This window comes from Rhodococcus sp. Z13, from assembly GCF_025837095.1.
Classification (GTDB): Bacteria; Actinomycetota; Actinomycetes; order Mycobacteriales; family Mycobacteriaceae; genus Rhodococcus; species Rhodococcus sacchari.
Map to the genome: position 1 here is coordinate 1,837,967 of NZ_CP107551.1, position 56,794 is coordinate 1,894,760.

Below are 56,794 nucleotides of genomic sequence, written 5' to 3' on the forward strand. Positions count from 1 at the left end.
GATGCCGTCGAGCATCTCGTTCGTGGGATCGTCGCCCATCCCGACGACGTCCGCGTCGACCTGATCGCGGGCCGTCGGGGCCGCACCGTCGAGGTGCACGTCAACCCCGACGATCTCGGCAAGGTCATCGGCCGTGGCGGGCGTACCGCCACCGCCCTGCGGACCCTCGTCACCGGTATCGGTGGCCGGGGGATCCGGGTCGACGTCGTCGACACCGACCGCTAGGCGAGCGCCGATGGAGCTCGTCGTGGGCCGTGTGGTGAAGTCCCACGGCATCAAGGGCGAAGTCGTCGTCGAAGTTCGCACCGACGAACCCGACGAGCGCTTCGCCGTCGGTGCGGTCCTCCGTGGCCGCAAGCCCCGCGACAAGCGTCTGTACGACTACACGGTGGAAGCCGCCCGGGAACACTCCGGGCGGCTTCTGCTGCGCCTGAAGGGCGTCGACAGTCGCGATGACGCGGACGCCCTCCGCGGCGTGATCTTCGTGGTGGACAGTTCCGAGCTGCCGCCCTCCGACGATCCGGACGAGTTCTACGATCACGAACTCGAGGGTCTGACGGTGCGGATCGTCGCCGACCGTCCCGACGGCGGCACCGAGGTCGGCACCGTACGCGAGGTGCTGCACACCGCCGCCGGCGAACTGCTGTCCATCCGGCCCGCCGGGCAGGACCGCGGGGAGATCCTCGTCCCGTTCGTCACCGAGATCGTACCGACCGTGTCGGTCCGCGAGGGCGTGATCGAGATCGATCCGCCGGAGGGTCTGCTCGACCCCGATTTCGGCGAACCACCGTCCAAGAAGAAGTCGAGCGAGGGGAAGAAGTAGTCCGTGCGGCTCGATGTCGTCACCATCTTTCCCGAATATCTCGAACCCCTCCGCGTGGCCCTGCTGGGCAAGGCGATCGACAAGGGCCTGATCTCCGTCGACGTCCACAACCTGAGGGACTGGACCCACGACGTGCACAAGTCCGTCGACGACTCCCCGTACGGCGGGGGACCGGGCATGGTCATGAAACCCACGGTCTGGGGGCCGGCGCTCGACGACGTCCTCGCCGGACCCGACGGTGAACCCGATCCCGACGTGCTGCTCGTCGTGCCCACCCCGGCCGGGCGCCGCTTCGACCAGGCCACCGCGCAACGCTGGTCGCAGGAGAAGCGCATCGTCTTCGCGTGCGGCCGCTACGAGGGCATCGACCAGCGTGTCTTCGACGACGCGGCCCGCCGCGTGCGCGTCGAGGAGGTGAGCATCGGCGACTACGTCCTCATCGGTGGGGAGGTCGCGGTGCTCGTCATGGTCGAGGCCGTCGTCCGTCTCATCCCCGGTGTGCTCGGCAATCAGCAGTCGCACCAGGAGGATTCGTTCTCCGACGGCCTGCTCGAAGGCCCCAGCTACACGCGTCCGGCGGTGTGGCGGGGACTCGAGGTGCCGCCGGTGCTGCTGTCCGGCGATCACGGCAAGGTCGCGCAGTGGCGGCACGAGCAGTCGCTGGCCCGCACCCGCGAACGCCGCCCCGACCTGCTGCCCGCCGACGAGGCCTAGCCTGCCGAGGCCCAGCCCGACGAGGCGCGGCCCGGACGGTCAGGGGCGCGCGCCGCTGCCGAAGGCCGTCTCCACCGCCAGCGTCAGGGTCCGGCGCGCGTGTTCCGCGCTGCCGTCCTCGGTGGCGTCGTAGACCCCCGTGTCGGGCAGGAAACCCGTCTCGTACAACGGATCCGACTCGTCGTACAGCACCGACTCCTGCGCGGCGGCGACCACGACGAAGCGGTGGTCGTCCCCGAAGAAGCCGGTGGACAGGTGCATCCACCGCCCGTCCACACAGCACATCCAGCCCTGCTTGACCCCGAGCTCGGAGGCGTCGTCGTCGAGCCCGTCGGGCAGGCCGAACCGCTGGTCATAGCCGTCGACGCCCTCGTCGGTGTACTCCATGAGGTGCCCGACGATGCGGGCGGTGGCCTGCGCGCCGAGAGCGCTCCCACCGAGCAGGTCGTCGTACCAGGTGAGCAGGTCGGAGGCCGTGGTGGTGGTGTTCCACCAGCCGGTGCCCGGCACCGGTGGGGCCGTGCCCGTCAACCGGTGCCGCTCCACGACGTGCTCGACGATCTCCGGGCCGCCGTACAGATCCCACAGCAGCGACGCCGCCGAGTCGTCCGAGGACCGCAGCATGGAGCGGATCAGTTCGTGGTCCTCCTCGCCGAGGGTCGCCTCGCCCAGGGCCTCCCGGTAGAGCACCTCCTCGGCGATGAACAGTTTCACCACCGACGCGGTGGCCACGGGTGCGTCGCCACCCCCGACGACCCGGGCGCCGGTCTCGCGGTCGAGCACCGCGACGATCAGATCCGCACCGCGGTCGGCGGCCGCCGCGACCGCCGCCTCGATCCGACGGGGCAGGGCGTCCATCGACGGGACAAGGGAGGTGTCCGCGGTCGCGGACTCGGCGGTCGGGGCCACCGCGAGTGCTTCGGGGCCGAAACCCTGCGGGGCGGCGGAGGTGGCCCAGGACGCTACCACGGTGGCTGCCACGAGCAGTCCCACAGCGCTCGACCGGGCGCGACCGCGACCACGCTTCATTGTTCTGTTGCTCCTGCGTTCCATTGTGCGGCGACCCGACGCCGCAGTCCATGCAGCTGTGGGCACCCGACACCGTGTGACACGGGGTACCCACTTGCCGGGTCAACTGTAGGGTCGTTCGACGTGACGACCGAAATCGACACCGTGAACCGGCGCATCGCCGAGGAACTCCAGGTCCGCGAACACCAGGTGGCTGCCGCGGTGGAACTGCTCGACGGCGGCGCGACCGTGCCGTTCGTCGCGCGGTACCGCAAGGAGGTCACCGGCGGCCTCGACGACGCCCAGCTCCGCCTGCTCGAGGAACGCCTGCGCTACCTGCGCGAACTCGACGAGCGGCGCGCCGCGATCCTCGAATCGATCGAGGCCCAGGGCAAGCTCGACGACGCCCTGCGGCGGCAGATCGTGACGGCCGAGACCAAGGCGCGCCTCGAGGACATCTACCTGCCCTTCAAGCCGAAGCGGCGCACCAAGGCGCAGATCGCCCGTGAGGCCGGTCACGAACCCGTCGCCGATGCCCTCCTCGGCGATCCCACCACCGACCCCGCCGGGTTCACCGCCGAGCAGCTCGACGGTGCCCGCGCCATCCTCGTCGAACGGTTCGCCGAGGACGCCGACCTCGTCGGTGAGCTGCGCGACGCCATGTGGAACCGTGGCCGGCTCCGCTCCTCGGTGCGCGCCGGCAAGGAGACCGACGGCGCGAAGTTCGCCGACTACTTCGAGTTCTCCGAACCCTTCGACGCACTGCCCTCGCACCGCATCCTGGCGTTGTTGCGCGGTGAGAAGGAGGAGGTGCTGTCGCTGTCCTTCGAACCCGACAGCGAGGAACCCGCACCGGGGGAGCGCAGCTACTACGAGGGCCGCATCGCCACCCGTTTCGGCATCGCCGACGAGGGCCGCCCCGCCGACAAGTGGCTGCTCGACACCGTGCGGTGGGCGTGGCGCACCAAGCTGCAGATGTCGCTGGCGCTCGACATCCGGATGCGGCTGCGGCAGTCCGCGGAGAAGGACGCGGTCGACGTGTTCGCCGCGAACCTCAAGGACCTGCTGCTCGCGGCCCCGGCCGGCACCCGCCCGACCATGGGGCTGGACCCCGGCTACCGGACCGGCACGAAGGTCGCCGTCGTCGACGCGACCGGCAAGGTCGTCGACCACACCACGATCTATCCGCACCAGCCGCACAACAAGCGTGAGGAGGCCCTCGCCGTCCTCGCCGCACTCGTCGCCCGACACGGCGTCGAACTCGTCGCCATCGGCAACGGCACCGCCTCCCGCGAGACCGACGCCCTCGCCGCAGACCTGCTGTCGCGGGTGAACGTGCCCGGCCTGACGAAGATCGTCGTCTCCGAGGCCGGCGCCTCGGTGTACTCGGCGTCGGAGTACGCCACGAAGGAACTGCCCGACCTCGACGTGTCCATCCGCGGGGCGGTGTCCATCGCCCGGCGCCTGCAGGATCCCCTCGCCGAACTCGTGAAGATCGACCCCAAGTCCATCGGGGTCGGCCAGTACCAGCACGACGTGTCCGAGACGCTGCTCGCCCGGTCGCTCGGCGCGGTCGTCGAGGACGCGGTGAACGCCGTCGGCGTCGACGTCAACACCGCCTCGGTGCCGCTGCTGTCGCGGGTCTCGGGCATCACCGGTTCCCTCGCCGAGAGCATCGTCGCGCACCGCGACCAGAACGGGCCGTTCCGGAACCGCAAGGCGCTCATGGACGTCCCGCGGCTCGGGCCGAAGGCGTTCGAGCAGTGCGCGGGCTTCCTGCGCATCCCCAACGGCGACGACCCGCTCGACGCGTCGGCCGTGCACCCCGAGGCCTATCCGGTGGTGCGCCGCATCGTCGACCGCACCGGCAGCACCGTGCGTGAGCTGATCGGCAACACCGCCGCCCTGCGGACGCTGCGGCCCGAGGAGTTCGCCGACGACCGGTTCGGTGTCCCCACCGTCACCGACATCATCGCCGAGCTCGACAAGCCCGGCCGCGACCCGCGTCCGGAATTCAAGACGGCCACCTTCGCGGCCGGTATCGAGAAGGTCGCCGACCTGAAGCCCGGCATGGTGCTCGAGGGCGTGGTCACCAACGTCGCGGCATTCGGGGCCTTCGTCGACATCGGTGTGCACCAGGACGGTCTCGTGCACGTGTCCGCGATGTCGCGCAGCTTCGTCAAGGACCCGCGCGACGTGGTCCGCTCCGGTGAGGTCGTCAAGGTCAAGGTCCTCGAGGTCGACGTGGCGCGCCAGCGCATCGGCCTGACGCTGCGGCTCGACGACGAATTGCCCGCCCCGGACGCCGACGGCTCCCGCGGTCGCGGCGGCGTGCGGCGCCCGGCCGGTCAGGGCGGACAGCGTGGTCAGGGCGGCCGGGGCCGTCAGGGGCGCGACGACCGCGGCCGGCAGGGCGGCGACCGCCGCTCCGGTGCGGCGGCCTCCGGCTCGATGGCCGACGCCCTGCGGCGCGCCGGCTTCGGTAACTCGTAGACACCCGGCGGGCGTGGTGCACCCGTCACCACGCCCGCACCTGCGATTCTGTGTTCCGTGAGAGGTCGTTCTGTGGGACAAACTTCCGTGCACACGGGATCCGTGACGGGGTGATCGGGAGATGTCGGACTGGATACGCCGCGAGATCGTCGACCAGGGACGGCTGCCGCTGCTGTGCTTCCTGCTCGGATTCGTGCTGGCGTTCGTCTTCATCCGGATCAGCGTGCGGCTGATCCGCGCCGAGGTGCGCTGGTGGCCGGGCAACATCACCCCCAACGGCCACCACGTGCACCACGTCGTGTTCGGCGTGATCCTCATGGTCCTCTCCGGTGGGGGACTGATCGCCATCGCCGAGGACGACAACCGGCTCGGCGCCGTCGTACTCGCCACCCTCTTCGGGATCGGTGCCGCGCTGACCCTCGACGAGTTCGCGCTGATCTTCTACCTCAACGACGTGTACTGGGAGGAGCAGGGCCGCGTCTCCGTCGACGCGGTCTTCGTCGCGATCGCCGTGACCGGCATGTGGCTCATGGGCCTGCGGCCCCTCGAGCTCGGTGACGCCACCAACTTCGACGACAGCGGCGACTGGGTGGAACGGGCGGCGCTCGTGTTCGTGGTGTTGTTCAACCTCGTCCTCGCCGCGATCGTCCTGGCCAAGGGCAAGATCTGGACCGGATTGGTGGGGATGTTCGTCATCCCGCTGCTGTGGGTCGGGGCGATCCGCCTGTCGCGGCCCGGTGCCCCCTGGGCGCGATGGCGGTACGCCAAGCGCCCCCGCCGGATGCAGCGCGCGCTCGAACGGGAGCGCCGCCTCAGACGCCCGGCGGTCCGCGCCAAGATCTTCGTGCAGGACCTCATCGCCGGCGCCCCCACCCTCGAGACCGTGCGCGAGAGCGTCGAGCACTCGCGGGCCGCCACCGAGAGGGAACTGGACCGCCGTGTGCGGCCGGCACCCCCGCCGATTTCCTCCCGGCGTGATCCGTCTGGCACAATGGACGGGTTGCCCCGTTCGGGCACGCCTACCTGACCTGGGCACGAACCGGTCGAGCCCGCCGACACCGGCGGTCGCCGCCAGGTTCCTCTGCTCGAGCGAACAAGAGGATGAACAACCGATGAACACCCTGGACTTTTTGGACGCCAAGTCGCTGCGCGACGATATCCCGGACTTCCGTCCCGGCGACACCCTCGACGTGCACGTCAAGGTCATCGAGGGCAGCAAGGAGCGCGTGCAGGTCTTCAAGGGCGTCGTGATCCGGCGTCAGGGCGGCGGCATCCGCGAGACCTTCACCGTCCGCAAGGTTTCCTTCGGCGTGGGCGTCGAGCGCACCTTCCCGGTGCACAGCCCCAACATCGCCAAGATCGACGTGCTGACCCGCGGCGACGTCCGTCGCGCCAAGCTCTACTACCTGCGTGAGCTGCGCGGCAAGGCTGCCAAGATCAAGGAGAAGCGCTGATCTTCGGGCGCTGACCCAGAACATCCGCCGACCCGGCCCGGACTCCACGTCCCGGCCGGGTCGGCGTCTTTCCGGGTCGGATACGTCTTTTCCGGCCGGTGCGGACCGCTCGGCGTGGGCCGGTGTCGACACGGTCGTCCTCGCCGGAGGGCGGCCCGGCAGAGGCTAGTCTGTCGAGGTGGCAGATTCTCCGCACGACCCGGCCGGGCCGGGTGTCAACCGCGACGACGTCCGAGGTCCGGCAGGCAGCGATCGGGCCGACGGCGCCCATCACCGACGCGAGGAACCCGCGAGCGAGACCGCGCCGAAGGAGAAGAAGCAGAAGTCCTTCTGGCGCGAGCTGCCGATCCTCCTCGTCGTCGCGCTGGGCCTGAGCTTCCTGCTCCAGACCTTCGTCGCCCGCGTCTACCTCATCCCCTCCGAGTCGATGGAACCGACGCTCCACGGCTGCCCGGGCTGCACCGGTGACCGGATCGTGGTGGAGAAGATCGGCTACCACTTCACCGACCCCCGCCCCGGCGACGTCATCGTCTTCGAAGGACCCGAATCGTGGTCGGCCGGATACGTCTCCACCCGCTCCGACAACGTGATCATCCGCGGCATCCAGGAGGTCGGCTCCCTCGTCGGTCTCGTGCCGCCCGACGAGAACGACCTCGTCAAGCGCGTCATCGCCACCGGCGGTCAGACCGTCGAGTGCTGCGACGACCAGGGCCGCGTGCTCGTCGACGGGGTGCCCCTCGACGAGCCCTACATCACCATGGACTTCCCGTTCACCCCCGGCGTCGTCACCTGCGACACCGAGATCCCGTCCGGCCGCTGCTTCGGCCCGATCACCGTCCCCGACGGACACGTCTGGGTGATGGGGGACAACCGCAGCAACTCCGCCGACTCCCGCTACCACGTCGGCGACGAGCACCAGGGAGCCATCCCCCTGGAGAACGTCATCGGTAAAGCCCGCTTCATCGTGCTGCCCCCCGGCCGATGGGGCATGATCGACTCCCCGGAGATCCAGTCCTCGTGAGTGCCTGGCCACCCCGCCCCGTGATCCGACGGTCCTCGGGGCTGAAGACGATGGAATCCGCGCTCGTGCGTTGCGGACTCGGTCCCGTCGCCGGTGTCGACGAGGCCGGCCGTGGCGCGTGCGCGGGACCGCTGGTCGTCGCCGCGTGCATCCTCGGCCCCAGGGTGCATCCCTCCCTCGACCGGCTCGACGACTCGAAGAAGCTCACCGAACGCCTCCGTGAGGAGCTGTACTCGATCATCGTGCGGCGCGCCGCCGCCTGGAACGTCGTGGTGATCCCCGCGCAGGAGGTCGACGACCTCGGCGTCCACGTCGCGAACATCGAGGGCATGCGCCGCGCCGTCGCGGGCTTGTCCACCCCGCCCGGATACGTGCTCACCGACGGGTTCCGGGTGCCGGGCCTGCCCGCCCCCTCCCTGCCCGTGATCGGCGGCGACGGTGCCGCCGCCTGCATCGCCGCGGCCAGTGTGCTCGCCAAGGTCACCCGCGACCGCATGATGGTGGAACTCGACCGCGAGCTACCGGAGTACGGTTTCGCTGTACACAAGGGCTACAGCACACAGACGCACATGGCCGCCCTGGCCGAACACGGCCCGTCGCCGCACCACCGGTGGTCGTGGGCCAATGTGCGTTCGGTGTGCGGGCAGCCCGCGATCCGGCGCCGCCTCGTCGCGGACGAGGCCGATGCGGGATGATTGCAGGACACACCAGACTGGGAGGACACCGAGACCGATGAGTGCCGAGGATCTCGAGAAGTACGAAACCGAGATGGAACTCTCGCTGTACAGGGAGTACCGGGACATCGTCGGTCAGTTCTCGTACGTCGTGGAGACCGAGCGCCGGTTCTACCTGGCGAACGCGGTCGAGTTGCTACCGCACAACGCCAACGGCGAGGTGTACTTCGAGGTGCGCATGTCCGACGCGTGGGTGTGGGACATGTACCGTCCCGCCCGCTTCGTCAAGCACGTGCGCGTCATCACCTTCAAGGACGTCAACATCGAAGAGCTCGACAAGCCCGAGCTGAGGCTGCCCGACAAGCTGGGCTGACCCGGCCGGGCCCGAGGGGTGGTTGTCCACAGGGGCCGAATCCATCCACAGATCGGGTCGAGCCGGCCTCCGGCGCCCGATTCCGCCCCGACCCTTCCCGCACAGTGGATCCGTGCAGGGGAGGAGTCGGGAGATGGGACACAACCGGGAGGTGGGCGCGCGAGGGGAGGACCTCGCCGCCGAATTCCTCGAATCCACCGGAATGGTGGTGCTCGAACGCAACTGGCGCAGCCGCTACGGCGAACTCGATCTCGTCGCCCAGGACGGGGCGGTGCTCGTCTTCGTCGAGGTCAAGACCCGCACCGGGCTCGGCTACGGCAGCCCCGCCGAGGCGGTCACCCGCGCCAAGGCCGAACGGCTGCGCCGGCTGGCGGGCCTGTGGCTGGCCGAACAGAACCGCCGCTGGCCGCGCATCCGTATCGACGTCGTGACCGTGCTGCTGCGCCGCGGGCACGCCCCGGCCATCACGCACCTGCGGCAGGTGCTCTGATGGCGCTGGGACGGGCGTGGTCGGTGGCGGTGACCGGCATCGACGGGCAGGTCGTCGAGATCGAGGCGGACATCGGCGGTGGGCTGCCGGGCGTGAAGATGGTCGGGTTGCCCGACACCGCGCTGCAGGAGTCCCGCGACCGGGTGCGCGCCGCAGTCGCGAACTCCGGTGCGAAATGGCCGGATTCGAAGGTCGTGCTGGCGTTGTCGCCGGCGACGCTGCCCAAGGTCGGCAGCGTCTACGACGCCGGCCTGGCCTGCGCGGTGCTCAACGCCGCCAACATCGTGCCGCTCGATCTGCTCGAGAAGACGATCCTCCTCGGGGAACTCGCCCTCGACGGGCGCCTTCGCCCCGTGCGCGGGGTGCTCCCGGCGGTCCTCGCCGCGCGGAGACACGGCTGGTGCAAGGTCGTGGTGCCCACCGCCACCCTGAGCGAGGCGGCGCTCGTGGAGGACGTCGACGTCTACGGCGCCGACACCCTCGCCGACCTGGTGCGGTGGTTGCAGGGTGACGGGCCGCTGGAACGACCCGACGAACACCGCGCTCCACCACGCCCGGTCCGCGGCGATCTCAGCGAGGTCGTCGGCCAGCACGAGGCCCGGCGCGCCCTCGAGGTGGCCGCCGCCGGTGCGCACCACCTCATGCTGACCGGGCCACCGGGCGTGGGGAAGACGATGCTCGCGCAACGGCTGCCCGGCATCCTGCCGGAGCTGACCGAAGCGCACGCCCTCGAGGTCACCGCCATCCATTCGGTGGCCGGATCCCTGTCGCCCGACCGCCCACTGGTCACCGAACCGCCCTTCGTCGCACCGCATCACACCGCCACGGTGAGTGCGCTGATCGGCGGAGGTACCGGCATGGCGAAACCCGGCGCGGTGAGCCGAGCACATCGCGGCATCCTGTTCCTCGACGAGGTCGCAGAGATGCCGGTCAAGACCCTCGAAGCGCTGCGTACCCCGCTCGAGGACGGGGAGGTGCGGGTCGCGCGGCGCGACGGGGTGGCACGCTATCCGGCGCGGTTCCAGCTGATCCTCGCCGCCAACCCCTGCCCGTGCGCACCGGCCCGGGACGCCGACTGCATCTGCGCGCCCGCCGCGCGACGGCGGTATCTGGGACGGCTGTCCGGTCCGCTGCTCGACCGCGTGGACCTGCGGGTGCGGATGCAGGCCGTGTCCACCAGCGCGCTGATGGGCGACACGGGGGAGAGCACCGAGGAGGTGCGCGCCCGGGTGGAGAACGCGCGCGCTGCCGCGGCGGAACGCTGGGCCGCCCACGGCTGGTCCACCAACGCCGAGGTCCCCGGCCCGGCATTGCGGCAGAAGTTCCGGCTCGCCCCGGCGGCGCTGCGCCCGCTCGAACGCGCCCTGCGCAAGGGTGCCATCACCGCGCGCGGGGCCGACCGGGCTCTGCGGGTGGCCTGGTCGATCTGCGATCTGGAGGGCGCGGCGTCACCGTCGGAACTCCACGTCGCCACCGCCCTGGAGTTCCGGGACAGGGGGACGGCATGACGGACGAACGGCGCCTGGCGTGGGCGTACCTGTCGACGGTGGCACAGGGCGCGTCGCGGTCGTTGTCGGCGCTGATCGACGAGCACGGCGTCGTGGAGGTGGCCGAGCGGATCCGTGCCGGCACCGCGAAGGGGGAGGTGGCGGCGCGGTTGCGGTCTCGGGCTCACCTGGACACCGCGGCCACCGATCTGGACCGGCTCGCCCGCGCAGGCGGTCGTCTGGTGACCCCGGACGACGACGAATGGCCGGCCTGGCAGTTCCTGAGCTTCGACCGCCTCGACACCGCCACCGACACCGAGGGAGCACCGCTCGCCCTGTGGGTGTGGGGTGGCCGACGGATCGACGAGCTCGCCGAGCGGGCCGTGGGAGTCGTGGGCACCCGGGCGGCGAGCGGCTACGGCGAACACGTGACCTCGGAGATCGTCGGGGACCTCGCAGCCGACGGCTGGACGATCATGTCCGGCGCGGCCTTCGGCGTCGACGCCGCGGCCCACCGCGCCGCGCTCGGCGTGGGCGGCACGACCGTGGCGGTGCTCGCCTGCGGGGTCGACCGGGCCTATCCCGCCGCACACGCCCAGCTGCTGCGCCGCATCGCCGAGACCGGCCTCGTCGTCAGCGAGTACCCGCCGGGTACCTCGCCGGCCCGCTACCGCTTCCTGTCCCGCAACCGGCTCGTCGCGGCCCTGAGTGCAGGTGTGGTGGTCGTCGAGGCGGGCTGGCGCTCCGGTGCCCGGAACACGGCGGCGTGGGCGCGACGCCTCGGCCGTCCTGTGACGGCCGTGCCCGGTCCGGTCACCTCCGCCGCCTCGCAGGGATGCCACCGGATGATCCGCGAGGGGGAGGCGCGTCTGGTCGGGACCGCGCGGGAGGTGGTGGAGGAGTGCGGTCCGCTGCTCGGCAGCGACGACGGGCGCGACGGCCTGTTCCGGCGTGAGCTCGACGGATTGTCGGAGGACATGACGCTGGTCTACGAGGCGTTGCCGGGCACGGACGCGTGCGACCCGGCCGCCCTCGCGGAGTCGGCGGGCCTGCCGATCGAGCGGGTGCGCGCGGCGCTGCCGCTACTGGAGCTCGACGGGTTCGTCGTCGCCACCGACGCGGGGTGGAGACGTGCGTGATCCCGGAAAACCGCTCATGCGGGCTGCGAGGATGCAGCCAGGAGCTCGCGCAGAACACCGTCCTGGAAGGCCCGTGCCTGCCGACCCGAGGGTGGCGGTCCACCGTTGGACAGCCATCTCCCGTAACTGTGCCGCACCAGCGCGCGGCAGGCTCCCAGGACCGCGTCGTCGGCTCCGGCAGTGGGACGGTCGTCGTCCTGCCCGGCCGGGGCCATCCACCAGCGCAGCGAGTCGACCAGCAGGTTCCGCAGCTCCTCCGGGGGCAGCTCGGCGAAGACCGCCGCGGCCGGTGGTCCCGCCAGCACCCGGCCGCTCCGGTGCAGGATGCTGCGGTCCGGTCCGTACCAGAACGTCCCGTCGGCCGCCGGGCGGTCCGCCGGCCGGAGGGTCTGCCGGAAGGTCATGGCCGGGCCGTCGTTCAACTCGAGTACGACTCCACATCGGTGTCCGGCATCACCCCATCGTCCGCAGTGCTGGACCGGGGTGCCTATCGGGTGCCAGGGGAGGCGCCGAGCATGCGTTCGCGGAGACTGTCGTAGACCGGCGGCGTGCCGGTCGCGTGCGCCACCACGACCGCGCAGATCGACGCGGCGAGCATCGGCACGGTCACCCCGGTCACGGCGGTCATCTCCACGACCAGCACCACCCCGGTGAGCGGTGCCCGCACCGTCGCCGCGAACAGGGTGGCCATGCCCACGATCGCCATCGGTATCGCCAGCGACGAGTCGATGCCGGGGACGATCGCCTCGCAGACACCGGCGTAGAGCAACCCCCACAGCGCCCCGAGGGCGAGCAGCGGCGCGAACAGGCCGCCCGGGGTGCCCGCGGCGTAGGACAGCGGACCGGCGACGAACCGCAGCAGTACGTACCAGGCCACCACCGGCAGGGCGAGCGCGCCGCCGCCGACGACGTGCTGGACGAGGGCATCACCACCCCCGGCCGCCCATGGCGCCACGATCGACAGCAACCCGACCAGTCCGCCGATGATCGCCGCCTTCGTCACCGGGGACAGTGAACGGAACGAGTCGACCAGGTGCAGCGACCCCACCACCAGACGGTTGTAGGCGGCACCGACCAGGCCGGTGAGCAGACCGAACACCACGAAGGCAGGCAGTAGCGCGACGGACGGCGTGGCGACGGGGCGGGCGGCGAAATCCGGTGCGTCGCCGATGATCAGCCGCGAACACGCCACGCCGGTGGCCACCGAGAACATCACCGCCACGACGACACGGAAGCGGAAGGTCCGGGTGACCTCCTCGAAGACGAACAGAGCTCCGCCGATCGGCGCGTTGAACGCCACGGCCAGACCCGCACCGGACACCGCCGTCTGCAGCAGACGCACCTGGTCGGCGTTCCCGGTTCGACGCGCGGTCTCGGCTCCCACCGTGGCGCCCATGTGCACGATCGGTCCCTCGCGGCCGAGGACGAGACCCGAGCCGATACCGAGCAGGGCACCGACGAACTTGGACGGCAGGACCGCGAATCCCGGTGGATCGGCCTGGTGGCGGTCGACGGCTTCCACGTGCTGGATGCCGCTGCCCGCCGCGAGAGGAACCCACCGGACGATCGACGCGGCGAGGAGAGCTCCGAGCGCGGTGATCGCGACGGGGACGAGCCAACCCGGGCCCGGCAGCGTGTGGGCCCACTCCACCATCTCCAGCCGCCACCGCTCGACGTGGTTCAGGCACCAGCGGAAGGCCCCGCCCACACCGCCGATGACCACACCGGCCACGCTCGCGAGCAGGCAGATCGTCACGAGTTCCCGGCCGGGAACGGACGGTTCCTGATCGTTCTCGATGTCCACCCGTGTCCTCCGTACGGCCCGCCGGCAACGCGTAGCCCGCCGCGTCGTCGATACGTGTGTGCAGAGGGCGCGATCGTATGGTCACACAGACTGCCGCACGATCGAGGCGTCGAGCGAAGGTGAATTGGAGGGGTGAGCGCCGCCGGAGGAGAGGAGATCAGTCCTCGGCGGGCGCGGCCGGGGCGTCCTCGACGTACCAGGCGCGGGCCTCGCGATTCCACTTCACCGCGCCGCGGTGGGCCTTGCGGAACTCCCGCAGCACCGCCCGGTCGATGGACGGATGACCGTTGTCGTTCACGTAGATCCAGTCGGAGCCGAACTTGGCCTCGATGGCGTCGACCATGTCGGTCTGGGTGACCCTGCGTTCGGTGGTGATGATGTCGGTCATCCAGGTGGCGATGTCCGCCGCGGTGGTGCTCATGGACATCGAGCCTAGAGCCTCCCGGATCGTCGCCACCCCGCCGCATGCCGTCGAAGGGTACGGTCGTGCAGGATAGGTGACCCTAACAAGGAGGCTCTGTGGCACCGAGGAACCCTGCGAGGACGACGCTGACCGTGCTGCGCACCGAGGCCGTGTCCGAACATTTCGTGCGGGTCGTGTTCGGCGGCGAGGGATTCGACGCCTTCCCGGCGCGCCCGGAGACCGACAGCTACGTCAAGCTCGAACTGCCCGTGGGTGCGGAGACCGTGGTCCGCACCTACACGGTGCGCCGCGTCGACCCGGCGGCGCGGGAGATCTGGATCGACTTCGTCGTCCACGGGGACGAGGGTGTCGCCGGGCCGTGGGCGCGGTCCGTGCAGCCCGGAACCCGTCTCACGGTCCGAGGCCCCGGAGCGGGCTACCGGCCGGACCCCGCCGCCGACTTCCACCTGTTCGCGGGGGACGAGACGGCGCTCCCGGCCATCGCCGTGGCGCTCGAGGACCTGCCCGACGACGCCTCGGGCGCCGCGTTCCTGGAGGTCGCCGGTCCCTCCGACGAACTCGACCTGAAGGCTCCCGCGGGTGTCACGGTCACCTGGGTGCACCGCGGGGTCGCTGCCGGGGACGCCGGTGCCGACCGGATCGACGGCAACGCCCCGCTCGTCGCTGCGGTGAAAGCGATGCCGTGGCCGGGCGGCGACGTGCAGGTCTTCGTGCACGGCGAGGCCGAGGCGGTCATGAAGCACCTGCGCCCCTACCTGCGCAAGGACCGGGCGGTGCCGGCGACGCGGGCGTCGATCTCCGGCTACTGGCGCCGCGGCCGCACCGAGGAAGGCTTCCGCGTCTGGAAACAGGAACTCGCCACAGCGGAAGCGTGAGCAGGCCGCCCGCGGCCGGAGCCCGACCGGGCCTAGTCGGCCGGCTCCGGTTCCGCGGGACGGAGTTCGGACCCGCGCTGCGCAGGCTCGCGCGCCAACGTCAGCAGCAGGACGAGCGCGAGCCCCGTGCAGACTGCGATCGACAGGCCCATCGGGATGCCGGTGCTCTCGCCGCCGAGGCCGACCAGCGGGGAGACCGCCGCGGCCAGGCCGAACTGCAGCGCACCGATCACGGCGGAACCGGTTCCCGCGGCCTTCGGGACCTGCTCCTGCGCGAGTGCCGTCGCATTGCCCAGTGAGAGGCCCACCATGGAGACGGTGACGAACAGCAGCGGCAGTATCAGGAAGGTCTTGTAGCCGACGAAGAGCATCGTCAGAAGCAACAGGGCGGCAGCCACGAACATCGTCGTCATGCCGAACGTCAGCAGCGACCGCACCGCGAACCGGTCCACGAGCCGGGTGTTGAGAGTGTTGGCGAGGACGAGTCCCACGGAGTTGACGGCGAAGACCATCGAGAACTGGCCGGGGGACAGGCCCAGGACGTTCTGGGTGACGAACGGCGAGGCGGAGATGTAGGAGAACATCGCGCCGAAGCCGAGGGCCATCGCAGCCGCGTAGCCGACGAATCGACGCTGACGGAGGACATAGCCGAAGTTGCTCGACATGGCCTTCAGGCCACCGCCGTGTCGCTTCTCCGGCGGAAGTGTCTCGGGAACGAACAGGAAGGTGCCGACGGCCATCACCACCGACAGGCCGGTGAGGACCCAGAAGATGCCGCGCCAGCCGATCGGCCCGAGCAGCACGCCGCCGAGCAGCGGTGCGACCACCGGCGCGACACCGCCGATGATCATCATGATGCTGAACAGCTTCGCGGCGGTGGTGCTCTTCGCCCGGTCGGCGATCACCGCGCGGGCGAGCACGATTCCGATGCCACCGCTGAATCCCTGGACCAGCCGGGCGGCGATGAGCACACCCACGGTGGGGGCCAGCGCGCAGACGGCGCTGCTCACCGCCAGGACGGCCGTGCCGGCGAGGATCAGCCGGCGGCGTCCCCATCCGTCCGAGAGCGGACCGACGAGAAGCTGCCCGAGGCCGAGCCCGGCCATGAACGTCGTGAGTGTGAGCTGGACGCCGACGGTCGAGCTGCCGAGACTCTCGGCCATGACCGGCAACCCCGGCAGGTACATGTCCGTCGCGAGAGGGGCGATCGCCGACAGCAGTGCCAGCGCGCACAGCATCGGCACCGAAATCGTTTTGTTCACGAAACAACAGTAAAGGGCATGCGCCGTTGCGTGGGAAGCGGTCTTACCGCACGGTGGAATCATGCGAGGCAACGGATCCGACCCGCTCCCGGCACCACTGGCGGTGCATCTCGACGACTTCGCCGACCATCTCCGCCTCCAGGAGAACCGGTCCGCTCACACCGTCCGCGCCTACGTCACCGACATCCGGTCCCTGCTGGTGCATCTGACCACGGAACGTTCCGAGGCGCGCGTCACCGACCTGGATCTCGACCTGCTGCGGTCCTGGCTCTCCGCGATGGTGGCGGGGGGAGCGGCCCGCACCACCGTCGCCCGCCGGACCTCCTCGGTCCGCACCTTCACGGCGTGGCTGGTGCGCACCGGACGACTCGACAGCGACCCCGCCACGCGGCTCGCCTCCCCGCGCGCCCGTCGGACCCTCCCCGCGGTGCTGCGCGACGATCAGGCCCTCGAGGTCATGGCGGCCGCCGAAGCCGGTGCCCGCGAACTCGATCCGATCGCGCTGCGCGACCGTGCCATCGTGGAGATCCTCTACGCCACCGGTATCCGGGTGGGGGAACTGTGCGCGGTCGACATCGACGACGTCGACGCGGACCGCCGGACCCTGCGCGTACTCGGCAAGGGGAACAAGGAACGGACCGTCCCCTACGGCGCTCCGGCGGCCGACGCCCTCGACGCGTGGCTGCGGCACGGGCGACCGCACCTCGTCCGGCCGTCCTCGGGCCGCGCCCTGCTCCTCGGCAAGCGCGGGGGCCGGATCGACCAGCGGCAGGTCCGGTCGGTGGTGCACGAGGCCGTCTCGGCCGTGCCCGGCACCCCCGATCTCGCCCCGCACGGTCTGCGGCACACCGCCGCGACCCACCTGCTCGAAGGGGGAGCGGACCTGCGCGTGGTCCAGGAGGTGCTCGGGCATTCGAGCCTGTCCACCACCCAGCTGTACACGCACGTGTCGGTGGCACGGCTGCGCGCCGTCCACGAACAGGCCCACCCGCGGGCCTGAGCGGAACACGAGCCCCGGAAGAACGGGTGTCCGATTTGGTAACGTGCGCGCGCACCATCGAACCGGGGGGAACTGATGCGACGCGACGATCCGACTCCTGCGCTGCCCGCGTGGCTGCAGGAGCAGCCGAGCAGTGACACCGTGCCGACCGGGCGCCGCGGCTTCCGCCGCCCGCCCCGCGACGGCGAACCCACGGCCCCGCCGGCACCGGAGCCTCCGATGACCCGGCCGATCGCGTCCGTGCCGCTCGGGCTCGACATCCCTCCGCGGCCGTCCGCGGTGCCCGACCGAGAACCCGAGGCCGAGCCCGTATCCGCGCCCACGCACGAGGCCGAATCCCCGGTGGCACCGACGTCCGAGCCGTCTACCGAGGTTTCGTCCGAACCCGACCCGGCCGCCGAGGTGGAGGCACCCCCGGTCGCGGAACCGCGCCCCGCCGAGTCGACGGCCGCCGTGCCGACTCCGCCCGCCGAACCCGTGCGCGACGAGACCGTGCGCGACGAGACCGTGCCCGTCGAGACCGTGCCCGTCGAGACCGGATCCACCCCGGTCCGTGCCCCGCTGCCGGCCCACGACGACCTCGCCGCGGATGTACTCGTGCGCCGCTCGCGGCGCGCGTCCCGCAACTGGCGGGAGAGCGTGCACCGGCTCACCGGCGGGCTGTTCGACACCGAGACCGCGCGACTCGACGAACTCACCGCCCACGTCCGGCAACCCGTCTCCGGCGACTACCGCATCGCCGTGCTCTCGCTCAAGGGCGGGGTGGGGAAGACCACCACCACGGTCGGCCTGGGGTCGACCTTCGCGTCGCTGCGTGGCGACAGCGTCATCGCGGTCGACGCGAACCCGGACTTCGGCACCCTCGCGCAGCGCATCCCGGGTGGCAGCGCCTCGACGGTCCGCGACCTGCTCGCGGACGCGGCAAACATCCGGCGCATCTCCGACGTGCGCGCCCACACCGCGCAGGCACCGAGCCGGCTCGAAGTACTCGCGAGCGAACGCGACCCTGCGGCCTCGGAGGTCTTCGGTGAGGACGACTACCGCCGCATCGTCGACATCCTGCAGGTCTTCTACGACATCGTCCTCACCGACTGCGGCACCGGCATCATGCACTCGGTCATGCGCGGTGTGCTCGACCTCGCCCACACCCTCGTGCTCGTCGCGTCGCCCGCGGTGGACGCCGCCCGCAGCGCCGCCGCGACCCTCGACTGGCTCCAGGCCCACGGCTACGGCGACCTCGTCGACCGCACCGTCGTGGTCGTCTCCTCGGCCCGCCCCGGCTCGGCGAACGTCGACATCGACGCGATCACCGGACACTTCCTCGCGCGTTGCCGCGCCGTGCAGGTACTGCCCTTCGACGAGCACCTCGCCGAAGGCGGGGAGATCGACCTCGACCGGCTCCGCCCGGCGACCCGCACCGCCTTCGTCGAACTGGCGGCGATGGTCGCCGACGACTTCCCGCACGCGTCCGGCCGGCACGCCGTCCGGTAGCCGCCCGGACTCACGAGGGCAGCAACCGGATCACCGGGCGCTGCACCAGCGGCAGCGGATCGAGATAGCGGTCGCGGCCGCGGCGCAGTCCCCAGTGCAGGCACGCCGCCGTCGGGCAGCCCTCGTGCCCCGCGACGACCGTGCCGATCGGCTCCCCGCGCCCCACCCGGCGACCCGCGGTCACCGAGGCCTCGACGGGTTCGTAGGTGGTGCGCAGCCCGCCGGGATGGTCGACGGACACCACCGGCCTGCCGGCCACGACCCCGGCGAACACGACGACGCCCTCACCCGCGGCCAGCACGGTCCGGCCCGGCTGCGTCGCGAGATCCACACCGCGATGCCCCGGCAGCCAGTCGTGATCGGGTGGGTCGAACCCGCGCGCGACCGCGGGCCGGGGTTCGAGCGGCCAGGTGAACGGCCGCGCGGCGCCGGCGGGCCCGGCCCCGGCCGTGACGACCAGCGTCAGCAGCACGGCGACCACGAAACCGGATGCGGCGCGCGGGGACACGTCGATGCTCATGGACCCAGGCTCGGTGCCCGCGGCGACCGGCACCAGACCCGTATGCCCGGTTGTGCACAACTCGCGTCCGTCCACAACCCCGCATCCACCCGGTTAGGGATCCGGGACGGTGCCGCGTACACTGGTCGAGCGGTCTGTGTTCGCAGACCGACTTCGCGCGTCCGCGCACCGGTGCCGTCCCGCTTTCTCCGGGATGCATCGGCAATGGCCGTCGGCCGGTCCCGCAAGGGTTCGACGGGCATGCGGGCGCCAGGGCGGGGATCGCAGGATCCGCCGCGTCAACCGACACGAAAGAGAGACACAGCCATGGCTGTTGTGACCATGAGGCAGCTGCTCGACAGCGGCGCACACTTCGGACACCAGACCCGTCGCTGGAACCCGAAGATGAAGCGGTTCATCTTCACCGACCGCAACGGCATCTACATCATCGACCTGCAGCAGACGCTGACGTACATCGACAAGGCGTACGAGTTCGTCAAGGAGACCGTCGCCCACGGCGGCACCGTCCTGTTCGTCGGCACCAAGAAGCAGGCGCAGGAGTCCATCGCCGAAGAGGCGACCCGCGTGGGCATGCCCTACGTGAACCAGCGCTGGCTCGGCGGCATGCTGACCAACTTCTCGACCGTCCACAAGCGCCTGCAGCGCCTGAAGGAGCTCGAGTCGATGGAGCAGACCGGCGGCTTCGAGGGACGCACCAAGAAGGAAATCCTCATGCTCACGCGTGAGAAGAACAAGCTGGAGCGCACCCTCGGCGGCATCCGCGACATGGCGAAGGTTCCGTCGGCGATCTGGGTCGTCGACACCAACAAGGAGCACATCGCCGTCGGTGAGGCCCGCAAGCTGAACATCCCGGTCATCGCGATCCTCGACACCAACTGCGATCCCGACCTCGTCGACTACCCGATCCCGGGCAACGACGACGCGATCCGTTCCGCGGCGCTGCTGACCAAGGTCATCGCCTCCGCCGTCGCCGAGGGCCTGCAGGCCCGCGCCGGCAAGAGCGGCGACGCCGAGGCCAAGCCCGAGGGCGCCGAGCCTCTCGCCGAGTGGGAGCAGGAGCTGCTCGCGCAGGCCACCCCCGCAGCCGACGCCGAGACGCCCGCAGCGGACGCAGCCCCCGAGGCCTGATTCGTTGCACGGCCCCGACCTTCCCTCACGGATCACGGTCGGGGCCGTCGCTTCGCAGCCGGAGATACAGGGCTGCCCTTCGTAGCCCGAGGTACAGGGCTGCACCCCGAGACTTTTCCACCACAGACACAGGAGGCTCGCTTCTCATGGCGAACTACACCGCCGCCGACGTCAAGCGTCTCCGTGAGCTCACCGGCTCCGGAATGCTGGACTGCAAGAACGCGCTCGCCGACAACGACGGCGACTTCGACAAGGCCGTCGAGCAGCTGCGCATCAAGGGCGCCAAGGACGTGGGCAAGCGTGCCGAGCGCTCCACTGCCGAGGGCCTGGTCGTGGCCAAGGACGGCGTGCTCGTCGAGCTGAACTCCGAGACCGACTTCGTCGCCAAGAACGACGAGTTCCAGGCTCTCGCCGACAAGGTCGTCACCGCTGCCGCTCAGGTCCGCACCGACGACGTCGAGGCCCTGAAGAAGGCCGAGATCGACGGCAAGACCGTCGAGGCGCTCGTCCAGGAGCTGTCCGCCAAGATCGGCGAGAAGCTCGAGCTGCGTCGCGTCGCCGCCTTCGACGGCCAGACCGCCGTCTACCTGCACAAGCGTGCTTCCGACCTGCCGCCGGCCGTCGGCGTGCTCGTCGAGTACACCGGTGAGGGCGACGCCGCTGCCGAGGCCGCCCGCGGTGCCGCGATGCAGATCGCCGCGCTCAAGGCCAAGTACGTCACCCGTGACGAGGTTCCCGAGGACATCGTCGCCAACGAGCGTCGTATCGCCGAGGAGACCGCCAAGGCCGAGGGCAAGCCGGAGCAGGCTCTGCCGAAGATCGTCGAAGGCCGCGTGAACAGCTACTTCAAGGACGTCGTGCTGCTCGAGCAGCCGTCGGTCACGGACTCGAAGAAGACCGTCAAGGCGATCCTCGACGAGGCCGGTGCCACCGTCACCCGCTTCGTGCGGTTCGAGGTCGGCGCCAGCTAGACCGTTCACTTCTCGACCCCGCCGGTCCCGTACCGGCGGGGTCGAGGTGCGTCGGGGTCCGGACACCCTCGTCGGGGTCCGGACACCGCCGCGCGTGTTCCGGCAACGGACCGGAGTGACGTGTCGCCTCCCGCCCGGTCTCGGTTCCACCGAGCGGATGAGGCAGGATGATAAGGGCCGAATCATGCGCAACCAGAGGAGAGTCATGTCCGACCACGCCCACGAACGGCCCGGATTCCGCCGGGTCCTGCTCAAGCTCGGTGGCGAGATGTTCGGCGGCGGCAAGGTCGGACTCGATCCTGATGTGGTGACCACGGTGGCCGAGCAGATCGCCGAGGTCGTGCGCGCCGGCGCCGAGGTCGCCGTCGTGATCGGTGGCGGCAACTTCTTCCGCGGCGCGGAGCTGCAGCAGCGCGGTCTCGAACGCGCCCGCTCCGACTACATGGGCATGCTCGGCACCGTCATGAACTCCCTTGCGCTGCAGGACTTCCTGGAGAAGCAGGGCATCGACACCCGCGTGCAGACCGCCATCACGATGGGGCAGGTCGCCGAGCCCTACCTGCCGCTGCGTGCCCGCCGCCACCTCGAGAAGGGCCGCGTCGTCATCTTCGGCGCCGGCATGGGCATGCCCTACTTCTCCACCGACACCACCGCCGCGCAGCGTGCCCTCGAGATCGGCGCCGAGGTCGTGCTCATGGCCAAGGCCGTCGACGGCGTCTACTCCGACGACCCGCGCACCAACCCCGACGCGGTGCTGTTCGAGGAGATCACGCACCGCGAGGTCATCGAACAGGGCCTCAAGGTCGCCGACGCGACCGCCTTCAGCCTGTGCATGGACAACGCCATGCCGATCATGGTCTTCAATCTGCTGACCAAGGGCAATATCGCCCGAGCCATCGCCGGTGAGAAGATCGGAACACTCGTACGGTCATGAACGGACAACGGAACATGGAGGAACTGCCGTGATCGATGAAGCCCTCTTCGAGGCCGAAGAGAAGATGGAGAAGGCCGTCTCGGTGGCCCGCGACGATCTGGCAGGAATCCGGACCGGTCGTGCCAACCCGGCGATGTTCAACCGCATCGTCGTCGACTACTACGGGGCGCCCACGCCGATCACGCAGATCGCCAGCATCAACGTCCCCGAGGCACGCATGGTCATCGTCAAGCCGTACGAGACGTCGCAGCTGAACGCCATCGAGACCGCGATCCGCAACTCCGATCTCGGCGTCAACCCGACTAACGACGGCAACATCATCCGCATCTCGGTCCCGCAGCTCACCGAGGAGCGCCGCCGCGAACTCGTCAAGCAGGCCAAGGCCAAGGGCGAGGACGCCAAGGTCGCGGTCCGCAACGTGCGCCGCAAGGCCATGGAGGAACTCGGCCGCATCCAGAAGGACGGCGAGGCCGGCGAGGACGACGTGAACCGCGCCGAGAAGGAACTCGACAAGACGACCGCCAAATACGTCGGTCAGATCGACGAGTTGATCAAGCACAAGGAAGCCGAACTGATGGAGGTCTGACGGTGGGTAGAGCCGACGGGTCCTCGGACCCGCAGCCACCACTCGGCGACCCGGCATCCGCCGGCGCCACCCCTGCAGACCCGGCACCCACGGTCGGCGCCGCGCCGGAGAAGAAACCGTCGCGCGCGGGGCGCGACCTGCCCGCCGCGATCGCGGTCGGTGGCGGCCTGGGTGCGCTCGTCATCGTGATCCTGCTGTTCGCTCCGACGGCGTGGCTCGCGGTGGTCTCGGGTGCGATCGGCATCGCGACCTGGGAGGTCACCAAACGCCTGCGCGAGGCCGACGTGCTCGTCCCGCGGTTGCCGCTGCTCGTCGGCGGCCAGGCGATCATCTGGTTGGGCTGGCCCTACGGCACCTCCGGGGTGCTCGGCGCGTTCGCGGGCACGGTCGTGGTGACGATGCTGTGGCGGCTGTTCGACCACGGTCTCGCCGCACAACCGCGGAACTACCTGCGCGACACGGCGGTCGCCGTGTTCGTCGCGGCGTGGCTGCCGCTGCTCGCGTCGTTCGCGACCCTCATGGTCCTCGAGGACCAGGGTGCCCAGCGCGTGTTCTGTCTGATGATCGTGTGCGTGTCGTCCGACATCGGCGGCTACACCGCGGGTGTGCTGTTCGGCAAGCACCCGATGGTGCCGGCGATCAGCCCCAAGAAGTCCTGGGAGGGCTTCGCCGGGTCTCTGCTGGCCTGCATCGTCGCCGGTGTCCTCACCGTCATGCTCATGCTCGACGGCCCCTGGTGGGCCGGTGTGCTGCTCGGTGCCGTGCTCGTGGTCACGGCGACCGCCGGCGACCTGATCGAGTCGCAGGTCAAGCGGGACCTCGGGATCAAGGACATGGGCACCCTGCTGCCCGGCCACGGCGGCATCATGGACCGGCTCGACTCGATCCTGCCGTCCGCCTTCGTCACCTGGCTGATCCTCACGGCCTTCGTGTAGCCGCCGATGCTGCGGAACCGCCGGCGCGAGACCGGCCCGGGCCGGGGAGTGATCCCCAGCCCGAACATCTGGCACTGGCCGGAGGTCTACGAGGAGGAGAACCGCGCGCAGGACCCCCGCGGCGTCGTCTACGCGGCGCTGCGGGAGGTCGCGGACTGGACCGGCCGCGACGTCGTCGACGTCGGCTGCGGCACCGGTTTCCACCTGCCGATGTTCGCGGCCGACGCACGCACGGTCACCGGCGTCGAACCGCATCCGCCCCTCGTCGAGGCCGCCCGGTCCCGCGTCCGCGACCTGCCCGGTGTCACGGTGCAGCGCGGCGCCGCCTCCGAGCTGCCGCTGCCCGACGCCTCCGTGGACCTCGTCCACGCCCGCACCGCCTACTTCTTCGGCCCCGGCTGCGGCCCCGGCATCCTCGAGGCCATGCGGGTGCTGCGGCCCGGCGGCGCCCTCGCCGTGATCGACCTCGACGCCACCGCCCACCCCTACGGCCGGTGGATGTGCGCCGACCTGCCGCACTACAACCCCGCGACCGTCGAGGCGTTCTTCGACGCCCAGGGCTTCGACCTGCGCCGCGTCGACACCCTCTGGGAGTTCCCCGACCGCGGCGCGCTCGAGCGGGTGCTCGGCATCGAGTTCGGCCCGAAGGTCGCCGCCCGCGCGATCGCGGAGACCCCCGGCACCACCCTCACCGTCCGCTACCGGCTGCACGTCCGGCGCAGGCCCAGCGGACTGGAACTAGCCTGAGCGGCCGATCCCGAACATCCGCGCCAGCTCGGTGATCCGCTTCGCCTTCGCCAGCCGCGGCAGATCGCTGCCGTCGCGCACGTTGCGGCCGTCCTCACCGAGCGTGCCGATCACGCCGTGCGCCCAGTCCACGTCGGTGCTGCTCGGGCTGAGCGCCGTGTTCGCGAACGACGCCCGCTCCGGTGTCATGCACAGCTTGCCCGTCATCCCCATCGAGCGGGTCAGCTCGGCCTCCCGCTTCAGCACCTCCGGATCATCGCTGAGGGTGGGGCCGTCGATCGGTCCCGGCAGCCGCGCGGCGCGGCTCGTGATCACCAGCCGCGACCGGGCGTAGGCCATCGCCAACGGGAGGTCGCTCATGCCGGTGTCCCGGCGGAAGTCGCCGGAACCGAACACCAGTCGGAAGGTGCCCTCGGCCCGGGCGATCTCGGGAGCGGCCTCGAGGCCCATCGCCGACTCGATGAGCACCAGGATACGGGTGCCCTCCGGGAGCATCCCGGCGGTGGCCTCGACCTGGTGGCCGCTCTCGGCCTTCGCGAGCATCACGCCCTGCAGCCCCGGGAGCCCGGCGAGCGCCTCGAGGTCGTCCGCCCAGAACGGTGTGGTCGCGTCGTTGATCCGCACCCACGCCGACCCGCCACCCTTCAGCCACGCGACGACGTCGGCGCGCGCGGCGGGTTTGTCGGCCGCCGGGACCGCGTCCTCGAGGTCGAGGACGATCGCGTCGGCCGGGGACGCGGCGGCGGCGTCGAAGCGGTCGGGGGAGTGGCCGGGCACGAGCAACCAGGATCGGGCGGCTTCCGGGGGGACGGTGCTGGTCATGAGTCCATGTTCCAGCAGTCGGGTCACGCTTGCTGGCAAGTCGGGGCGAGCATCACAGGAACGACCCGGCCGCAGCCTCCCGGATCATGGGACAATCGATGATTATGGCCTCTTCACTGCCCCTCGTCTTCGATGCTCCCAAGCGCGGCATGCCGCCGCGGCACCTCGCCGACCTCGACTCCGATCAGCGTCGCGAGGCGGTGCGCGAACTGGGGTTGCCGGCCTTCCGCGCCGATCAGCTCGCCCGCCAGTACTACGGCCGGCTCGAAGCCGATCCCGCGAAGATGACCGACCTGCCCGCCTCGGTGCGCGACAAGGTCGGCGAGGCGCTGTTCCCGCCGCTGCTCTCGGCGGTCAAGCACATCGCCTGCGACGGGGGTCAGACCCGCAAGACCCTGTGGCGCGCCCACGACGGCACCCTCCTCGAGAGCGTGCTCATGCGCTATCCCGACCGCGCGACCCTGTGCATCTCCAGTCAGGCCGGCTGTGGCATGGCCTGCCCGTTCTGCGCGACCGGCCAGGGCGGTCTCGACCGCAACCTCACGACCGCCGAGATCGTCGACCAGGTGCGGGCCGCGGCCGCCGCCCTGCGTGACGGTGAGGTCGCCGGTGGCCCCGGCCGCCTGTCGAACGTCGTGTTCATGGGCATGGGGGAGCCGCTTGCCAACTACAAGCGCGTGGTCGCGGCCGTGCGGCGGATCACCTCGCCTGCCCCCGAGGGACTCGGCCTGTCGCAGCGCTCCGTCACCGTTTCCACCGTCGGTCTCGCCCCGGCCATCCGTCGGCTCGCCGACGAGGGGCTGAGCGTGACCCTCGCCGTGTCGCTGCACACCCCGGACGACGAACTCCGCGACACCCTCGTGCCGGTGAACAACCGCTGGTCGGTCGCCGAGGTGCTCGAGGCGGCGCGTTACTACGCCGACAAGACGGGCCGGCGCGTGTCCATCGAGTACGCGCTGATCCGCGACGTCAACGACCAGCCGTGGCGCGCCGACATGCTCGGCAAGAAGCTGCACAAGGCGCTCGGCCCGCTCGTGCACGTCAACCTCATCCCGCTCAACCCGACGCCGGGCAGCAAGTGGGACGCCAGCCCGAAGGACGTCGAACGCGAGTTCGTGCGGCGGGTGCAGGCCCAGGGCGTGTCGTGCACCGTGCGCGACACCCGCGGGCAGGAGATCGCCGCGGCGTGCGGGCAGCTCGCCGCCGAGAACAACTGACGCACGGACACTGACGCACGGACACTGGCGCACGGATCCCGGGGCGGTACCGTCCCGGGAACGACGAAGGCCCGTCCGGAACTACCGTTCCGGACGGGCCTTTCGGCGTAGGAAGTCCGTTTACCGGGGCTTGCGGCGGCGGATCGCGTCGACGGCGACGATGAGCAGCAGCACCACCGCGAAGCCGATGAGGTACAGGTCCTCGACGTGACCCTCGTGATTGCCGATCTGCATCAGCAGCAGGAAGACGGCCGCGACGACCGCCATGACCCGGAAGAACTTCGGAGCTTCCCCGCTCCAACCCCACTCCGCCGAGGGCACTTCCGCCACTACGTCGTCGTGAGTGGACTGCAACTCGGTACCGGCCACCGTATCCTCCTGCTCGCCGAATGTTGCTCTTGCCGCATATCGTGACATACGACCCAGCGTCGTACGAAGCGGGGGCGGTCGGCGCGGCGGGACACACCGCCCCGATCCCGTTGTCACCGGCCGGTTCAGGAACCCCTCAGGTGCGTCGGGGACAATGCTCCCGTGGCCGACACTCGATCCTCTTCCCGCACGCGTGTGCTGCTGCTGGGCAGCACCGGCTCCATCGGTACCCAGGCGCTCGAGGTGATCGCCGCGAATCCCGACCGGTTCGAGGTCGTCGGCCTCGCCGCGGGGGGCGGCAACATCGACCTGCTCGCCGAGCAGATCCGCGCGACCGGCGTCCGCGAGGTCGCCGTCGCCGACCCGGCCGCCGCCGCGCGCCTCGACCTGCCGGTGCGCAGCGGCCCGACCGCCGTCACCGAACTGGTGCGCGAGGTCGAGGCCGACGTCGTGCTCAACGCCCTCGTCGGCTCCCTCGGTCTCGAACCGACCCTCGCCGCCCTCGCCACCGGAGCGCGCCTGGCCCTGGCCAACAAGGAGTCCCTGGTCGCCGGTGGCTCGCTCGTCACGCAGTCGGCGGCACCGGGGCAGATCGTGCCCGTCGACTCCGAGCACTCCGCTCTGGCACAGTGCCTGCGCGGCGGCAGCGCCGACGAGGTGGCGCGCCTGGTGCTCACCGCCTCCGGCGGCCCGTTCCGCGGCTGGACCGCCGACCGCCTCGAATCGGTGACCCCCGAGCAGGCCGGCGCGCACCCGACCTGGTCGATGGGTCCGATGAACACCCTCAACTCGGCGACCCTCGTCAACAAGGGACTCGAGCTCATCGAGGCCCACTTGCTGTTCGGCGTGGACTACGACCGCATCGACGTCACCGTCCACCCGCAGTCGATCGTGCACTCGATGGTCACCTTCGTCGACGGCTCCACCCTCGCGCAGGCGTCGCCGCCGTCGATGAAGCTGCCGATCGCCCTGGCCCTCGGCTGGCCGCACCGCGTCCCCGACGCCGCGCCCGCCCTCGACTTCACCACCGCGTCGACCTGGGAGTTCGAACCCCTCGACGACGAGGTCTTCCCGGCGGTGCGGCTCGCGCGGCAGGCCGGCACGGCCGGAGGCTGCCTGACCGCCGTGTACAACGCCGCCAACGAGATCGCCGCCGAGGCGTTCCTCGCCGGGGCCCTGCCGTTCCCGCGCATAGTGCAGACGGTCGAGGCCGTGTTGAACGACGCCCACGAGTGGACCGCGACCCCCGGTACCGTGGACGACGTGCTCGCCGCGGACGGCTGGGCCCGCGACCGGGCGCGCACACTCGTCGTATAGGAGGATCGGCCGCAGATGATGTTCGTACTGGGCGTGGTGGTCTTCGCCCTCGGCATCGCCGTCTCCATCGCGTTGCACGAGGCCGGCCACATGTGGACGGCGCAGAAGCTGGGCATGAAGGTCCGGCGCTACTACATCGGTTTCGGGCCCCGTGTGTTCTCGTTCCGCCGCGGTGAGACCGAGTACGGACTCAAGGCCGTGCCCGCCGGCGGGTTCTGCGACATCGCGGGCATGACCGCCCTCGACGAGCTCGCCCCCGACGAGGTCGACCGGGCGATGTACCGGCAGAAGACCTGGAAGCGGCTCGTCGTGATGTCCGGTGGCATCGCGATGAACTTCCTGCTCGGCATCCTGCTCGTCTACGGCCTAGCCGCGACCGCCGGACTGCCCAACACCGACAACCGCGCCGTCGTCGGCAGCGTCGGCTGCGCCGCGCCCGGCCAGGACGGGCCGCCCGACTACACGCCCGCCGAGTGCTCCGGTCCCGGACCGGCCGAACAGGCCGGCATCGAACCGGGGGACGTGATCGTCGCGGTCGACGGGCAGCCCGTCGAGACCTTCGGCGATCTGGTGCGCGCCACCCAGCCGCTGTCGGGCACGGTGCCGTTCACCGTGCAGCGCGACGACGAGACCCTGACCGTGCCCGTGACGGTGCAGCAGGTGCAGCGTTGGGTGTACGAGAGCGACGCCCCCGACGCCGAGCCCGTCTCCCGCACCGTCGGCGCCATCGGTGTCGGCGCCGAACCGTCGGTGATCGAGTACACCCCGCTCACCGCGATCCCCGCGACCTTCGACTTCACCGGTTATCTCGCTGTGCGGACCGCCGAGGCCCTCGTGAGCCTGCCCAGCAAGGTCGCCGACCTGTGGACCGCCGTGACCGGCGGCGAACGGTCGATCGACACCCCGGTGAGCGTCGTCGGCGCCAGCGTCATCGGCGGACAGTTCGCCGAGCGCGGCATCTGGGTGTCGTTCGTGCTGCTGCTCGCGCAGCTGAACTTCTTCCTCGGCGCGTTCAACCTGCTGCCGCTGCTTCCCCTCGACGGCGGGCACATGGCCGTCGCGATCTACGAACGCATCCGCAACTGGGTGCGCGGCCTGCGCGGGCTGCCCGTCGGACCGCCCGTCGACTACATGAAACTGCTGCCGCTGACCTATGTGGCGGTGGTCGTCGGCGGCGCGTTCATGGTGCTCACCCTCACAGCCGACATCGTCAACCCCATCCAGCTGTTCTGACCTGCGCCGGTAGAATTGTCCAGGTAGCAACGAAAGAAGGCGAACTGTGACCAGCCCCGTCGGATTGGGCATGCCCGAAGTTCCTGCGGTCCTCGCACCTCGACGCAAGACCCGTCAGCTCATGGTCGGCAACGTCGGCGTCGGCAGCGACCATCCGGTCTCGGTGCAGTCGATGACCACCACGAAGACGCACGACGTCAACGCGACCCTCCAGCAGATCGCGGAACTGACCGCCTCCGGGTGCGACATCGTCCGCGTCGCGTGCCCCCGCCAGGAGGACGCCGACGCGCTCGCGACCATCGCGAAGAAGAGCAAGATCCCGGTGATCGCGGACATCCACTTCCAGCCGCGCTACATCTTCGCCGCGATCGACGCGGGCTGCGCGGCGGTGCGTGTCAACCCGGGCAACATCAAGGAGTTCGACGGCCGCGTCAAGGAGGTCGCCAAGGCGGCCGGTGACGCCGGCATCCCGATCCGCATCGGTGTCAACGCCGGTTCGCTCGACCCGCGCCTGCTCGCCAAGTACGGCAAGGCCACCCCCGAGGCGCTCGTCGAGTCGGCGCTGTGGGAGGCGAGCCTGTTCGAGGAACACGGCTTCGGCGATATCAAGATCTCCGTCAAGCACAACGACCCCGTCGTGATGGTCGAGGCCTACCGTCAGCTCGCCGCGCAGTGCGACTACCCGCTGCACCTCGGTGTCACCGAGGCCGGCCCCGCCTTCCAGGGCACCATCAAGTCGGCCGTGGCGTTCGGTGCGTTGCTGAGCGAGGGCATCGGCGACACCATCCGGGTGTCCCTGTCCGCCCCGCCCGCCGAGGAGATCAAGGTCGGCAGCCAGATCCTCCAGTCGCTGAACCTGCGGCCCCGCAAGCTCGAGATCGTCTCCTGCCCGTCCTGCGGCCGCGCCCAGGTCGACGTGTACTCGCTCGCCAACGAGGTCACCGCCGGCCTCGAGGGCATGGAGGTGCCGCTGCGGGTCGCGGTGATGGGCTGCGTCGTCAACGGCCCCGGTGAGGCCCGTGAGGCCGACCTCGGTGTCGCCTCCGGCAACGGCAAGGGCCAGATCTTCGTCAAGGGCAAGGTCGTCAAGACCGTGCCCGAGGCCCAGATCGTCGAGACGCTCATCGAGGAGGCGATGCGGATCGCCGAGGAGATGGAGGGCGGTGCCGGAAACGGCAGCCCGGTGGTGACGGTCGGCTGAGACCGATGTCACGGACGCGGCGTGGGGGACCGATCCAGCCCGTCGCGGGACGTTCGATTTCCACGGAGCCGCGGCACGTGGCACTCTGATGTCGTATCGGCTTGTCGACGGGTGGTGAGCGAGTGCTCAAGCTTCTGGGTGTCCGTTCGTTGGGCGGGCGCGACACCGCCGCCGTTCTGCGTGTGCTCGCCCGCGATCCCGTCGCGGCCTGCATGGTCGCCGGACGCATCGAGGAATACGGTCTCGACGGACGCGCCGTGGGCGGTGAGATGTGGAGCCGGGGCGGCCCCGAGGCGTCGCTGTGTTTCTCCGGCGCCAACCTGATCCCGCTGCTCGGCGCACCCGACGACATCCAGGCCTTCGCCGAGCGCGCCGGCCGCGGCCCGCGCCTGTGCTCGTCGATCGTCGGTCGCGCCGAGTACGCGCTGCCCATGTGGGAGCGTCTCGAACCGGCCTGGGGCACCCCGCGCGAGGTGCGCGCCGAACAGCCGCTGCTCGTCCTCGACCGCGAACCCCTCGTCGAACCCGATCCGCTGGTCCGGCCGGTCCGGCCGGAGGAGCTCGACGTCTACCTGCCCGCCGCCGTCGCGATGTTCATCGAGGAGGTGGGAATCGATCCCCGACTCGGCGACGGAGGCGCCGGTTACCGCCGCCGTGTCGCGAGCCTGATCGCAGCGGGACGCGCCTGGGCGCGCTTCGAGGACGGACAGGTGGTCTTCAAGGCCGAGGTGGGCTCGCAATCGTCGACGGTCGGGCAGATCCAGGGGGTGTGGGTCGCTCCCGAGCGTCGCGGCGAGGGTCTCGGTACGGCGGGCACCGCCGCGGTGGCGGTGGCCGTCACCCGCAGCGGCCGGCTGCCCAGCCTCTACGTCAACAGCTTCAACGTGCGCGCCCGCGCGGCCTACGCCCGCGCCGGCTTCCGGCAGGTCGCGACGTTCTCCACGGTGCTGCTCGACTGAACCCCGCACCCTCGCCCGTGCGTCCGCGGCGCTCCTGAACAGGACCGGTGGGCTCGGCGCCTACGATGACGGGCGATGAGATCCCGATCTTCGCTTCCGGCCCCCGCTCGCGGGGGTGTCGCCCGTCTCGTGGCACTGGTGTCGGCCACCGCCCTCCTACTCGTTCCGACGGTCGCGTGCAGCACCGGCCCCGTGGGACCCGAAGCGGCGGTGCGGTCCTTCTTCGAATCGTTCGCCGCCCAGGACTTCGAGGCCGCCGCGCAGCGCACCGACCGCCCGGAGGACTCCGCGGCGGCGATGCGGGAGGTCTGGGAGGGCCTGCAGGCCGAGTCGCTTGTCGCCACCCCCACCGCCACCCGCATGAGCGGTGATTCGGCGATCGTGAGCTACGGCTACGAGTGGCACCTTCCCAAGGACCGGGTCTGGGAGTACACCGGTGAGCTGTACATGGGCCGCAGTGGCAACGAGTGGGTCGTGCGGTGGGCCAAGTCCGTGCTGCACCCGCAGCTGGGGGAGCGGCAGTCGATGCAGCTGCGCAGCAGCCCCGCACCCCGCGCCCGCGTGAACGAGCACGGCGGCAGCGACATCCTCGTTCCCGGCACGGTCTACGGCGTCGCCTTCGACGCCTCCGCCAGCCGCGACGTGGCGACCGCCGCGCGGCAGCTGTCGGCGATCCTGTCGCAGTTCGACGAATCGCTCACCGCGCAGTCGATCGCCGAATCGGTGACCGCGGCGTCCGGACCGCGCGGCGTCGTGCGGCTGCGCGAGGAGGACTACGAACAGGTCGCCGACCGGCTGGCATCCGTGGAGGGTGTGGTCGTCACCGAGGAGGCCGATCTGGTCTCCACCGACCGCGACTTCGCGCCCGACCTGGTGGGGCAGATCAAGAAGACCGTCATCGACGAGGTGGACGGCACCGCCGGCTGGAGCGTGGTGGTGCTCAACCAGTACGGTGTCGACACCGACGTGCTCACCGAGACCCCGCCGCAGCCGGCGCCGTCGTTCTCGGTGAGCCTCGACAAGCCGATCCAGGTCGCGGCCCAGGCCGCGGTGGACGCCCGCGTCGAGCAGGCGATGATGGTCGTGATCGAGGCGTCCACCGGGGCGGTGCTGGCGGTGGCCCAGAACGAGGCGGCCGACAAGGACGGCCCGGTCGCGCTCGCGGGTCAGTACCCGCCCGGCTCCACCTTCAAGATCATCACTTCGGGCGCGGCGATCGGGCAGGGCCGGGCCACCGCCGACACGATGGTGCCCTGCCCGGGCAGCATCGTCATCGGCGAGCGCACCGTGCCCAACTACGACGGCTTCGCGCTCGGCACCGTCCCGCTCGCCACGGCCTTCGCCCGCTCCTGCAACACCACCTTCGCGAAGCTCGCGTCCGAGATGGACGCCGACGACCTGACCGTCGCCGCGGCGCAGTTCGGTGTCGGCGTGGACTACGACGTCGTCGGCATGCCGACCTTCACCGGCTCGGTGCCGCCGGCCGAGAACCTCGTCGAACGCACCGAGGACGGCTTCGGTCAGGGCAAGGTCGTGGTCAGCCCGTTCGGGATGGCGCTGGCCGCGGCGACGGTGGCGAGCGGTCGCACCCCGGTGCCCTATCTCATCAAAGGCCGCGACACCGCCGTCGAGGGCGAGGTCCCGCCCGTCTCCCCGGAGGTCGTCGAGAACCTGCGCGGCATGATGCGCCAGGTGATCACCAGCGGTACCGCCGACCGCATCCGCGACCAGGGCGACGTCTACGGCAAGACCGGTGAGGCCGAGGTCGAGGGCGGATCGCACTCCTGGTTCGTCGGCTACCGCGGAGATCTGGCGTTCGCGACGCTGGTCGTACGCGGTGGCAGCTCCGACAACGCCGTGGCCGTGACCCGCGACATGTTCGCGGCGCTTCCACCGGAGTACGCGGGCGCCTGAACCGGCCGGTGCGACCGTCGGCGCGTGAGCCGACCCTCCGGGGTCAGGCCTGCGCGGGATCGTCGGCGAGCACGGCGAGGCGCTCGAGCAGCGGCGCCACCGCGACCAGTTCGGCGGCGTCGTCACCCATGCCGGCGAGCACCTGCTGCATCCTCGAGGTCCACATGCGCCGGATGAGGTCGCCGTTGTGCTCGGCCAGGGGAGTGCGGTGCAGGTGGTACGACCGGCCGTCCCGGGGGTTGGTCGTGCGGGTGACGAGTCCGCGGCCGACGAGACTGCGCACCGTGGCGCTGACGTTGCTGCTCTGCAGCCCGAGCATGCGGGCCAGTTCGGACACGGTGATCCCGGGGTGATCGGACAGCACCCGCAGGACCTCGATCTCGGACTGGGGGATGCCCATCAGGCCCGCTTCGCGTTCGCCGACGCGCTGCAACTTCCACACGAGCGTGCGCACGCTGTCGGCCAGGCGCTCGACGTCGGCGTCGGTGATCCTCACTTCATCGGGCATGCTTCGATGCTAGGCGATTATGTATATATAGATTCATATATAAATTCGAAGATACCGATAGAGGTGTGATGAACCCGTCCTCCGAGACCGTCTCCGGAGCGAAGACCGACCACCACGGCACCCACGAACAGGGAGGCGCCGGCCTGTCCGGGGCCGGAGTGGCCTCGCTGTGCCTCCTCGCCGCGCTCGCCCCCCTCGCCGTGGACATGTACCTGCCCGGCTTCACGGAGTTCGCCGAGGAATTCGACGCCACCGCCTCGGCCGTGCAGTTCACCCTGACCGCCTTCCTCATCGGCATGGCGCTCGGCAACCTGATCATCGGCCCGCTCTCCGACCGGCTCGGCCGCCGCTCCTCGATGCTCGTCGGCACCGCCGTGTGCGCCCTCGCGAGCATCGTGTGCGCGATCGCCCCCTCGGTGGAACTGCTCGCCGCCTCCCGCTTCCTGCAGGGCTTCGCCGGAGCCGCCGGCATCGTGGTCGGCCGCGCGGTCGTCTCCGACCGCGCCCAGGGCATGGCCGCCGCGAAGCTGTTCGGCCTGCTCGTGCTCGTCAGCGCCGTCGCCCCCATCGTCGCGCCGCTGATCGGCGGCGGTCTCGTCCTGTCCGTCGGCTGGCGGGGCGTCTTCTGGCTCCTGGCCCTGCTGAGCCTGCTCATGCTGGCCGCGATCGTCCTCTTCCTGCCCGAGAGCCTGCCCGCCGGCAAGCGCACCGCCGGGGGACTCGGCGGCCTGGTCCGCGGCATCGGCGTGGTGCTGCGCGACCGCACCTATCTCGGCTACCTGCTCGCCCACACCTTCGCGTTCGGCGTGCTCTTCGCCTACATCTCCGCGTCCCCGTTCGTGATGCAGAAGATCCACGGCCTGTCCACCGGCTGGTTCACCCTGCTGTTCGCGTTCAACGCAGTGGGCATCAGTCTCGGCAACGTCGTCAACCAGAAGATGCTCCAGCGCACGAGCCCGCACCGCCTGCTCGGCATCGGCCTGGCGCTGCTGGTCTTCTGGTCGGCCGTCCTCACCGTCAACGCCCTCGCCGGCCCCGTGCTGGGCGTGACCGTGGTGGCGCTGTGGTTCGGTGTCGCCAGCCTCGGTCTGGTACTCGCCAACGCCGCGACCCTCGCCCTCGGCCAGGTCCGGCAGGCCGCCGGCACCGGCTCGGCGCTCCTCGGCGCCCTGCAGTTCCTGCTGGCCGCGGTCGTCGCCCCGATCGTCGGTGCGTGGGGCGAGTACACCGCGGTCCCGATGGCCGTCGCGATGTTCGTCACCGCCGTCCTCGGCCTCGGATCGATGGCGCTGGTCCGCAACCGCTGATCCTTCTCCACCCCCGACCCGTGCGGGGCCGTACCTTCGGGGCGGCCCCGCACGGGTGTGTCCGGAGCGGGTCAGGGCAGCAGACCCCACTTGCGCGCCGTGACCACCGCCTCGTGGCGGGAGTGGACGTCCAGCTTGCTCATCGCGCTGCGCAGATAGCTCTTGACGGTCTCGGCGCCGACCGACAGGCGCTGCGCGATCTCGGCGTTGCTGCACCCCAGTGCGACGTGCGACAGCACGTCCGTTTCGCGCGGCGACAGCACGACGTCCGGCCGCTCCGCCGGCACCGCCCCGTCGAGGACTCCCGCGAGGCGGTCCGACAGCGACCGCAGCTTCTCCTGCAGACCCGGATCGTCGACGTCCTGGGCCAGGGTGCGCAGTTCCGCGTGGACCTCCCGCACGTGCGCGGACGCGACCGGGTCGCGGTCCTCGGATGCGCGCGCCAGCATCGCGAGTCGCCGGTCCACCTCGTCGCGCACCGCGATCTCCTGCGCCAGCCGCGCCGCCGCCTGTGCGAACGCGTTCACCGCCCGCTCGCCGACCGGCGCGCACTCGCGCGCGGCGCCGTAGAGCACGGCGCGGGCGACCCCGCCGACCATCACCGGCACGGCGAGGATCGACCGCAGTCCCTCGCTGAGCACGGGCCGGTCGAAGTGGTGGGTGATCGCGGGGGAGCGCCCGTAGTCCGCCACCGTGGCCGCGCGTGCCTCCGCCAAAACCCGGCCGCCGAGGCCGGCGCGGGGCGGCACGACGACGCCCGCGAGGCTGTTGGTGCGGGTGCCGAGGAACTCGCTGAGCTGCAGAGTTCCGTCGCGGACCTCGCCGGCGAAGACCACCGGCAACTGGGCGTGTACGGCGGTGCGGCGAAGCTCGGCGCGCAGCGCGTCTCCGTCTCGGGGACGCAGGAGTGGCGACGCTGTAGGCGGCACGACGTCACCCCTTTCCGGGGGTATCGGGGACAGCATGTGACTCGGATCATAGACCGTGTGGGGTGTGGTGGGTCACCACGCCCGGACGAGTACGGACGAGAGGACGATCCATGGTCGACATCGCGAATCGAGTGCAGGAACTGCTCGAACGCTACGACACAGCCGATGCATGCGCAGCGCAGCTGCTGTGCGACGACCACCCCGCCGACGCCGTGGCGTTCACCGTCGTCGAGAGCGACCTCTCCGCCACCGACCTCACCTACGGCGACCTGCGCGAGCGCTCCTCGCAGTTCGCGGCCGCCCTCGCCGATCTCGGTGTCGAACCCGGCGACCACGTCGCCACCCTGATGGGTAAGTCCGCCGACCTGGTCGTCGCGCTGCTGGGCATCTGGCGGCGCGGCGCGGTCCACGTCCCGCTGTTCACCGCCTTCGCGTCGCCCGCCATCGCGTTCCGGCTCGAGGCCAGCGCCGCGAAGATCGTGATCGCCGACCGCGACCAGGTCGCCAAGCTCGCCCCCGGCACCGACATCCCCGCCGACGTGCCGTGGCGCGTGATCGTGGCCGGTTCGGGGGACGCGGCGGACATCGGCCGCGACGTCCTCGACTTCGCCGCGCTGCTCGCCGCACACGGCGCCGACGAGCCCGGTGGGCAGGCCGTGGCGGTCGGCAGCGGGGGACGGCTCGTGCAGCTGTTCACCTCCGGCACCACCGGCACCCCCAAGGGGGTTCCCGTCCCGGTCAAGGCGCTCGCGTCCTTCCACGCCTACCTGGAGTTCGGGCTCGACGTACGTGAGGACGACGTCTTCTGGAACGCCGCCGACCCCGGCTGGGCGTACGGGCTGTACTACGCGCTGCTCGGCCCCCTGGCCGCCGGCCGCCGCAGCCTGCTCCTGCACGCGGGCTTCTCGCCCGCGCTGACCTGGCAGGTCCTCGACACCTTCGGCGTCACCAACTTCGCGGCCGCGCCGACCGTCTATCGCAGCCTCAAGGCCGACACCGCCCCGCACACGCCGGTGCGGCTGCGTCGCGCCTCCTCGGCCGGTGAGCCCCTCACCCCGGACGTGCTCGAATGGTCGCAGGAGACCCTCGGGGTGACCGTACGCGACCAGTACGGCCAGACCGAACACGGCATGTTCGTCGTCGACGCCTGGGCCGATGATCTGCGCGAGAACACCCCCGCCCGCTCGATGGGCAAGCCGCTGCCCGGCTGGACCTGCGCCGTGCTGCGCGAGGACTCCGACGAGATCGCCGAGCCCGGCGAGGTCGGCCGCGTCGCGATCGATGTACAGGCGAGCCCGCTGATCTGGTTCACCGGCTACGTCGACGCCCCCGAGAAGACCGCCGAGCGTTTCAGCGCCGACGGACGCTGGTACCTGACCGGCGACGCCGGCAAGGTCGACGAGAACGGATTCTTCTTCTTCTCGTCCCGCGACGACGACGTGATCATCATGGCCGGCTACCGCATCGGCCCGTTCGACGTGGAGTCGGTGCTGGTCATGCACCCCGACGTGGTGGAGGCCGCGGTCGTGGGCCTGCCCGACGAACTGCGCGGCGAGGTGCTCGAGGCGTTCGTGGTGCTGCAGGAGGGCATCGAGGGCGACGACGCCCTCGAGACCGAACTGCAGCAGCTGGTGAAGAAGAAGTACGCCGCCCACGCCTACCCGCGGGCCGTCCACTTCGTCCCGCACCTGCCCAAGACCCCCAGTGGCAAGGTGCAGCGGTTCAAGCTGCGGCAGGCCGGCGCCCTGGGCTGAACGGGGCGCTCCCGGATCGGGTCGCCGGGGGAGCGGAGCACAGGGTCCGACATGCACAGGGGCTAATCTGGATGCCATGTCGACCCGCGCTCCGCTCGTCCCCGGTACCCCGACTCCCATCCGGGAGGTCCCTCCGTCCATCGAGCGTCCGGAGTACGCGTGGAAGCCCACGGCCAAGGAAGGCAACGAGCCGTGGGTGCAGACCCCCGAGACGATCGAGAAGATGCGGCTGGCCTCGAAGCTCGCCGCGCAGGCCCTCGTCGAGGCCGGTAAGGCCGTCGCGCCGGGCGTGACCACCGACGAACTCGACCGCATCGTCCACGAGTACCTGTGCGACCACGGGGCCTACCCGTCGACGCTCGGCTACCGCGGCTTCACCAAGTCGTGCTGCACCTCGCTCAACGAGGTCATCTGCCACGGCATCCCCGACACGACCGTCGTCGAGGACGGCGACATCGTCAACATCGACGTCACCGCCTACATCGACGGCGTGCACGGCGACACCAACGCCACCTTCCTCGCCGGCAACGTCTCGGAGGAGGTGCAGCTGCTCGTCGAGCGCACCCACGAGGCCATGATGCGCGGCATCAAGGCCGTCAAGCCGGGCCGCGCCCTCAACGTCATCGGCCGGGTCATCGAGGCGTACGCCAACCGGTTCGGCTACGGCGTCGTCCGCGACTTCACCGGACACGGCATCGGCGAGACCTTCCACAACGGCCTGGTGATCCTGCACTACGATCGGCCCGACATCGACACGATCATCGAGCCGGGCATGGTGTTCACCATCGAGCCGATGATCAACCTGGGCACCCCCGACTACGAGATCTGGGACGACGGCTGGACCGTGGTCACCAAGGACCGCAAGTGGACTGCCCAGTTCGAGCACACCCTCGTCGTCACCGACACGGGCGCGGAGATCCTCACCCTCCCCTGACCGCCGGCGGAGGGCACCCCGGCACACTCCTTGCCGCCGTGTAGCTTTGGCGCATGGAATCGAGGACGGTGACCACCCCGGGTGGAGACGTGCACGTACGGATCGGGGGACCGGAGAGCCGGTTCACCGTGCTGTTGCTCCCCGACGCGGACGAGAGCGCCGAGGCGTACGACGTGGTGTGCGAACGCCTGCACAACTCCGACCTGCGGACCGTGGTCGTCGACGCCGGCGCCTCGCTGACCTCCGCGGACGTCTTCGCCCTGCTCGACGCACTCGCTCTGCCATGGGTACACCTCGCCGGCAGCGGCACCGGCGCCGAACTCGCCTGGGCCGTCGCCTCGGGCCGCTTCGGCCGCTTCGCCAGCCTCGTCGTCGCCGACCGCGGCCACCCCGCCGTCCCGGACCACGCCGGCGTCGTCCGCGATCCCGCGGCCCCGCCCGCGGAGGTGCCCACCACCATCGTCATCGGCGACGCGACGCGCCGCGCCGAGGCCGACGCCTCCATGCGCTACGTCACCGGCGAGTTCCGGGTCGTCGAACTCGACGGTGTCGCCAGCGTCCCCGCCGAGGCCCCGGCCGACTTCGCTTCGGCGATCGCACTCCGCACCGGCAGCTGGTGAGAGCCGTGTGGCCCGTCCCGGGGCGACGGGCCACACGAGGGCACGGTCTACAGGCCGAGCAGGGCGTTCTCCACGAGCTCCGGCAGTGCCGGGTGGATCCAGTACTGACCGGTCGCCATCTCCCGCGCCGGCAGACCGAACGACATCGCCTGGATGAGCGGCTGGATCACCGTCGAGGCCTGCGCACCGATGATGTGGGCGCCGAGCAGCAGACCGGTCGACCGGTCGGCGATCAGCTTGCAGAAACCCTCGGTGTCCTCCATGGCCCAGCCGTAGGCGACGTTGCCGTAGTCCTGGATCTTGACGGAGATGTCGTATCCGGCCTTCCGTGCCTCGGCCTCGGTGAGACCGACCGACGCGATCTGCGGATCGGTGAACACCGCCGACGGCACGTAGCGGTGATCCGTGCGCTGCAGCGCCGCGGTGTCCCCGGACCACGCGTCGTGCAGCAGGTTGTGCTGCACCACCCGCGCCTCGTGGTTGGCGACGTGCTTGAGCTGGAAGGGCGACGACACGTCGCCGAGCGCGAACACTCCCGGCGCGGTGGTGCGCTGGAACTCGTCGACCACGATCCGGCCGGCCTCGTCGAGTTCGATGCCCGCCGCGGACACGTCCAGCAGGTCGCCGTTCGGCCGGCGGCCCGTCGCGACGAGCAGGGCGTCCCCGCTCACCACGGTGCCGTCGGCGAGCACGACCTCCACCCCGTCGCCGACCGGGCGGAACTCCCGCGCCGGGTTGGCGAGGTGCACGTCCCACTTGGCCGCGGCGAGCGCCGTGAACCGCTCGGAGACGTCGGCGTCGAGGTGCCGCAGCAGCCGGTCGGTGCGGGCGACCACCGACACCCGCGTGCCGAGGGCGGAGAAGACGTGCGCGAACTCCATCGCGATGAAACCGGTCCCGAGGATCACCAGCGATTCGGGCAGCTTCGGCAGCCGCATCACGTCGTCGCTCGTGTGGTATCTCACACCGGAATCGACGACCTCCTGCGGAACCGTCGGCCGCGACCCGGCCGCCACCACGACCTGATCCGCGGTGATGGTCTCGCCGGTCCCGGTGTCGAGGGTGCGTTCCCCGACGAACCGGGCGTGCCCGTCGTAGACCGTGACGTTGGCGCAGTCCTCGCGCCGGTACCGCTCACCGCCGGCGGCGATGGGGTCGATCCGGCCGAACACGCGGTCGACGATGTCGTTCCACCGCACGCCCTGCAGTTCGGCGTCGATCCCGTACTTCGCCGCGGTCCGCACCGTGTGCGCGACCTCCGCGGCGTAGACGTACATCTTGGTGGGGATGCAGCCCACGTTCAGACAGGTGCCGCCGAAGACGCCCTTCTCGAGGATCGCGACACGCTTCCCGTCGTACCGCTCGTCGAGGATCGAATTCCCCGATCCGGTGCCGATGATCGCGAGGTCGTAGTGGGTCACGCGTGCTCTCCCAGGGGTCGAAGCGGAACGGAGGCGGCGTCGGCGGAGGTCTCCGCCGATCCGTGTCCGTCCAACCATTCCAGCCACAGATCCAATTCCCGGAAGGCGGTGGCCAGCGGGCGGGGTTCGGACAGGAAAACGTCGTGCCGCGCCCCGGGGATCGGCACGATCGTCGTGCGGTCACCCAGGCAGCCCGCCCAGCGGGCGATCTGCCGCACGTCGAGCACCGCGTCGACGGTGTCGATCGACGGGTCGTAGGCCGGGGCGGACCGCGACCGCGCGGACCGCAGGATCAGCGACGGCACCCCCACGTCCAGACCCTCGTGCAGGCGGGCGTGCCCGTGCCGGACCGCACGCAGCCATCCGAACCGGATGGGGAAACCGGTGAGCGGCTTCCACTCGAGGTCGTAGGTCCAGCCGCCGCCCTGCAGACTGCGGCCGTAGGTGTCGAGCTTGCGGAGCGGGACCAGCGCCTGCGGCTTCACGCGACCGACGACGTCGATCAGTGCGGTGCCGACGTTCCGCAGGTAGGACGGCCCCTGCAGGTCGAACCACGGACTGTTGAGCACCAGCCCGCACACTCCGGCTCCGCGCACCCCGCCGGGTCTGCGGCCGAGCCGGTCGAGCCACAGCGGCAGTACCAGCCCGCCCGTCGAGTGCGCAGCCAGCAGCACCCCGCCGCCGACCTCGCCGCGCACGACCTCGAGTGCCTGCTCGAGTTCGGCGTCGTAGAAGGCGAGGTCGGTGACGAAGTGCGGGGTGTGCCCCGGCCGGCGCGAACGACCGCACTTGCGCAGGTCCAGCGCGAAGAAGCGGTAGCCGCGGGCCGCGAAGTGCTCCGCGAGGTGCTGCTGGAAGAAGTAGTCGGTGAATCCGTGGACGTAGAGCACGGCGCGATCGGGCAGATCCGTCGAGGCGGGCTGGTATCGCACGAGGGTGGCGGAGATCTCACCCTCGCCGTCCGGATCGGTGCCCAGCGGCAGCTCGAGCTGCTCGTATCCGTCGCCGAGGACATCGGAACGCCAAGTAGTCACTATCACACCCTATGGGTGTTCGGCCTGGGTCGCGCAGGGTACACAATGAGGTGAAACGAAACGCCGGGCAACGCGCGGGTAACCTGTCGGTCGCGGTCGCACGGCGCATTGCGGCCATCACGCGGACCAGAACGTCGGACACCTCGGCGGCGCGTGCGAACCCAGACAAGGAAGTCGATTTCCCAGTGTCAGAGAACGTAGTAGAGGCGAAGACCGACGTAGTGCTCGTTGGCGCGGGCATCATGAGCGCAACCCTCGGTGCGTTGTTGCGTCAGCTGCAGCCCGACTGGTCGATCACCGTCTTCGAGCGCCTCGACGCCGTCGCCGGTGAGAGCAGCGACCCCTGGAACAACGCGGGCACCGGCCACTCGGCGCTGTGTGAGCTCAACTACACCCCGGGCAAGCCCGACGGTTCCGTGGACATCACCAAGGCCGTCAACGTCAACGAGCAGTTCCAGGTCTCGCGTCAGTTCTGGGCGTACGCCGTCGACCACGGGATCCTTCCCGACCCCAAGAACTTCATCAACCCCGTCCCGCACGTGAGCTTCGTGCACGGCGCGGAGAACGTGAAGTACCTGCGTGCCCGCTACGACGCGCTCGCCGGCCACCCGCTCTTCGAGGGCATGGAGTACACCGAGAGCCCGGCGGTCTTCTCCGAGCGTCTCCCGCTCATGGCGAAGGGCCGCGACTTCTCCGATCCGGTCGCGCTGAACTGGACCGAGACCGGCACCGACGTCGACTTCGGTGCCCTCACCAAGCAGCTGATCAACAACGTCGCGGCCTCCGGCGGCACCGTCTTCTTCGGCCACGAGGTCACCGGACTGAAGAAGCAGTCCGACGGCAGCTGGGTCGTCAAGGTCGAGAACCGCCGCACCGGCGAGTCCCGCAAGGTCCGCGCGAAGTTCGTCTTCGTCGGCGCGGGCGGCGGCGCCCTGCACCTGCTGCAGAAGTCCGGCATCAAGGAGATCAGCGGCTTCGGCGGCTTCCCCGTCTCCGGTGCCTTCCTGCGCTGCACCAACCCCGAGGTCATCGCGCAGCACAGTGCCAAGGTCTACGGCAAGGCCGCGGTCGGTGCGCCCCCGATGTCGGTGCCGCACCTCGACACCCGCGTCATCAACGGCAAGCAGGGCCTGCTGTTCGGCCCCTACGCCGGCTGGTCGCCGAAGTTCCTCAAGAAGGGCGGCGTGCTCGACCTGCCGAAGTCGGTCAAGCCCAACAACCTCATGTCGATGCTCGGCGTCGGCGTCACCGAGCTGGGCCTGGTCAAGTACCTGATCGGTGAGCTGACCCAGTCGCCCGCCGACCGCATCGTCACCCTCTCCGAGTTCGTGCCCGAGGCCCGCATCGAGGACTGGGAACTCATCGTCGCCGGCCAGCGCGTGCAGGTCATCCGCCGCAAGGGCATGGGTGGCGTGCTCGAGTTCGGTACCGCCGTGGTCAACGCGGCGGACGGCTCGATCGCCGGTCTGCTCGGTGCCTCGCCGGGTGCCTCGACCGCCGTGCCGGCCATGCTCGACGTGCTCCAGCGCTGCTTCCCGCAGGACTGGACCCGCTGGCAGTCCAAGCTCCAGGAGATGGTCCCGTCGCTCGGCCGCAAGCTCGCCGACGACCCGGCGCTGTTCCGCCAGGTCTGGGAACACAGCACCACGGCCCTGAAGCTCGACGCCCCCGCAGGCGCCGAGGCCGCTCCGGCCGTCGAGGCGACCGCGGTCTGAGACCGCACATCGACCCGGCGGTTCCGGTAGGACCGTCCGTCGGAACGTACACAACTGCACCTGTGGCCCGTGGCGATGCCCGGGCCACAGGTGTCCTGTAGGAGAGCCGGTGCTGGGAAGCACCGCGACAGAGAGATGGGTGAAGCCGGTGTCCGCTGCCGCGGGGGACGAGACCAGCTACCTGGTGGGCCTGAATCTGCAGGGACGACGCGTCGTGGTCGTCGGGGGAGGCAGCGTCGCACAGCGGCGCCTCGGCCTGCTCGTGGCGTCCGGCGCCGAGGTCCACGTCGTCGCCCGCGCCGCTACCCCGGTGGTCGAGAGCATGGCCGCCAAGGGGCGCATCACCCTCGACCTGCGCGACTACCGCGACGGTGATCTCGACGGCGCCTGGTACGTGCTGGCCTGCACGAACGAACCGGAGACCAACGCCGCGATCGTGGCCGAGGCCGAACGGAACCGGATCTTCTGCGTCCGCGCGGACAACGCCCGCCAGGGCAGTGCCGTCACCCCCGCCACCGCTCACTACGACGGGTTGTCCATCGGTGTCCTCGCCGGTGGCGACCACCGGCGTTCCGCGGCGGTGCGGACCTCCATCCGCGACGCCCTCGCCGGTGCCGCGGTCTCGGACTTCGACGACGCCGGGACCAAGCCTGCCGGTGTCGCGCTCGTCGGTGGCGGCCCCGGCGATCCGGACCTGATCACCGTGCGGGGCCGGCGACTGCTCGCCCGCGCCGACGTCGTCGTCGCCGATCACCTCGCGCCGCAGGAACTGCTCGCCGAACTCGACCAGCAGGTCGAGGTCATCGACGCCGCGAAGCTGCCCTACGGGCGGGCCATGGCCCAGCAGGCCATCAACGACATCCTGATCGACCGGGCCAGGGCCGGGAAGTTCGTCGTCCGCCTCAAGGGCGGCGACCCGTACGTCTTCGGCCGCGGCTACGAGGAACTCGAGGCGTGTACCGCCGCGGGCATCCCCGTGACCGTCGTGCCCGGCATCACCAGCGCCATCTCGGTGCCGTCCGCCGCCGGCATCCCCGTCACCCACCGCGGTGTCACCCACGAGTTCGTCGTCGTCAGCGGCCACGTCGCCCCCGACCATCCCGACTCGCTCACCGACTGGGACGCCCTCGCGAAGCTGCGGGGCACCCTCGTGCTGCTCATGGCCGTCGAACGCATCGGGCAGTTCGCCGACGCCCTGCTCGCCGGGGGGCGGCCCGCCGACACCCCGGTGGTCGTCGTCCAGGAGGGCACCCTGCGCAGTCAGCGGGTGGTCCGCGCCGACCTGTCGACCGTCGCGCAGCGCGTCCGGGAGGAGGCGGTCCGTCCGCCCGCGATCATCGTGATCGGGCCCACGGCCGGATTCGGTCTCGACGCCGACGATCCCGGGACGGCGTCGGATTCCGCAGCGGACGGTGGGTAACGTTGGGACGCGTGGCAGCTACCTCGCACTCCTCGACCACCCGCGCGGTAGCGCTGGCGATGCTGGTCCTGAGCGGCCTGCAGTTGATGGTCGTGCTCGACGGGACGGTCGCGAACCTGGCCCTCGCACCCCTGCAGGACGATCTCGGCCTCTCCGACGCCGGACGCAACTGGGTGCTCACCGCCTACGCCCTCGCCTTCGGCGGATTGATGCTGCTCGGCGGCCGGCTCGGCGACAGTTACGGCCGCAAACGCATGTTCATCGCCGGTGTCGGCCTGTTCACCCTGGCGTCGCTGCTGTGCGGCCTGGCCACGAACCCGGCGATGCTCGTCGCCGCCCGCGCCCTCCAGGGAGTCGGTGCCGCGGTCGCCTCACCCACCGCGCTGGCGCTGGTCGCGACCACCTTCCCGGCCGGACCCGCCCGTAACCGCGCCATCGCCGTGTTCGCCGCGATGACCGGTGTCGGGTCCATCGCCGGGCTGATCCTCGGTGGCGCCCTCACCCAGGTCTCCTGGCGGTGGATCTTCCTCATCAACGTCCCCATCGGGGTGCTCATCGTCTCCCTCGCGTTCGTCGCGCTGCGGGAGACCTCCCCGGAGCGCCTCGCCCTCGACGTGCCGGGCGCGATCCTCGCGACCCTGGGCTGCACCGGCCTCGTCTACGGCCTGACCGAGGGACCGGAACTCGGCTGGACCAGCGCCACCGTGATCGGCGCGATCCTCACGGGGCTCGTGCTGCTCGGCGTGTTCCTCGTCGTCGAGCGCCGCGCCGCGAACCCGCTGCTGCCGTTCGTGCTGTTCCGCAACAAGGACCGGGTCGCCACCTTCGTCGCGATCTTCTTCGCCGGCGCGGTCATGTTCAGCCTCGCCGCCTTCGTCGCGCTGTTCGTGCAGGACATCCTCGACTACACCCCGCTCGCCGCGGGGCTGGCCTTCGTGCCGTTCGCCTTCGGCCTCGGCGGTGCCGCCGCCGTCTCGTCCAAGCTCGTCGCCCGCATCGAACCCCGCTGGCTCGTGGTCACCGGGTCGGCGATCATGACCGTCAGCCTGCTCTACGGGTCGACGATGAACGCCGACGTCCGCTACTTCCCGACCCTGTTCGTGCTGGTGCTCGTCGTCGGTTTCGGGGTCGGCCTGGCGGTGGTGCCCCTACCGCTGTGCGCGATCTCCGGTGTCGGCCAGCACGAGATCGGCCCGCTGTCGGCGATCGCGCAGGTCGCCCAGACACTCGGCGGTCCGGTGGGCCTCGGTGTGATCGGGGCGATGGCCACCTCGAGGACCCTCTCCCTCGGCGGCACCTCGGGAGCGGTCGCGGAGATGACGGAGGCCCAGCTCGTCGCGCAGGGCGAGGGCTACATGTTCGCGCTCGTCGGGTGCGCAGTGTGCGCGGTGATCGCCGGGGTGGCGGCGCTGTTCATCCGCTTCACCCCCGAGGAGGTCGCGCAGGCCCAGGAGGCCGAGAAGGCCGCCCAGACGTCCTGACGTAGCCGGGCCGTTCCCGGGTATCCGACCGTCATGCAGGTCGGTGTACGCGAACGGATCGGTGTCGTCGGAGCGTGGCTCGTCCGCGCCGCACGCGAGTCCGGGCACGAGCGGTACGTCGCCCTCCAAGGGCTGCGCTCCACCCTGGCCGCGGTCGTCGCGTGGCTCGTCGTCGCGGAGGTCTTCCACTTCCAGCAGGCCTTCCTCGCCCCCTACGTTGCGGTGTTCCTCGTCGAGGCGACCGTGCTGCGCTCCCTGCACCAGGCCGCAGTGCAGGTGGGGGCGGTGGTGGCGGGGCTGCTCGTCGCCGTCGTGGTGACGCGGCTCGTGGAGTCCACCACCGCGGCGATCGGCACGGCGGTGGCCGTCGGCTACGTCGTCGGGCGCTGGCGACGGTTCGGCTCCAGCGGCATCTGGGTGGCGATCACCGCGCTGCTCGTCATCGCGGCCGGCACCACCGACAGTCCCGTCCTGCTCGGCGAACGCCTCCTCGAGACGATGATCGGCGCCGGGGTCGGCGTCGCGGTGACCGCGCTGGTCTTCCCCCCGGTCTACGCCGCAGGAAAGGAGGGCGCCGCGCTCACCGGCGAACTGCGCGACCTGCTGCAGGACATGGCCGACGGATGCCGGGAGGGCGGATCGGACCGGCGCGGCTGGGTACAGCGGGCCCGCGGCATCGACGGTCTCGTCCAGCGTGCCTTCGACGAGTCGCGGTGGACGCACGAGAGCGTGCGGCTCAACCCACGCCCGTCCGCCGTGCACGCGGGGGAGTACGCGCGGCGCTGGGACCGCACCCTCGAGGACCTGTCGTCGGTGCCGAGCGCCGTGAAGGAACTCGCCCACGCCCTCGACCCGGTGCTCGGCGACGATCCCACCGAGAACGACCGGAACGAGGTGCGGTCGGCGGTCGCGGCGGTGCTCGACTGCCTCGCCGAGGCGACCGACGCCGTCGAACACGGTCGGGAGATCGACCCCGAGGGGTCGTGCCGCTGCAGCCTGGCCGAACTCGAACGGCTGACCACCGCCTCGGACGATCTGGTACTCACGGCGCGGCTCGGCGCCGTCCTGCACACCGCTCACCGGATCGTGGGGGCGCTGGGTCCCGAGGTCAGGTGAGCACGATCAGCTCGGTCGGCGACTCCACCTCGACCCGCAGACCCGCCTTCGACGCGATCCGGGCGAGACCGTCGACGTCACCGGGTTCGGCCCGGGCCAGCACCAGTGCGCGGGCCAGCAGCCCCTTGTGGTGCTTGTTGAAGTGGCTCACGACCTTGCGGGTGCCGTCCGGTTTCTCGGTGAGCACCGTCGCGGTCACCGCACCGGGCACCGGGCCGAGCTGCTGGTAGATCCCCGACCGCAGGTCCACGACGAGCTCCCCGGCCGCCTCCGCGATCAGGGCGTCGGTCAGTTCCGGCCGCCACAGTGCTTTCAGCGTCCCGAAGCCGGGCAGCTTCGAGCCGCCCGACAGTCGGTAGGCGGGAATCGGATCGTCCGCGCGGACCGCCCCGAACAGCGCTGACCCGATACCCACACGCCGGTAGGCCTTGTCCCGCTGGGCGCGGGTGAACGAGGCGGTGTCGAGCGCGTCGTAGAGCACACCGGTGTAGCGCTCGAGCGCGGGCCGGGTGGGAGAGACCCACAGCTTGGCGTTGCGCTCGATCTCGTCGGCGCCCTTGCTGCCCAACCCGAGCGCACGGCTCGACTCCTCGGGGTCGGCGGCGAGGTCGACGAGCGCCTGCACCAGCGTCTCCCGGGTCTCCGTCAGCTGCGGCATCGACAGCTCGGCGAGGTCGAGGGGCGCACCGTCGCCGCCGTCGGACTTGGTCTCGGAAGGGGGGAGAAGCACCAGCACAACCGGTAACCGTACCGATGCCGCCGCGGGCCGGGACGGTAGGCTGCTGGTTCGTGATCACCCGCATGTCGCACCTGTTCCTCCGCACCCTCCGTGACGACCCGGCCGACGCCGAGGTCGCGAGCCACAAGCTGCTCGTCCGAGCCGGCTACGTGCGGCGCATCGCTCCCGGCGTGTACTCGTGGCTGCCGCTGGGCCTGCGTGTGCTCCGGCAGATCGAACGCGTCGTGCGGGAGGAGATGAACTCCATCGGCGCCCAGGAGATCTCCCTGCCGGCGCTGCTGCCCCGCGACCCGTACGAGACCACCAACCGGTGGACCGAGTACGGCGACGGCCTGTTCCGCCTGCAGGACCGCAAGGGTGGCGACTACCTCCTCGGCCCGACCCACGAGGAGATGTTCGCCCTGACCGTCAAGGGTGAGTACAACTCCTACAAGGACTTCCCGGTCACGCTGTACCAGATCCAGACGAAGTACCGCGACGAGGAGCGGCCCCGCGCCGGCATCCTCCGCGGCCGCGAGTTCGTCATGAAGGACTCCTACAGCTTCGACCTCACCGACGAGGGCCTCGCCCAGTCGTACAAGGCGCACCGCGACGCCTACGAGCGCATCTTCACCCGTCTCGGCGTGAAGTACGTCATCGTCTCGGCCACCTCGGGCGCGATGGGCGGCAGTGCCTCGGAGGAGTTCCTCGCCGACTCCCCGGCCGGTGAGGACACCTACGTACGCTGCCTCGAATCGGGCTATGCCGCCAACGTCGAAGCCGTGAAGACCCTCGCCCCCGCGCCGCTCCCCATCGAGGGACAGCCGGAGGCCGTCGTCCACGACACGCCCGACACCCCCACCATCGACTCGTTGGTCTCGGTGGCCTCCGAGCTCCTCGGCCGCGAGGTCCACGCCTCCGAGACCCTCAAGAACATCCTGGTCAAGGTCCGGCAGCCGGGCGGCGAGTGGGAACTGCTCGGCATCGGCATCCCCGGCGACCGCGAGGTCGACGACAAGCGGCTCGAGGCATCCCTCGAACCGGCCGAGGTCGAACTGCTCACCGACGCCGACTTCGAGGCCAACCCCTTCCTCGTCAAGGGCTACATCGGCCCGAAGGCGCTGCTCGACAACGGCGTGCGGTATCTCGTCGACCCGCGCGTGGTGGACGGCACCAGCTGGATCACCGGCGCCGACGAGCACGGCAAGCACGTCTTCGGTCTCGTCGCCGGCCGCGACTTCACCCCGGACGGCACCATCGAGGCCGCCGAGGTCCGCGACGGCGACCCGTCGCCGGACGGTGCCGGCCCGCTCGTGTCGGCGCGCGGCATCGAGATCGGCCACGTCTTCCAGCTCGGCCGCAAGTACACCGACGCGTTCGAGGTCGACGTGCTCGGCGAGAACGGCAAGCCGGTCCGGCCCACCATGGGCTCCTACGGCATCGGCGTGTCGCGCCTGGTCGCCGTCGTCGCCGAGCAGCAGCACGACGACAAGGGTCTGCGCTGGCCGTCGGAGATCGCGCCGTTCGATGTGCACCTGGTGATCGCCAACAAGGACGAGCAGGCCCGTGAGGGCGCCGAGAACCTCGCCGAGGAGCTGTCGAACGCGGGACTCGAGGTTCTGCTCGACGACCGCAAGGCCTCGCCCGGCGTGAAGTTCAAGGACTCCGAGCTGCTGGGCATGCCGCTGGTCGTCGTGGTCGGCCGCGGTTTCGCCGACGGCAAGGTCGAGATCCGCGACCGGTTCTCCGGCGAGGCCGAGGAGGTTCCGGTCGGCGACGCCGTCCGGCACGTCCTCGGCCGCTGATCCGCAATCGGACGCCGACCCGGAACACACTGCAACGACGGTCCGCGCCGCACCTTCCGGGTGCGGCGCGGACCGTGTCGTCGGGGCGTGTGGGGGCTGCCGTCAGGGCTGGCCGGGGAAGGGGAGCGAGGGCGGAGCCCCGAGCCGTACCCGCCAGCGGGCCGCCCGCAATGCCGCCTCGGTGAGCGCGGTGATCGCCGCTCCGCGCGTGGACTCGCTGTGGGCCCGCTCGACCACCGATCGCCACGCGACCGCGGTGTCGTTCTCGATCTGCTCCGCCAGCCGGGCCGCAGAATCGGGATCGGTCACCGGGAACGGCACGGTGTAGCCGGGCGCCGCGACCGGTGGTTCGACGCTCGCGGCGTGCAGCGCCTCGATCGTCGCGTCGCGTCGCGCCCGGTGCGCCGCGGTGTCCTCCGCCACCGCATCCGCCCAGGGATCGGCGAAGGCCGCGACGATGCCGTAGCCGAACACCGCCGCGTGCTCGGCGGCGAGCGCGTCGACGAGGGACTGCTGTTCGGGACCGAGACCGGGAGTGCTCACAGCAGCACCTCCGTCTGCACCGCGCACGCCGCGCTGATCGAGGCGAGCACCCCGGCGCGGTAGCCGGACAGGATGCGCGCCAGGTCCGCGGCCTCCCGCTGCGAGCGGGCCAGCCGTTCCCGCAGTTGCTCGAGGGTCGGGGGATCCCCGGACGGCAGTGCCGGGGTCGTCGACGACGGTGTGAAGCTGGTGGTCGCGCCCCGCATCCGGGCCACCTCGGCCTCGAGCACGTCGGCGTGGGCGGTGCGTTGCTCGGCGATCGTCGTCAGGGCCGCGGCGGAGTCCGGGAGCAGGGCGACGAGCGCGGTGGCGGTGGCCGCGTCCGTGCGGGCCCGGGCGATCTGCGGCTCGAGCGGGTCGGCCCGGTCCGCGTCGTCGTCGGAAGCGCCGCACGCCGTGGTCGTCGCCAGTCCCAGTCCGCCCACCGCGACCGAGGACCACCGCAGCAGGGTCCGGCGCGAGAGGCGTCGGTGGGACGCTGGGGAACGGTCGGCTGTCATGGGCACCGGACCATCGTGCCAGCCTGCGTTCCGCAGTGAGGACGGCGGCCTGGTCACGGCGACGCCGGACGCGGGTTAGGCTTGATGTCTGCCGGTGCGCACCGCCCCGGCCGATGCCCGCTGCGACCACAACTGAACGAGGAGCCTGCCCGCAATGCCTGTGCCGCCCCCGGAGAGGATCGTCGAGCTCGTCTCCGATCTGCTCGCGAATGAGGGATACGACCTGGAGGACGCGGTGGTCACGGCTGCCGGCAAGCACAGTACGGTGCGTCTCCTGGTCGACAGTGACTCCGGTCTCGGCCTCGACGAGGCGGCCCGGCTGAGCCGGCTGGTATCCGAGAAGTTCGACAGCGTGTCCGACTTCGGGGAGGCACCCTACGTGCTCGAGGTCACCAGCCCCGGCATCGGTCGTCCACTGACGCATCCCCGCCACTGGCGGCGCGCACAGGGACGCAAGGCGAAGATCGAACTGGCCGACGAGACGATCGTGGCGCGCATCGGCGAACTCGTCGGTGACGAGATCCGGCTCGTCGTGCCCGACCGCTCCGGCCCCGTGCTGCGGGCGGTGCCGCTCGCCGAGGTGCGGCGCGCGGTGGTGGAGGTGGAGTTCTCGCCGGCCCCGCTGCGGGAACTCGAGCTCGCCGGGGGGCTCCCCGACGGCCGAGTGGCCGCCGGTGTGCTGCCGGAGGAGACCGGTGACGAGACCGACAACGACGACGATTCCGACGACGTGAACGAAACGAAGGTGGACAAGTGAATATCGAGATCGCGGCCCTGCGCATGCTGGAGGCCGAGAAGGGCATCCCGTTCGACGAGCTCATCGCGACGCTCGAGACGGCCCTGCTCACGGCCTACCGGCACGTCGAGGGCCATCAGCCCCACGCGCGGGTCGTCGTCGACACCAAGACCGGTGCCATCCAGGTCATCGCCGAGGAACGCGACGCCGACGGCACCCTGATCGCCGAGTGGGACGACACCCCGGAGGACTTCGGCCGCATCGCCGCCACGACCGCGCGGCAGGTCATCATGCAGCGCATCCGCGACGCCGAGCACGAGCAGCGGTTCGGCGAGTTCGCCGCCCACGAGGGTGAGATCGTCTCCGGTGTCGTCCAGCGCGACGCGCGCGCCAACGCCCGCGGCATGGTGGTCGTCAAGATCGGCGGCGAGGCCAACAACGCCGAGGGCCTGATCCCGCCGGCCGAGCAGGTGCCGGGGGAGACCTACGAGCACGGCGACCGCATCAAGTGCTACGTCGTGGGTGTCTCCCGCGGCCAGCGCGGCCCGCAGATCACCCTCTCGCGCACCCACCCGAACCTCGTGCGGAAGCTGTTCGCACTCGAGGTACCGGAGATCGCCGACGGCTCCGTCGAGATCGTCGCGGTGGCGCGCGAGGCGGGACACCGCTCCAAGATCGCCGTGCACTCGACCGTCCCCGGCCTCAACGCCAAGGGCGCGTGCATCGGCCCGATGGGCCAGCGCGTGCGCAACGTCATGCGCGAGCTCGGCGAGGAGAAGATCGACATCATCGACTACGACGAGGACCCGGCGAAGTTCGTCGGCAACGCCCTGTCGCCGTCGAAGGTGGTGTCCGTCACGGTCGTCGACCCGGATGCGCGCGCCGCACGGGTCGTGGTCCCCGATTTCCAGTTGTCCCTGGCGATCGGCAAGGAGGGTCAAAACGCCCGGCTCGCGGCGCGCCTGACCGGCTGGCGCATCGACATCCGCAGCGACGCCGCGCCCGGCGGGAACGAGGGTTCGCGCCCCGGTCCGACAGGCGCATGAGGGTGGGATGCGGGATTCCGGGCAAAACAGCGGTACAGTGGTCGATGGTTCAGCATGACCTGTCATCGACCGACGGGGAACGCACCTTCCCGGTGCGAACCTGCATCGGATGTCGGCAGAGAACGCTGGCTGCCGATCTGCTGCGGGTCGTGGCGCGGAAACAGGAACCCTCGGGTTTCGCCGTGGTTCCCGATCCCGACCGCAGGCTTCCCGGGCGAGGAGCATGGTTGCATCCCTCTCCGGAGTGCCTCGGTCTCGCCGTTCGGCGCCGAGCATTCGGCAGGGCACTGCGCGTGACCGGGAATCCGGACACCGCGGCGCTGGATCAGCTGGTCGGGTCCACGGAAGAGTGAGCACGGACGCATGGATCGGCTTCGGCCGGGTAGGCGACCGTGGGAACTGAAGACGAGGAACACCAACAGTGACATCGCACTCTGAGAAGAACAGGCACGAACACTCATGAGCACACCGTGAAGCACCAGCGATGAACGTCCATCGGAGATAACCCGAGGTCGTGCGGGCAGTCGGCCGCTCGACCTCATCAGTGAGGAGAGCAGTGGCAGGCAAGGCCCGCGTGCACGAGTTGGCCAAGGAACTCGGTGTCACCAGTAAGGAACTACTCGCGAAGCTCAAGGAGCAGGGCGAGTTCGTGAAGTCCGCGTCGTCGACGGTCGAGCCCCCCGTGGCCCGTCGTCTGCGCGAGTCGTTCGGCAAGACGGAAGGCGACAAGCCGGCCGACAAGGCCGCAACCCCCGCACCGAAGCCCGGTGCGCCCCGGCCGGGTCCCCGGCCCGCCGCTCCCGCCGCCCCGGCGGCCGAGACGGCACGCCCGAAGCCGGGCGCCCCGAAGCCGGCGGCTCCGAAGCCCGCACCGGCTCCGGAGAAACCCGCGGCCCCCGCTGCCCCGGCGGCGGCCCAGGCCCCGGCTCCGAGCCCGGCCCCGCAGGCTCCGCCGCGAAGCCCGGCCCGAAGCCGGCCGGTCCGCGCCCGGGTCCGAAGACCCCGCGCGTCGGCAACAACCCCTATTCGACGGCTCCCGCCGAGCGTCCCGCTCCGCGTCCGGCCGGGCCGCGTCCCGGCCCGGGCGGACCGCGCCCGACGCCGGGTCAGGTCGGCCCCCGTCCGACCCCGGTCAGGGACGTCCCGCCGCGGGTCCCGGTGGACCGCGCCCGACCCCCGGCCCGGGCGGACCTCGTCCGGCTCCCGGCCAGGGCGGACCGCGTCCGGCCGCCGGCCCCGGTGGACCTCGTCCGGCTCCCGGCCAGGGCGGACCGCGTCCGTCCCCGGGCTCGATGCCTCCCCGCCCGAACCCGGGTGCCATGCCGCAGCGTGCTCCGCGTCCGGCGGCGACCGGCCGTCCGGGTCGTCCCGGCGCGCCCGGTGGACGTCCCGGTGGTGGCGGCGGCGGTTACCGCGGTGGCGGTGGCGGTGCTCCCGCGGGTGCCGGTGCTCCCGGCGGCTTCCGGGGTCGTCCCGGCGGTGGCGGTCGCGGCCGCGGTGGTGCGGCCGGTGCCTTCGGCCGTCCCGGTGGCGCTCCGCGTCGTGGTCGCAAGTCGAAGCGGCAGAAGCGGCAGGAATACGATTCGATGCAGGCGCCGTCGGTCGGCGGTGTCCGGCTGCCGCGCGGCAACGGTGAGACCATCCGGCTCGCGCGCGGCGCGTCGCTGTCCGACTTCGCGGAGAAGATCGACGCGAACCCGTCGGCCCTGGTCCAGGCGCTGTTCAATCTCGGTGAGATGGTGACGGCGACCCAGTCCGTCAACGACGAGATCCTCGAGCTGCTCGGCGCCGAGATGAACTACGTCGTGCAGGTCGTCTCGCCCGAGGACGAGGACCGCGAGCTGCTCGAATCGTTCGACATCCAGTACGGCGAGGACGAGGGCACGGAGGAGGACCTCCGTCAGCGTCCGCCGGTGGTCACCGTCATGGGTCACGTCGACCACGGCAAGACCCGCCTGCTCGATACGATCCGCAAGGCGAACGTCGGTGCCGGCGAGGCCGGCGGCATCACCCAGCACATCGGTGCCTACCAGGTGATGACGCACCTCAACGGCGAGGACCGCCTGATCACCTTCATCGACACCCCGGGTCACGAGGCGTTCACCGCCATGCGTGCCCGCGGTGCGAAGTCGACGGACATCGCGATCCTCGTGGTCGCGGCCGACGACGGCGTCATGCCGCAGACGGTGGAGGCGATCAACCACGCCCAGGCGGCGGACGTCCCGATCGTGGTTGCTGTCAACAAGATCGACAAGGAGGGTGCGAACCCCCAGAAGATCCGTCAGCAGCTCACCGAGTACGGCCTCGTCGCGGAGGAGTACGGCGGCGACACCATGTTCGTCGACATCTCCGCCAAGCAGAACATCAACATCGACGAGCTGCTCGAAGCGGTGCTGCTCACCGCCGACGCGGCCCTCGATCTGCGGGCCAACCCCGACATGGAGGCGCAGGGCGTCGCCATCGAGGCGCACCTCGACCGCGGTCGCGGTCCGGTCGCGACGGTGCTCGTCCAGCGCGGCACCCTGCGGGTCGGTGACTCGATCGTCGCCGGCGACGCCTACGGCCGCGTGCGCCGCATGATCGACGAGCACGGCGAGGACGTCCTCGAGGCGCTCCCGTCGCGTCCGGTGCAGGTCGTCGGCTTCACCTCGGTGCCCGGCGCAGGTGACAACCTGGTCGTGGTCGAGGAGGACCGCATCGCACGGCAGATCGCCGACCGGCGCAACGCCCGCAAGCGCAACGCGCTGGCGGCCCGCAGCCGCAAGCGCATCAGCCTCGAGGACCTCGATGCCGCGCTCAAGGAGCACAACGAGCTCAACCTCATCCTCAAGGGCGACAACTCGGGTACCGTCGAGGCCCTCGAGGAGGCCCTCATGGGTATCGAGGTCGACGACGAGGTGCGCCTGCGGGTCATCGACCGCGGTGTCGGTGGCGTCACCGAGACCAACGTCAACCTCGCTGCCGCGTCGAACGCCGTGATCATCGGCTTCAACGTCCGCGCCGAGGGCAAGGCCACGGAGCTCGCGAACCGCGAGGGCGTCGACATCCGCTACTACTCGGTCATCTACCAGGCGATCGACGAGGTGGAGAAGGCCCTCAAGGGCATGCTCAAGCCGATCTACGAGGAGGTCGAGCTCGGCCGCGCCGAGATCCGCGCGATCTTCAAGTCGTCGAAGGTCGGCAACATCGCGGGTTGCCTCGTGCAGTCCGGCATCGTCAAGCGCAACGCGAAGGCGCGCCTGCTCCGCGACAACAACGTCGTGGCGGAGAGCGTCACCATCTCGTCGCTGCGCCGCGAGAAGGACGACGTCACCGAGGTCCGCGAAGGCTTCGAGTGCGGTATGACGATCACCTACTCCGACATCAAGGTCGGTGACGTGATCGAGGCGTACGAGTTGCGCGAGAAGCCGCGCGACTGATCTACCCGCGCCCGTGGCGGTGGACGATGCGTCGTTCGCCGCCACGGGTGTGTCGGGGTGTCCGACCGCCGACGGGAGAACCGGATGTATCTGGGAGCGCTCGAATTCGACCTGCTGCTCGGTGACGTGCATTCGCTCAAACAGAAGCGGGCGGCCATCCGCCCCGTCGTCGCCGAACTGCGCCGCTTCGGTGTGTCGGCGGCGGAGACGGGGGAACACGATCTCTACCGCAGGGCGCGGATCGGAGTGGCGGTCGTCGCACCCGACTTCGCGCACGTGGGGGAGATACTGGACAAGTGTGAGCGGCTGGTGGCCCAGCGGCCCGAACTCGACCTGCTGTCCACCAGACGCAGACTGTTCGGACCCGAGGACTGAACCGGGCCGCACGACCGGCCGCCACGGG

Annotated in this window: 55 protein-coding genes and 1 pseudogene (1 of these 56 only partly in view); 41 read left to right on the plus strand and 15 right to left on the minus strand. The window is 70.8% G+C overall.

The features are described from left to right. The 3 genes in view from OED52_RS08370 to trmD are tightly spaced (at most 10 nt apart) and all read left to right on the plus strand, a layout consistent with a single transcriptional unit that may run on beyond the window. On the plus strand, window positions 1-225 hold the 3' portion of the coding sequence (locus OED52_RS08370; protein ID WP_006550954.1) for an RNA-binding protein. 18 nt of this gene lie to the left of the window's left edge; 225 of the gene's 243 nt are visible here — the last part of the coding sequence; its start codon lies beyond the left edge, outside the window; it ends in the stop codon at window positions 223-225. A gap of 10 nt (window positions 226-235) precedes the next feature. Beyond that, window positions 236-823, plus strand: coding sequence for a ribosome maturation factor RimM (rimM, locus tag OED52_RS08375; RefSeq protein ID WP_264154180.1), 588 nt, complete (start codon window positions 236-238; stop codon window positions 821-823). Between the two features lie 3 nt (window positions 824-826). Then, window positions 827-1,537: a tRNA (guanosine(37)-N1)-methyltransferase TrmD gene (gene trmD, locus OED52_RS08380; RefSeq protein ID WP_264154181.1), complete on the plus strand. Its 711-nt coding sequence runs from the start codon at window positions 827-829 to the stop codon at window positions 1,535-1,537. 39 nt (window positions 1,538-1,576) lie between these two features. Here trmD and OED52_RS08385 read toward each other — a convergent pair whose 3' ends face one another. Then, on the minus strand, window positions 1,577-2,518 hold the full coding sequence (locus OED52_RS08385; protein ID WP_264154182.1) for a serine hydrolase: 942 nt from the start codon (window positions 2,516-2,518) through the stop codon (window positions 1,577-1,579). A gap of 171 nt (window positions 2,519-2,689) precedes the next feature. Between OED52_RS08385 and OED52_RS08390 the strand changes: the two genes are divergently transcribed. The 9 genes from OED52_RS08390 (at window position 2,690) to dprA (ending at window position 11,676) form a co-directional block, all read left to right on the plus strand. Beyond that, window positions 2,690-5,038: a Tex family protein gene (locus OED52_RS08390; protein ID WP_264154183.1), complete on the plus strand. Its 2,349-nt coding sequence runs from the start codon at window positions 2,690-2,692 to the stop codon at window positions 5,036-5,038. A 121-nt stretch (window positions 5,039-5,159) separates the two neighbouring features. After that, window positions 5,160-6,065 carry a hypothetical protein gene (locus OED52_RS08395; RefSeq protein WP_264154184.1) on the plus strand — a complete coding sequence of 302 codons (906 nt, stop codon included), beginning with the start codon at window positions 5,160-5,162 and terminating at the stop codon, window positions 6,063-6,065. An 85-nt stretch (window positions 6,066-6,150) separates the two neighbouring features. Further along, window positions 6,151-6,492, plus strand: a complete 342-nt coding sequence (gene rplS, locus OED52_RS08400; RefSeq protein ID WP_264154185.1) for a 50S ribosomal protein L19 — start codon at window positions 6,151-6,153, stop codon at window positions 6,490-6,492. A 178-nt stretch (window positions 6,493-6,670) separates the two neighbouring features. Next, entirely contained in the window at window positions 6,671-7,513 is an 843-nt protein-coding gene (gene lepB, locus OED52_RS08405; protein ID WP_264154186.1) for a signal peptidase I, read from the plus strand. Then, entirely contained in the window at window positions 7,510-8,208 is a 699-nt protein-coding gene (locus tag OED52_RS08410) for a ribonuclease HII (protein WP_264154187.1), read from the plus strand. The genes lepB and OED52_RS08410 overlap by 4 nt, the downstream gene beginning before the upstream one ends. Window positions 8,209-8,245: 37 nt before the next feature. Beyond that, window positions 8,246-8,560 (plus strand): DUF2469 domain-containing protein, encoded by a 315-nt coding sequence (locus OED52_RS08415; RefSeq protein ID WP_264154188.1) that lies wholly within the window; start codon window positions 8,246-8,248, stop codon window positions 8,558-8,560. Between the two features lie 133 nt (window positions 8,561-8,693). Then, window positions 8,694-9,050 carry a YraN family protein gene (locus OED52_RS08420; RefSeq protein WP_264154189.1) on the plus strand — a complete coding sequence of 119 codons (357 nt, stop codon included), beginning with the start codon at window positions 8,694-8,696 and terminating at the stop codon, window positions 9,048-9,050. Next, the gene (locus tag OED52_RS08425; RefSeq protein ID WP_264154190.1) at window positions 9,050-10,558 is read left to right on the plus strand and encodes a YifB family Mg chelatase-like AAA ATPase; all 1,509 of its coding nucleotides are present in this window, start codon (window positions 9,050-9,052) and stop codon (window positions 10,556-10,558) included. The genes OED52_RS08420 and OED52_RS08425 overlap by 1 nt, the downstream gene beginning before the upstream one ends. Beyond that, a complete protein-coding gene (dprA, locus tag OED52_RS08430; RefSeq protein ID WP_264154191.1) occupies window positions 10,555-11,676 on the plus strand; it encodes a DNA-processing protein DprA in 1,122 nt (373 codons plus the stop codon). The genes OED52_RS08425 and dprA overlap by 4 nt, the downstream gene beginning before the upstream one ends. 14 nt (window positions 11,677-11,690) lie before the next feature. Here the strand turns inward: dprA and OED52_RS08435 are convergent, their stop codons facing one another. The 3 genes from OED52_RS08435 to OED52_RS08445 all read right to left on the minus strand — a co-directional run bounded on the left by OED52_RS08435 (window position 11,691) and on the right by OED52_RS08445 (window position 13,901). Continuing rightward, window positions 11,691-12,098 carry a hypothetical protein gene (locus OED52_RS08435; protein ID WP_264154192.1) on the minus strand — a complete coding sequence of 136 codons (408 nt, stop codon included), beginning with the start codon at window positions 12,096-12,098 and terminating at the stop codon, window positions 11,691-11,693. 65 nt (window positions 12,099-12,163) lie between these two features. Continuing rightward, window positions 12,164-13,480 (minus strand): ClC family H(+)/Cl(-) exchange transporter, encoded by a 1,317-nt coding sequence (locus OED52_RS08440; RefSeq protein WP_264154193.1) that lies wholly within the window; start codon window positions 13,478-13,480, stop codon window positions 12,164-12,166. 157 nt (window positions 13,481-13,637) lie between these two features. Then, complete coding sequence (locus OED52_RS08445; protein WP_264154194.1) at window positions 13,638-13,901, minus strand: DUF6953 family protein; 264 nt, start codon at window positions 13,899-13,901, stop codon at window positions 13,638-13,640. Window positions 13,902-13,999: 98 nt separating this feature from the next. On the opposite strand from OED52_RS08445, the gene OED52_RS08450 reads away from it, so the two are divergent. Continuing rightward, entirely contained in the window at window positions 14,000-14,779 is a 780-nt protein-coding gene (locus OED52_RS08450) for a siderophore-interacting protein (protein ID WP_264154195.1), read from the plus strand. 32 nt (window positions 14,780-14,811) lie between these two features. Here OED52_RS08450 and OED52_RS08455 read toward each other — a convergent pair whose 3' ends face one another. Continuing rightward, window positions 14,812-16,017, minus strand: a complete 1,206-nt coding sequence (locus OED52_RS08455; protein WP_264154623.1) for a multidrug effflux MFS transporter — start codon at window positions 16,015-16,017, stop codon at window positions 14,812-14,814. 85 nt (window positions 16,018-16,102) lie between these two features. Here OED52_RS08455 and OED52_RS08460 point away from each other — a divergent pair, with 85 nt between their 5' ends. Together OED52_RS08460 and OED52_RS08465 are read left to right on the plus strand one after the other, a co-directional pair. After that, window positions 16,103-17,041, plus strand: coding sequence for a tyrosine recombinase XerC (locus OED52_RS08460; protein ID WP_264154196.1), 939 nt, complete (start codon window positions 16,103-16,105; stop codon window positions 17,039-17,041). 75 nt (window positions 17,042-17,116) lie between these two features. Further along, window positions 17,117-18,532 (plus strand): nucleotide-binding protein, encoded by a 1,416-nt coding sequence (locus OED52_RS08465; RefSeq protein ID WP_264154197.1) that lies wholly within the window; start codon window positions 17,117-17,119, stop codon window positions 18,530-18,532. A 10-nt stretch (window positions 18,533-18,542) separates the two neighbouring features. Here OED52_RS08465 and OED52_RS08470 read toward each other — a convergent pair whose 3' ends face one another. Next, on the minus strand, window positions 18,543-19,052 hold the full coding sequence (locus tag OED52_RS08470; RefSeq protein WP_264154198.1) for a M23 family metallopeptidase: 510 nt from the start codon (window positions 19,050-19,052) through the stop codon (window positions 18,543-18,545). 306 nt (window positions 19,053-19,358) lie between these two features. Between OED52_RS08470 and rpsB the strand changes: the two genes are divergently transcribed. The 6 genes from rpsB (at window position 19,359) to OED52_RS08500 (ending at window position 24,353) form a co-directional block, all read left to right on the plus strand. After that, complete coding sequence (gene rpsB, locus OED52_RS08475; RefSeq protein ID WP_264154199.1) at window positions 19,359-20,180, plus strand: 30S ribosomal protein S2; 822 nt, start codon at window positions 19,359-19,361, stop codon at window positions 20,178-20,180. A 146-nt stretch (window positions 20,181-20,326) separates the two neighbouring features. After that, complete coding sequence (gene tsf / locus OED52_RS08480) at window positions 20,327-21,151, plus strand: translation elongation factor Ts (RefSeq protein WP_264154200.1); 825 nt, start codon at window positions 20,327-20,329, stop codon at window positions 21,149-21,151. A 205-nt stretch (window positions 21,152-21,356) separates the two neighbouring features. Next, window positions 21,357-22,085, plus strand: coding sequence for a UMP kinase (gene pyrH / locus OED52_RS08485; protein WP_264154201.1), 729 nt, complete (start codon window positions 21,357-21,359; stop codon window positions 22,083-22,085). A gap of 28 nt (window positions 22,086-22,113) precedes the next feature. Beyond that, entirely contained in the window at window positions 22,114-22,671 is a 558-nt protein-coding gene (gene frr / locus OED52_RS08490) for a ribosome recycling factor (RefSeq protein ID WP_264154202.1), read from the plus strand. 2 nt (window positions 22,672-22,673) lie between these two features. Next, on the plus strand, window positions 22,674-23,606 hold the full coding sequence (locus OED52_RS08495) for a phosphatidate cytidylyltransferase (RefSeq protein ID WP_264154203.1): 933 nt from the start codon (window positions 22,674-22,676) through the stop codon (window positions 23,604-23,606). Between the two features lie 6 nt (window positions 23,607-23,612). Continuing rightward, a complete protein-coding gene (locus OED52_RS08500) occupies window positions 23,613-24,353 on the plus strand; it encodes a class I SAM-dependent methyltransferase (RefSeq protein WP_264154204.1) in 741 nt (246 codons plus the stop codon). Here the strand turns inward: OED52_RS08500 and OED52_RS08505 are convergent. Next, window positions 24,345-25,175 carry an HpcH/HpaI aldolase/citrate lyase family protein gene (locus OED52_RS08505; RefSeq protein ID WP_264154205.1) on the minus strand — a complete coding sequence of 277 codons (831 nt, stop codon included), beginning with the start codon at window positions 25,173-25,175 and terminating at the stop codon, window positions 24,345-24,347. The genes OED52_RS08500 and OED52_RS08505 overlap by 9 nt on opposite strands. A 104-nt stretch (window positions 25,176-25,279) precedes the next feature. Here OED52_RS08505 and rlmN point away from each other — a divergent pair, with 104 nt between their 5' ends. Next, entirely contained in the window at window positions 25,280-26,392 is a 1,113-nt protein-coding gene (rlmN, locus tag OED52_RS08510) for a dual-specificity RNA methyltransferase RlmN (protein WP_264154206.1), read from the plus strand. A gap of 120 nt (window positions 26,393-26,512) precedes the next feature. On the opposite strand, the gene OED52_RS08515 is transcribed toward rlmN, so the two are convergent. Then, window positions 26,513-26,761: a DUF2631 domain-containing protein gene (locus OED52_RS08515; RefSeq protein ID WP_264154207.1), complete on the minus strand. Its 249-nt coding sequence runs from the start codon at window positions 26,759-26,761 to the stop codon at window positions 26,513-26,515. Window positions 26,762-26,923: 162 nt separating this feature from the next. Here OED52_RS08515 and dxr point away from each other — a divergent pair, with 162 nt between their 5' ends. The 5 genes from dxr to OED52_RS08540 all read left to right on the plus strand — a co-directional run bounded on the left by dxr (window position 26,924) and on the right by OED52_RS08540 (window position 33,385). Then, on the plus strand, window positions 26,924-28,078 hold the full coding sequence (dxr, locus tag OED52_RS08520) for a 1-deoxy-D-xylulose-5-phosphate reductoisomerase (RefSeq protein ID WP_264154208.1): 1,155 nt from the start codon (window positions 26,924-26,926) through the stop codon (window positions 28,076-28,078). 15 nt (window positions 28,079-28,093) lie between these two features. Beyond that, the gene (locus OED52_RS08525; RefSeq protein WP_264154209.1) at window positions 28,094-29,311 is read left to right on the plus strand and encodes a M50 family metallopeptidase; all 1,218 of its coding nucleotides are present in this window, start codon (window positions 28,094-28,096) and stop codon (window positions 29,309-29,311) included. A 46-nt stretch (window positions 29,312-29,357) separates the two neighbouring features. Beyond that, window positions 29,358-30,512 (plus strand): flavodoxin-dependent (E)-4-hydroxy-3-methylbut-2-enyl-diphosphate synthase, encoded by a 1,155-nt coding sequence (ispG, locus tag OED52_RS08530; protein WP_264154210.1) that lies wholly within the window; start codon window positions 29,358-29,360, stop codon window positions 30,510-30,512. Between the two features lie 122 nt (window positions 30,513-30,634). After that, a complete protein-coding gene (locus tag OED52_RS08535; protein WP_264154211.1) occupies window positions 30,635-31,471 on the plus strand; it encodes a GNAT family N-acetyltransferase in 837 nt (278 codons plus the stop codon). 75 nt (window positions 31,472-31,546) lie between these two features. Continuing rightward, window positions 31,547-33,385, plus strand: a complete 1,839-nt coding sequence (locus OED52_RS08540; RefSeq protein WP_264154212.1) for a penicillin-binding transpeptidase domain-containing protein — start codon at window positions 31,547-31,549, stop codon at window positions 33,383-33,385. Between the two features lie 43 nt (window positions 33,386-33,428). On the opposite strand, the gene OED52_RS08545 is transcribed toward OED52_RS08540, so the two are convergent. Then, window positions 33,429-33,893 carry a MarR family winged helix-turn-helix transcriptional regulator gene (locus OED52_RS08545; protein WP_264154213.1) on the minus strand — a complete coding sequence of 155 codons (465 nt, stop codon included), beginning with the start codon at window positions 33,891-33,893 and terminating at the stop codon, window positions 33,429-33,431. 68 nt (window positions 33,894-33,961) lie between these two features. On the opposite strand from OED52_RS08545, the gene OED52_RS08550 reads away from it, so the two are divergent. Beyond that, complete coding sequence (locus OED52_RS08550) at window positions 33,962-35,200, plus strand: multidrug effflux MFS transporter (RefSeq protein WP_264154214.1); 1,239 nt, start codon at window positions 33,962-33,964, stop codon at window positions 35,198-35,200. A gap of 71 nt (window positions 35,201-35,271) precedes the next feature. On the opposite strand, the gene OED52_RS08555 is transcribed toward OED52_RS08550, so the two are convergent. After that, the gene (locus tag OED52_RS08555; RefSeq protein ID WP_264154215.1) at window positions 35,272-36,129 is read right to left on the minus strand and encodes a response regulator transcription factor; all 858 of its coding nucleotides are present in this window, start codon (window positions 36,127-36,129) and stop codon (window positions 35,272-35,274) included. A 110-nt stretch (window positions 36,130-36,239) separates the two neighbouring features. Here OED52_RS08555 and OED52_RS08560 point away from each other — a divergent pair, with 110 nt between their 5' ends. The 3 genes from OED52_RS08560 to OED52_RS08570 all read left to right on the plus strand — a co-directional run bounded on the left by OED52_RS08560 (window position 36,240) and on the right by OED52_RS08570 (window position 39,437). Further along, window positions 36,240-37,883 (plus strand): AMP-binding protein, encoded by a 1,644-nt coding sequence (locus tag OED52_RS08560; protein WP_264154216.1) that lies wholly within the window; start codon window positions 36,240-36,242, stop codon window positions 37,881-37,883. A 76-nt stretch (window positions 37,884-37,959) separates the two neighbouring features. Beyond that, a complete protein-coding gene (gene map / locus OED52_RS08565) occupies window positions 37,960-38,817 on the plus strand; it encodes a type I methionyl aminopeptidase (RefSeq protein WP_264154217.1) in 858 nt (285 codons plus the stop codon). 53 nt (window positions 38,818-38,870) lie between these two features. Beyond that, window positions 38,871-39,437, plus strand: coding sequence for an alpha/beta fold hydrolase (locus OED52_RS08570; protein WP_264154218.1), 567 nt, complete (start codon window positions 38,871-38,873; stop codon window positions 39,435-39,437). Between the two features lie 47 nt (window positions 39,438-39,484). Here OED52_RS08570 and mtr read toward each other — a convergent pair whose 3' ends face one another. Next, window positions 39,485-40,858, minus strand: coding sequence for a mycothione reductase (gene mtr / locus OED52_RS08575; protein WP_264154219.1), 1,374 nt, complete (start codon window positions 40,856-40,858; stop codon window positions 39,485-39,487). Then, on the minus strand, window positions 40,855-41,892 hold the full coding sequence (locus OED52_RS08580; RefSeq protein WP_264154220.1) for an alpha/beta hydrolase: 1,038 nt from the start codon (window positions 41,890-41,892) through the stop codon (window positions 40,855-40,857). Before OED52_RS08580 ends, mtr begins: the two co-directional genes overlap by 4 nt. A 185-nt stretch (window positions 41,893-42,077) precedes the next feature. Here OED52_RS08580 and mqo point away from each other — a divergent pair, with 185 nt between their 5' ends. From mqo to OED52_RS08600, 4 genes are all read left to right on the plus strand, one after another. Further along, on the plus strand, window positions 42,078-43,607 hold the full coding sequence (gene mqo, locus OED52_RS08585) for a malate dehydrogenase (quinone) (protein ID WP_264154221.1): 1,530 nt from the start codon (window positions 42,078-42,080) through the stop codon (window positions 43,605-43,607). 148 nt (window positions 43,608-43,755) lie between these two features. After that, complete coding sequence (gene cobA, locus OED52_RS08590; protein ID WP_264154624.1) at window positions 43,756-45,027, plus strand: uroporphyrinogen-III C-methyltransferase; 1,272 nt, start codon at window positions 43,756-43,758, stop codon at window positions 45,025-45,027. Window positions 45,028-45,086: 59 nt separating this feature from the next. After that, complete coding sequence (locus OED52_RS08595) at window positions 45,087-46,508, plus strand: MFS transporter (protein WP_264154625.1); 1,422 nt, start codon at window positions 45,087-45,089, stop codon at window positions 46,506-46,508. A gap of 33 nt (window positions 46,509-46,541) precedes the next feature. Then, window positions 46,542-47,624, plus strand: coding sequence for an FUSC family protein (locus OED52_RS08600; protein ID WP_264154222.1), 1,083 nt, complete (start codon window positions 46,542-46,544; stop codon window positions 47,622-47,624). On the opposite strand, the gene yaaA is transcribed toward OED52_RS08600, so the two are convergent. Then, the gene (gene yaaA, locus OED52_RS08605) at window positions 47,617-48,360 is read right to left on the minus strand and encodes a peroxide stress protein YaaA (RefSeq protein WP_264154223.1); all 744 of its coding nucleotides are present in this window, start codon (window positions 48,358-48,360) and stop codon (window positions 47,617-47,619) included. The two genes, OED52_RS08600 and yaaA, sit on opposite strands and share 8 nt — an antisense overlap. A gap of 53 nt (window positions 48,361-48,413) precedes the next feature. Here yaaA and OED52_RS08610 point away from each other — a divergent pair, with 53 nt between their 5' ends. Then, the gene (locus tag OED52_RS08610; RefSeq protein ID WP_264154224.1) at window positions 48,414-50,147 is read left to right on the plus strand and encodes a proline--tRNA ligase; all 1,734 of its coding nucleotides are present in this window, start codon (window positions 48,414-48,416) and stop codon (window positions 50,145-50,147) included. A gap of 102 nt (window positions 50,148-50,249) precedes the next feature. Here the strand turns inward: OED52_RS08610 and OED52_RS08615 are convergent, their stop codons facing one another. Both OED52_RS08615 and OED52_RS08620 read right to left on the minus strand, forming a co-directional pair. Next, window positions 50,250-50,690 carry a ferritin-like domain-containing protein gene (locus OED52_RS08615; RefSeq protein ID WP_264154225.1) on the minus strand — a complete coding sequence of 147 codons (441 nt, stop codon included), beginning with the start codon at window positions 50,688-50,690 and terminating at the stop codon, window positions 50,250-50,252. Further along, window positions 50,687-51,190 (minus strand): hypothetical protein, encoded by a 504-nt coding sequence (locus OED52_RS08620; RefSeq protein WP_264154626.1) that lies wholly within the window; start codon window positions 51,188-51,190, stop codon window positions 50,687-50,689. Before OED52_RS08620 ends, OED52_RS08615 begins: the two co-directional genes overlap by 4 nt. A 154-nt stretch (window positions 51,191-51,344) precedes the next feature. Between OED52_RS08620 and rimP the strand changes: the two genes are divergently transcribed. The 5 genes and pseudogenes from rimP to OED52_RS08645 all read left to right on the plus strand — a co-directional run bounded on the left by rimP (window position 51,345) and on the right by OED52_RS08645 (window position 56,766). Next, complete coding sequence (gene rimP / locus OED52_RS08625) at window positions 51,345-51,947, plus strand: ribosome maturation factor RimP (protein WP_264154226.1); 603 nt, start codon at window positions 51,345-51,347, stop codon at window positions 51,945-51,947. Continuing rightward, entirely contained in the window at window positions 51,944-52,972 is a 1,029-nt protein-coding gene (gene nusA, locus OED52_RS08630; protein ID WP_264154227.1) for a transcription termination factor NusA, read from the plus strand. Before rimP ends, nusA begins: the two co-directional genes overlap by 4 nt. A 44-nt stretch (window positions 52,973-53,016) precedes the next feature. Beyond that, entirely contained in the window at window positions 53,017-53,325 is a 309-nt protein-coding gene (locus OED52_RS08635) for a YlxR family protein (RefSeq protein WP_264154627.1), read from the plus strand. Between the two features lie 203 nt (window positions 53,326-53,528). After that, a pseudogene (gene infB, locus OED52_RS08640) lies at window positions 53,529-56,391 on the plus strand (translation initiation factor IF-2). Window positions 56,392-56,475: 84 nt separating this feature from the next. Continuing rightward, window positions 56,476-56,766 (plus strand): DUF503 domain-containing protein, encoded by a 291-nt coding sequence (locus tag OED52_RS08645; RefSeq protein ID WP_264154228.1) that lies wholly within the window; start codon window positions 56,476-56,478, stop codon window positions 56,764-56,766. The last annotated feature ends 28 nt before the right edge of the window (window positions 56,767-56,794 follow it).

Bases quoted from the DNA above. Each gene is read 5' to 3' on its own strand.
- rimM (WP_264154180.1), top strand. From the start codon at position 236: ATGGAGCTCGTCGTGGGCCGTGTGGTGAAGTCCCACGGCATCAAGGGC.
- OED52_RS08395 (WP_264154184.1), top strand. From the start codon at position 5,160: ATGTCGGACTGGATACGCCGCGAGATCGTCGACCAGGGACGGCTGCCG.
- rplS (WP_264154185.1), top strand. From the start codon at position 6,151: ATGAACACCCTGGACTTTTTGGACGCCAAGTCGCTGCGCGACGATATC.
- OED52_RS08415 (WP_264154188.1), top strand. From the start codon at position 8,246: ATGAGTGCCGAGGATCTCGAGAAGTACGAAACCGAGATGGAACTCTCG.
- OED52_RS08420 (WP_264154189.1), top strand. From the start codon at position 8,694: ATGGGACACAACCGGGAGGTGGGCGCGCGAGGGGAGGACCTCGCCGCC.
- OED52_RS08425 (WP_264154190.1), top strand. From the start codon at position 9,050: ATGGCGCTGGGACGGGCGTGGTCGGTGGCGGTGACCGGCATCGACGGG.
- dprA (WP_264154191.1), top strand. From the start codon at position 10,555: ATGACGGACGAACGGCGCCTGGCGTGGGCGTACCTGTCGACGGTGGCA.
- OED52_RS08445 (WP_264154194.1), bottom strand. From the start codon at position 13,901: ATGAGCACCACCGCGGCGGACATCGCCACCTGGATGACCGACATCATC.
- OED52_RS08455 (WP_264154623.1), bottom strand. From the start codon at position 16,017: ATGCTGTGCGCGCTGGCACTGCTGTCGGCGATCGCCCCTCTCGCGACG.
- OED52_RS08460 (WP_264154196.1), top strand. From the start codon at position 16,103: ATGCGAGGCAACGGATCCGACCCGCTCCCGGCACCACTGGCGGTGCAT.
- OED52_RS08465 (WP_264154197.1), top strand. From the start codon at position 17,117: ATGCGACGCGACGATCCGACTCCTGCGCTGCCCGCGTGGCTGCAGGAG.
- OED52_RS08470 (WP_264154198.1), bottom strand. From the start codon at position 19,052: ATGAGCATCGACGTGTCCCCGCGCGCCGCATCCGGTTTCGTGGTCGCC.
- rpsB (WP_264154199.1), top strand. From the start codon at position 19,359: ATGGCTGTTGTGACCATGAGGCAGCTGCTCGACAGCGGCGCACACTTC.
- tsf (WP_264154200.1), top strand. From the start codon at position 20,327: ATGGCGAACTACACCGCCGCCGACGTCAAGCGTCTCCGTGAGCTCACC.
- pyrH (WP_264154201.1), top strand. From the start codon at position 21,357: ATGTCCGACCACGCCCACGAACGGCCCGGATTCCGCCGGGTCCTGCTC.
- OED52_RS08500 (WP_264154204.1), top strand. From the start codon at position 23,613: ATGCTGCGGAACCGCCGGCGCGAGACCGGCCCGGGCCGGGGAGTGATC.
- OED52_RS08505 (WP_264154205.1), bottom strand. From the start codon at position 25,175: ATGACCAGCACCGTCCCCCCGGAAGCCGCCCGATCCTGGTTGCTCGTG.
- rlmN (WP_264154206.1), top strand. From the start codon at position 25,280: ATGGCCTCTTCACTGCCCCTCGTCTTCGATGCTCCCAAGCGCGGCATG.
- OED52_RS08525 (WP_264154209.1), top strand. From the start codon at position 28,094: ATGATGTTCGTACTGGGCGTGGTGGTCTTCGCCCTCGGCATCGCCGTC.
- OED52_RS08540 (WP_264154212.1), top strand. From the start codon at position 31,547: ATGAGATCCCGATCTTCGCTTCCGGCCCCCGCTCGCGGGGGTGTCGCC.
- OED52_RS08545 (WP_264154213.1), bottom strand. From the start codon at position 33,893: ATGCCCGATGAAGTGAGGATCACCGACGCCGACGTCGAGCGCCTGGCC.
- OED52_RS08550 (WP_264154214.1), top strand. From the start codon at position 33,962: ATGAACCCGTCCTCCGAGACCGTCTCCGGAGCGAAGACCGACCACCAC.
- OED52_RS08560 (WP_264154216.1), top strand. From the start codon at position 36,240: ATGGTCGACATCGCGAATCGAGTGCAGGAACTGCTCGAACGCTACGAC.
- map (WP_264154217.1), top strand. From the start codon at position 37,960: ATGTCGACCCGCGCTCCGCTCGTCCCCGGTACCCCGACTCCCATCCGG.
- OED52_RS08570 (WP_264154218.1), top strand. From the start codon at position 38,871: ATGGAATCGAGGACGGTGACCACCCCGGGTGGAGACGTGCACGTACGG.
- OED52_RS08595 (WP_264154625.1), top strand. From the start codon at position 45,087: ATGCTGGTCCTGAGCGGCCTGCAGTTGATGGTCGTGCTCGACGGGACG.
- OED52_RS08600 (WP_264154222.1), top strand. From the start codon at position 46,542: ATGCAGGTCGGTGTACGCGAACGGATCGGTGTCGTCGGAGCGTGGCTC.
- OED52_RS08620 (WP_264154626.1), bottom strand. From the start codon at position 51,190: ATGACAGCCGACCGTTCCCCAGCGTCCCACCGACGCCTCTCGCGCCGG.
- rimP (WP_264154226.1), top strand. From the start codon at position 51,345: ATGCCTGTGCCGCCCCCGGAGAGGATCGTCGAGCTCGTCTCCGATCTG.
- OED52_RS08635 (WP_264154627.1), top strand. From the start codon at position 53,017: ATGGTTCAGCATGACCTGTCATCGACCGACGGGGAACGCACCTTCCCG.
- OED52_RS08645 (WP_264154228.1), top strand. From the start codon at position 56,476: ATGTATCTGGGAGCGCTCGAATTCGACCTGCTGCTCGGTGACGTGCAT.